The sequence below is a fragment of the Micromonospora sp. AP08 genome (assembly GCF_008085935.1).
GTDB lineage: Bacteria > Actinomycetota > Actinomycetes > Mycobacteriales > Micromonosporaceae > Micromonospora > Micromonospora chersina.
In genome coordinates this window covers 1-56,689 of the sequence record NZ_VSEZ01000003.1, presented here as the reverse complement: position 1 = coordinate 56,689, position 56,689 = coordinate 1, and the positions used below count along the sequence as shown (strand labels likewise).

General features: G+C 74.1%; 49 protein-coding genes (1 of these 49 cut by a window edge). 25 read left to right on the top strand and 24 right to left on the bottom strand.

What is annotated here, in order from left to right:
* On the bottom strand, positions 1 to 926 hold the 5' portion of the coding sequence (locus FXF50_RS06615; protein WP_148426340.1) for a ribonuclease Z. The gene continues 4 nt to the left of window position 1, outside the view; the window shows 926 of its 930 coding nt (coding positions 1-926); its start codon is at positions 924 to 926; the stop codon falls past the left edge of the window.
* A gap of 297 nt (positions 927 to 1,223) precedes the next feature.
* Entirely contained in the window at positions 1,224 to 1,991 is a 768-nt protein-coding gene (locus tag FXF50_RS06610) for a DNA-binding transcriptional regulator (protein WP_148426339.1), read from the bottom strand.
* 129 nt (positions 1,992 to 2,120) lie between these two features.
* Here FXF50_RS06610 and FXF50_RS06605 point away from each other — a divergent pair, with 129 nt between their 5' ends.
* Entirely contained in the window at positions 2,121 to 2,468 is a 348-nt protein-coding gene (locus FXF50_RS06605; protein WP_148426338.1) for a hypothetical protein, read from the top strand.
* A gap of 277 nt (positions 2,469 to 2,745) precedes the next feature.
* Here the strand turns inward: FXF50_RS06605 and FXF50_RS06600 are convergent, their stop codons facing one another.
* The 8 genes from FXF50_RS06600 to FXF50_RS06565 form a co-directional block, all read right to left on the bottom strand.
* Positions 2,746 to 3,921 carry an osmoprotectant NAGGN system M42 family peptidase gene (locus FXF50_RS06600; protein ID WP_148426337.1) on the bottom strand — a complete coding sequence of 392 codons (1,176 nt, stop codon included), beginning with the start codon at positions 3,919 to 3,921 and terminating at the stop codon, positions 2,746 to 2,748.
* Positions 3,918 to 5,744, bottom strand: a complete 1,827-nt coding sequence (ngg, locus tag FXF50_RS06595; protein WP_148426336.1) for an N-acetylglutaminylglutamine synthetase — start codon at positions 5,742 to 5,744, stop codon at positions 3,918 to 3,920. Before ngg ends, FXF50_RS06600 begins: the two co-directional genes overlap by 4 nt.
* A 2-nt stretch (positions 5,745 to 5,746) precedes the next feature.
* Positions 5,747 to 7,531, bottom strand: coding sequence for an N-acetylglutaminylglutamine amidotransferase (locus FXF50_RS06590; protein ID WP_148426335.1), 1,785 nt, complete (start codon positions 7,529 to 7,531; stop codon positions 5,747 to 5,749).
* 270 nt (positions 7,532 to 7,801) lie between these two features.
* Entirely contained in the window at positions 7,802 to 8,296 is a 495-nt protein-coding gene (locus FXF50_RS06585; RefSeq protein ID WP_148426334.1) for a GNAT family N-acetyltransferase, read from the bottom strand.
* 78 nt (positions 8,297 to 8,374) lie between these two features.
* The gene (gene msrA, locus FXF50_RS06580; RefSeq protein ID WP_148426333.1) at positions 8,375 to 9,034 is read right to left on the bottom strand and encodes a peptide-methionine (S)-S-oxide reductase MsrA; all 660 of its coding nucleotides are present in this window, start codon (positions 9,032 to 9,034) and stop codon (positions 8,375 to 8,377) included.
* 75 nt (positions 9,035 to 9,109) lie between these two features.
* A complete protein-coding gene (locus FXF50_RS06575) occupies positions 9,110 to 9,523 on the bottom strand; it encodes an HIT family protein (RefSeq protein ID WP_148426332.1) in 414 nt (137 codons plus the stop codon).
* 126 nt (positions 9,524 to 9,649) lie between these two features.
* Positions 9,650 to 10,108 carry a hypothetical protein gene (locus FXF50_RS06570; protein ID WP_148426331.1) on the bottom strand — a complete coding sequence of 153 codons (459 nt, stop codon included), beginning with the start codon at positions 10,106 to 10,108 and terminating at the stop codon, positions 9,650 to 9,652.
* A gap of 86 nt (positions 10,109 to 10,194) precedes the next feature.
* The gene (locus FXF50_RS06565; RefSeq protein WP_148426330.1) at positions 10,195 to 10,521 is read right to left on the bottom strand and encodes a hypothetical protein; all 327 of its coding nucleotides are present in this window, start codon (positions 10,519 to 10,521) and stop codon (positions 10,195 to 10,197) included.
* Between the two features lie 97 nt (positions 10,522 to 10,618).
* Here FXF50_RS06565 and FXF50_RS06560 point away from each other — a divergent pair, with 97 nt between their 5' ends.
* Genes FXF50_RS06560 through ilvA form a run of 4 tightly spaced genes read left to right on the top strand, consistent with a single transcriptional unit; the run spans position 10,619 to position 15,394 of the window.
* Positions 10,619 to 11,761 (top strand): cystathionine gamma-synthase, encoded by a 1,143-nt coding sequence (locus FXF50_RS06560; RefSeq protein ID WP_148426329.1) that lies wholly within the window; start codon positions 10,619 to 10,621, stop codon positions 11,759 to 11,761.
* A gap of 16 nt (positions 11,762 to 11,777) precedes the next feature.
* Entirely contained in the window at positions 11,778 to 13,190 is a 1,413-nt protein-coding gene (locus FXF50_RS06555; protein ID WP_148426328.1) for an amidase, read from the top strand.
* A 9-nt stretch (positions 13,191 to 13,199) separates the two neighbouring features.
* Positions 13,200 to 14,177: a DUF4328 domain-containing protein gene (locus FXF50_RS06550; RefSeq protein ID WP_255509924.1), complete on the top strand. Its 978-nt coding sequence runs from the start codon at positions 13,200 to 13,202 to the stop codon at positions 14,175 to 14,177.
* Positions 14,174 to 15,394: a threonine ammonia-lyase gene (gene ilvA / locus FXF50_RS06545; RefSeq protein ID WP_148426327.1), complete on the top strand. Its 1,221-nt coding sequence runs from the start codon at positions 14,174 to 14,176 to the stop codon at positions 15,392 to 15,394. The genes FXF50_RS06550 and ilvA overlap by 4 nt, the downstream gene beginning before the upstream one ends.
* Positions 15,395 to 15,526: 132 nt before the next feature.
* Here the strand turns inward: ilvA and greA are convergent, their stop codons facing one another.
* On the bottom strand, positions 15,527 to 16,027 hold the full coding sequence (greA, locus tag FXF50_RS06540) for a transcription elongation factor GreA (RefSeq protein WP_148426326.1): 501 nt from the start codon (positions 16,025 to 16,027) through the stop codon (positions 15,527 to 15,529).
* A 143-nt stretch (positions 16,028 to 16,170) separates the two neighbouring features.
* Positions 16,171 to 16,605, bottom strand: coding sequence for a DUF4307 domain-containing protein (locus tag FXF50_RS06535; protein WP_148426325.1), 435 nt, complete (start codon positions 16,603 to 16,605; stop codon positions 16,171 to 16,173).
* A gap of 213 nt (positions 16,606 to 16,818) precedes the next feature.
* Between FXF50_RS06535 and mca the strand changes: the two genes are divergently transcribed.
* The 3 genes from mca (at position 16,819) to FXF50_RS06520 (ending at position 20,755) form a co-directional block, all read left to right on the top strand.
* On the top strand, positions 16,819 to 17,700 hold the full coding sequence (gene mca / locus FXF50_RS06530) for a mycothiol conjugate amidase Mca (RefSeq protein ID WP_148426324.1): 882 nt from the start codon (positions 16,819 to 16,821) through the stop codon (positions 17,698 to 17,700).
* Positions 17,701 to 17,748: 48 nt separating this feature from the next.
* Positions 17,749 to 18,042 (top strand): hypothetical protein, encoded by a 294-nt coding sequence (locus tag FXF50_RS06525; RefSeq protein WP_148426323.1) that lies wholly within the window; start codon positions 17,749 to 17,751, stop codon positions 18,040 to 18,042.
* Between the two features lie 181 nt (positions 18,043 to 18,223).
* Positions 18,224 to 20,755, top strand: coding sequence for a bifunctional diguanylate cyclase/phosphodiesterase (locus FXF50_RS06520; protein ID WP_148426322.1), 2,532 nt, complete (start codon positions 18,224 to 18,226; stop codon positions 20,753 to 20,755).
* 103 nt (positions 20,756 to 20,858) lie between these two features.
* Here the strand turns inward: FXF50_RS06520 and FXF50_RS06515 are convergent, their stop codons facing one another.
* A complete protein-coding gene (locus FXF50_RS06515) occupies positions 20,859 to 21,884 on the bottom strand; it encodes a phosphatidylinositol-specific phospholipase C domain-containing protein (RefSeq protein WP_148426321.1) in 1,026 nt (341 codons plus the stop codon).
* Between the two features lie 143 nt (positions 21,885 to 22,027).
* Here FXF50_RS06515 and FXF50_RS06510 point away from each other — a divergent pair, with 143 nt between their 5' ends.
* The 3 genes from FXF50_RS06510 to purE all read left to right on the top strand — a co-directional run bounded on the left by FXF50_RS06510 (position 22,028) and on the right by purE (position 25,804).
* On the top strand, positions 22,028 to 24,064 hold the full coding sequence (locus FXF50_RS06510) for a thioredoxin domain-containing protein (RefSeq protein ID WP_148426320.1): 2,037 nt from the start codon (positions 22,028 to 22,030) through the stop codon (positions 24,062 to 24,064).
* 91 nt (positions 24,065 to 24,155) lie between these two features.
* The gene (locus tag FXF50_RS06505; RefSeq protein WP_148426319.1) at positions 24,156 to 25,316 is read left to right on the top strand and encodes a 5-(carboxyamino)imidazole ribonucleotide synthase; all 1,161 of its coding nucleotides are present in this window, start codon (positions 24,156 to 24,158) and stop codon (positions 25,314 to 25,316) included.
* Positions 25,313 to 25,804 carry a 5-(carboxyamino)imidazole ribonucleotide mutase gene (purE, locus tag FXF50_RS06500; RefSeq protein WP_148426318.1) on the top strand — a complete coding sequence of 164 codons (492 nt, stop codon included), beginning with the start codon at positions 25,313 to 25,315 and terminating at the stop codon, positions 25,802 to 25,804. Before FXF50_RS06505 ends, purE begins: the two co-directional genes overlap by 4 nt.
* Before the next feature lie 60 nt (positions 25,805 to 25,864).
* On the opposite strand, the gene FXF50_RS06495 is transcribed toward purE, so the two are convergent.
* Positions 25,865 to 30,778 carry an SCO7613 C-terminal domain-containing membrane protein gene (locus FXF50_RS06495; RefSeq protein WP_148426317.1) on the bottom strand — a complete coding sequence of 1,638 codons (4,914 nt, stop codon included), beginning with the start codon at positions 30,776 to 30,778 and terminating at the stop codon, positions 25,865 to 25,867.
* A 161-nt stretch (positions 30,779 to 30,939) separates the two neighbouring features.
* Complete coding sequence (locus FXF50_RS06490) at positions 30,940 to 32,367, bottom strand: UDP-glucose/GDP-mannose dehydrogenase family protein (protein ID WP_148426316.1); 1,428 nt, start codon at positions 32,365 to 32,367, stop codon at positions 30,940 to 30,942.
* Positions 32,368 to 32,614: 247 nt separating this feature from the next.
* Here FXF50_RS06490 and FXF50_RS06485 point away from each other — a divergent pair, with 247 nt between their 5' ends.
* Complete coding sequence (locus FXF50_RS06485) at positions 32,615 to 33,778, top strand: acyl-CoA dehydrogenase family protein (RefSeq protein WP_091313701.1); 1,164 nt, start codon at positions 32,615 to 32,617, stop codon at positions 33,776 to 33,778.
* Between the two features lie 57 nt (positions 33,779 to 33,835).
* On the opposite strand, the gene FXF50_RS06480 is transcribed toward FXF50_RS06485, so the two are convergent.
* Positions 33,836 to 34,495, bottom strand: coding sequence for a hypothetical protein (locus tag FXF50_RS06480; RefSeq protein WP_148426315.1), 660 nt, complete (start codon positions 34,493 to 34,495; stop codon positions 33,836 to 33,838).
* Positions 34,496 to 34,518: 23 nt separating this feature from the next.
* Here FXF50_RS06480 and FXF50_RS06475 point away from each other — a divergent pair, with 23 nt between their 5' ends.
* Both FXF50_RS06475 and FXF50_RS06470 read left to right on the top strand, forming a co-directional pair.
* A complete protein-coding gene (locus tag FXF50_RS06475; RefSeq protein WP_148426314.1) occupies positions 34,519 to 35,034 on the top strand; it encodes an acyl-CoA thioesterase in 516 nt (171 codons plus the stop codon).
* Between the two features lie 154 nt (positions 35,035 to 35,188).
* Positions 35,189 to 37,177, top strand: coding sequence for an acetoacetate--CoA ligase (locus FXF50_RS06470; protein WP_148426313.1), 1,989 nt, complete (start codon positions 35,189 to 35,191; stop codon positions 37,175 to 37,177).
* An 8-nt stretch (positions 37,178 to 37,185) separates the two neighbouring features.
* Here the strand turns inward: FXF50_RS06470 and FXF50_RS06465 are convergent, their stop codons facing one another.
* Entirely contained in the window at positions 37,186 to 37,875 is a 690-nt protein-coding gene (locus FXF50_RS06465; protein WP_148426312.1) for a TIGR03089 family protein, read from the bottom strand.
* A gap of 151 nt (positions 37,876 to 38,026) precedes the next feature.
* Between FXF50_RS06465 and FXF50_RS06460 the strand changes: the two genes are divergently transcribed.
* Positions 38,027 to 39,172 carry a glycosyltransferase family 1 protein gene (locus FXF50_RS06460; RefSeq protein WP_148426311.1) on the top strand — a complete coding sequence of 382 codons (1,146 nt, stop codon included), beginning with the start codon at positions 38,027 to 38,029 and terminating at the stop codon, positions 39,170 to 39,172.
* A 64-nt stretch (positions 39,173 to 39,236) separates the two neighbouring features.
* The gene (locus FXF50_RS06455) at positions 39,237 to 40,328 is read left to right on the top strand and encodes a mannose-1-phosphate guanylyltransferase (protein WP_148426310.1); all 1,092 of its coding nucleotides are present in this window, start codon (positions 39,237 to 39,239) and stop codon (positions 40,326 to 40,328) included.
* A gap of 12 nt (positions 40,329 to 40,340) precedes the next feature.
* Here FXF50_RS06455 and FXF50_RS06450 read toward each other — a convergent pair whose 3' ends face one another.
* Positions 40,341 to 40,913, bottom strand: a complete 573-nt coding sequence (locus tag FXF50_RS06450; protein ID WP_148426309.1) for an NUDIX hydrolase — start codon at positions 40,911 to 40,913, stop codon at positions 40,341 to 40,343.
* A 39-nt stretch (positions 40,914 to 40,952) separates the two neighbouring features.
* Here FXF50_RS06450 and FXF50_RS06445 point away from each other — a divergent pair, with 39 nt between their 5' ends.
* Both FXF50_RS06445 and FXF50_RS06440 read left to right on the top strand, forming a co-directional pair.
* The gene (locus FXF50_RS06445; protein WP_148426308.1) at positions 40,953 to 41,990 is read left to right on the top strand and encodes a DUF4185 domain-containing protein; all 1,038 of its coding nucleotides are present in this window, start codon (positions 40,953 to 40,955) and stop codon (positions 41,988 to 41,990) included.
* A gap of 252 nt (positions 41,991 to 42,242) precedes the next feature.
* Positions 42,243 to 43,244, top strand: coding sequence for a helix-turn-helix transcriptional regulator (locus FXF50_RS06440; RefSeq protein ID WP_148426307.1), 1,002 nt, complete (start codon positions 42,243 to 42,245; stop codon positions 43,242 to 43,244).
* Positions 43,245 to 43,269: 25 nt separating this feature from the next.
* Here the strand turns inward: FXF50_RS06440 and FXF50_RS06435 are convergent, their stop codons facing one another.
* Positions 43,270 to 44,355: a coenzyme F420-0:L-glutamate ligase gene (locus tag FXF50_RS06435; protein ID WP_148426306.1), complete on the bottom strand. Its 1,086-nt coding sequence runs from the start codon at positions 44,353 to 44,355 to the stop codon at positions 43,270 to 43,272.
* The gene (gene cofD, locus FXF50_RS06430; protein WP_148426305.1) at positions 44,352 to 45,299 is read right to left on the bottom strand and encodes a 2-phospho-L-lactate transferase; all 948 of its coding nucleotides are present in this window, start codon (positions 45,297 to 45,299) and stop codon (positions 44,352 to 44,354) included. Before cofD ends, FXF50_RS06435 begins: the two co-directional genes overlap by 4 nt.
* A 99-nt stretch (positions 45,300 to 45,398) precedes the next feature.
* Here cofD and FXF50_RS06425 point away from each other — a divergent pair, with 99 nt between their 5' ends.
* The 6 genes from FXF50_RS06425 to FXF50_RS06400 all read left to right on the top strand — a co-directional run bounded on the left by FXF50_RS06425 (position 45,399) and on the right by FXF50_RS06400 (position 51,903).
* Entirely contained in the window at positions 45,399 to 46,298 is a 900-nt protein-coding gene (locus FXF50_RS06425) for a hypothetical protein (protein WP_148426304.1), read from the top strand.
* Positions 46,299 to 46,375: 77 nt separating this feature from the next.
* The gene (locus FXF50_RS06420) at positions 46,376 to 48,883 is read left to right on the top strand and encodes a bifunctional FO biosynthesis protein CofGH (RefSeq protein WP_148426303.1); all 2,508 of its coding nucleotides are present in this window, start codon (positions 46,376 to 46,378) and stop codon (positions 48,881 to 48,883) included.
* Positions 48,884 to 49,035: 152 nt separating this feature from the next.
* A complete protein-coding gene (locus FXF50_RS06415; protein WP_148426302.1) occupies positions 49,036 to 49,314 on the top strand; it encodes a hypothetical protein in 279 nt (92 codons plus the stop codon).
* Between the two features lie 94 nt (positions 49,315 to 49,408).
* Positions 49,409 to 50,806 (top strand): DUF4331 domain-containing protein, encoded by a 1,398-nt coding sequence (locus FXF50_RS06410; protein WP_148426301.1) that lies wholly within the window; start codon positions 49,409 to 49,411, stop codon positions 50,804 to 50,806.
* A gap of 8 nt (positions 50,807 to 50,814) precedes the next feature.
* On the top strand, positions 50,815 to 51,150 hold the full coding sequence (locus tag FXF50_RS06405) for a phospholipase (RefSeq protein WP_148426300.1): 336 nt from the start codon (positions 50,815 to 50,817) through the stop codon (positions 51,148 to 51,150).
* A gap of 492 nt (positions 51,151 to 51,642) precedes the next feature.
* Positions 51,643 to 51,903 (top strand): WhiB family transcriptional regulator, encoded by a 261-nt coding sequence (locus tag FXF50_RS06400; RefSeq protein ID WP_013284161.1) that lies wholly within the window; start codon positions 51,643 to 51,645, stop codon positions 51,901 to 51,903.
* A gap of 164 nt (positions 51,904 to 52,067) precedes the next feature.
* Here the strand turns inward: FXF50_RS06400 and FXF50_RS06395 are convergent, their stop codons facing one another.
* Positions 52,068 to 52,517, bottom strand: coding sequence for a metallopeptidase family protein (locus FXF50_RS06395; protein WP_088963879.1), 450 nt, complete (start codon positions 52,515 to 52,517; stop codon positions 52,068 to 52,070).
* Between the two features lie 154 nt (positions 52,518 to 52,671).
* Here FXF50_RS06395 and FXF50_RS06390 point away from each other — a divergent pair, with 154 nt between their 5' ends.
* Positions 52,672 to 53,043, top strand: a complete 372-nt coding sequence (locus FXF50_RS06390; protein ID WP_148426299.1) for a DUF3499 domain-containing protein — start codon at positions 52,672 to 52,674, stop codon at positions 53,041 to 53,043.
* 100 nt (positions 53,044 to 53,143) lie between these two features.
* Here the strand turns inward: FXF50_RS06390 and FXF50_RS06385 are convergent, their stop codons facing one another.
* From FXF50_RS06385 to FXF50_RS06375, 3 genes are read right to left on the bottom strand one after another with little or no spacing between them, the layout of a single operon-like run.
* Positions 53,144 to 54,520 (bottom strand): FAD-binding oxidoreductase, encoded by a 1,377-nt coding sequence (locus FXF50_RS06385; RefSeq protein ID WP_187399558.1) that lies wholly within the window; start codon positions 54,518 to 54,520, stop codon positions 53,144 to 53,146.
* On the bottom strand, positions 54,520 to 55,215 hold the full coding sequence (locus tag FXF50_RS06380) for a pyridoxamine 5'-phosphate oxidase family protein (RefSeq protein WP_148426297.1): 696 nt from the start codon (positions 55,213 to 55,215) through the stop codon (positions 54,520 to 54,522). Before FXF50_RS06380 ends, FXF50_RS06385 begins: the two co-directional genes overlap by 1 nt.
* Entirely contained in the window at positions 55,200 to 56,546 is a 1,347-nt protein-coding gene (locus FXF50_RS06375) for an aspartate aminotransferase family protein (protein ID WP_148426296.1), read from the bottom strand. Before FXF50_RS06375 ends, FXF50_RS06380 begins: the two co-directional genes overlap by 16 nt.
* Between the last annotated feature and the right edge of the window lie 143 nt (positions 56,547 to 56,689).

Genomic DNA, 56,689 nt, shown 5'->3' with positions numbered 1-56,689 from the left:
CCGGCCGAGGCTACCCGGCGGGGCGGCACCGGAACCGTCATCAGGTCCTCGGCGATCACCAGCTCACCGGCGAAGTGGGCGCGGGCCTCGTCGGCGAAACGGCGCGGGTCCGCGTACCGCTGGGAGAAGTGGGTGAGCACGAGCGTGCGTACCCCCGACTCGGCCGCCACCCGCGCGGCCTGGCTGGCGGTGAGGTGGCCGACCTCGGCGGCGAGGGCGGCCTCCGACTCCAGGAAGGTCGACTCGATGACCAGCAGGTCGGCGTGCTCGGCCAGAGCCCACACGCCGTCGCACAGCCCGGTGTCCATGACGAAGGCGAACCGCTGCCCCGGTCGGGTGACGCTCACCTCGTCCCGGGTGACGCGGCGCCCGTCGAGGTCCAGGTGGCCGTCGCGCAGGAGCTGACCGACGGCCGGGCCGGCGATGCCGTACGCGGACAGCTTCTCCGGCAGCATCCGGCAGCCGTCCGGCTCGACGAGCCGGTAGCCGTACGTCTCGATGGGGTGCCGCAGCCGGCGGGCCTCCAGCGTGCCGATGCCCAGCGTGATCCGCTGCCCGTCCGCCTCGATCGGCTCGACGGCCAGCTCGGCGGTCTCGTAGAAGCTCGACGCGTGGCGCAGCCGGGCGAAGTAGTCGGCGCCCCCGGCGGGGAAGTGCACGGCCACCGGGTGCGGGACCCGGTCCAGGGAGAGCCGCTGGATCATGCCGGGCAGGCCCAGGCAGTGGTCGCCGTGGAAGTGGGTGACGCAGATCCGGGTCAGGTCGGTGGCGGAGATCCCGGTGTGCAGCAGCTGCCGCTGGCTGCCCTCGCCGGGGTCGAAGAGCAGCACCTCGTCGTCCCAGCGCAGCAGGTAGCCGTTGTGGTTGCGCTGCCGGGTGGGGGCCTGGCTGGCCGTGCCGAGCACCGCCAGCTCGCGCATCGACACGCTGACCCTCCGGGATATGAAGCGACCCCCGGGGCTTCCGCGCTCGCGCGCGGGCCGGCTGGACTGGGCCGGCACCCCGGGGGTCGGGTGGCTGTCGTGGTTTCGCCGCACCGCTGCCACACGGTCTCGACGATGGTGCATGATGCCCGCCTCGCGGCGGACGGTGTTTCACTGTCGAGGACAGCGGCTAGCGGACAGCCACCTCACGAGTCCGATTGCTATACAAGTCTGGACCACCTCCTTTCCCGTGTACCGCCACGCTATCCATTTCCCGGCGAGCCCGGCAACGGATTTCGATCACACGCCCGACGGGGAATCAGCGGCGGGGGTGTTGTACCGGTCGAGCGTGGCCTTGGACGTCGAGGCGTCCTGGAAGATCAACTCCCAGGGTCCGGTGTTGATGTCCATGTCCTTGCCGAACCCGACCCACTTTCCCGCCATCCGCCGGCCGGTCGGCTCGGCCAGCAACTGGATGGCACCGTGGTAGCGCGCGCCCCGGTAGTAGCCCGCCGGGTCGGTCTGCTCCACCCAGGTGCCGGTGACGACGCTGCCGTCCACCGAGAGGTCGAGCGACAGCGACGAGGCGGCCGAGCCCGGGAGGCTGCGCACCGTCAGCCGGTCGCCGTGCTGGAGCACGACCACGAAATGCTGACCGGTGTACGCCTGGCCCCGGCCGCTGGAGTGGTACTGGTAGCGGCTGAGCCACACGCCGGCGAACGACCCGTGAGCCGCCGCCGACCGGGCCGCGGGCACGGGTGTGGCGAGGCTGGACGCCGGCGACGTGAGGTCGTGGCCCCCGTTCCCGTCCTCGCTGACCTGGCTTCCCGGCACGGAGGCGAAACCGAGCAGCTCGATGGGGAGACCGGTGACGACCTCCAGGGCGCGGACGTAGATGGGCCGAGGCGCTGCGATCGCGCCTGACTCCCACCGCTGCACGAGCCGCTTGTTGGCGTCGTTCGGCGCGCCGACGCGATGGCCCGCCGCCTGGAGAGCGCGGGCGAAGTCGTCCTGGCTCATGCGCATTCCGGCTCGGACCGCTCGGAGGGCGACGTTGGGGGCCGTCATGCCGCTGACGATAGCCGTATGTCGCCGAAATGTCGCCACCCAGGTGGCCGTTCTGCCGTGGCCGGTGTCGTCGCGCGCGGCGCTTTCGCCGGGCCATGGTGGTGACGGCCACGGGACGAAGGAGGCGACATGAAGCGAAGTGCCGACCCCGCCGCGCAGCACCAGGTGAGCGGATCCGGACATCGGCCCGCCCGACCCGGCTGGGACTGCCGCGACTGCTACCAGCCGTGGCCCTGTCCACCAGCCCAGGTCCACCTCGCCGAGTCGTACGAGGCGGACCGGCCCGGTCTGGCCGTGTACGTGGCAACCCTCTACGTCGCCGCCGTCCACGAGTTGCCGAGCATCCCGGCCGGGCTGCTCTACGGGCAGTTCGTCGCCTGGACACGCGCCCTCGCCCGACGACCGGCCGCCCCCGAGGGCCGGCGGCTCACCAGGGAGATCCACCTGGCGGTCCACCTCCCACGGGCGCGGCTCTGACCGGGCATGGCGGATCCAGGCGCGACCGGCACCGACGCCGGCCACGGTCCCCCGGGCGCCCGGTGCCTCGGCTGCGTCGACGGGATCACCGTGCGAGAGCATCACTGCGCCGGGAGCCGGGAGCTCCAGCCGTACGGCGGATTCTGCCGTTGCCGGCAGGCCGGATGCGGCCCCTCCGCCCAGCGCACCGCGCCAGCCGAGCCACGGCGGACGCGGCGCAACTCCGCGCGGTGACGTCGGGCCTCCGGCGAGCGGCAACCCTACTTCCGGCCACGCCTCATTCCAGGCCGATGGGTCCCTCGCGGGGGCCCTCCTCGGAGGCGGGTTGGACGGCCAGCGACGGGAAGTCGGCCAGGTCGCCCTCGGGTTCGGCGTCCCACTCGGGGAAGACCAGCGGCTTCTGGAGGTAGAGGCAGAGCAGTTGGGCGAGGTGCCGCAGCCCGTCGAGGTGGGTGCGCTCGTGCCCGTGGGTGGCGTCCACCCCGAAGCCGAGCAGCGCCACCCGGGCGTGCGCGCCCGCCTCGACCGCCGCCGCCACGTCGGAGCGGTAGTAGTCGAAGACGTCCCGGACCAGGTCGACGCCGTGCTCGCCGGCGATGGTGGCCAGGTGCCGGGTGAGGTGGTAGTCGAACGGGCCCACCCCGTCGCCCATGGCCAGGGTGGCGGCGTCCTCCCGGGACTGCTGGCCGGGCGCGACCACCGCGGCGTCCACCGAGACGATCTCCGCGACGTCGGGGTCGAGGCCGTGGCTGGCGCCGTGCCCGATCTCCTCGGTGACCGTGACCAGCAGGTGCGCGGTGACCGCCGGGGTGACGCCCGCGTCGACCATCGCCTTGAACGCGGTCAGCACCGCGGCCACCCCGGCCTTGTCGTCCAGGTGCCGGGACTTGACGTACCCGCTCGGGGTGATCGTCGGGTTGGCCAGCAGCGCGACGAAGTCGCCGGCGTCGACGCCGAGCGCCCGGAGGCCGGCCTCGTCGGTGACCGGCTCGTCGACCCGGACCTCGACCAGTTCCCAGCCGACGCCCTGGAGGTCGACGCCCTCGTTGTAGCGGTGCCCGCTGGCCTTCAGCGGCAGCACCTGGCCGGTGACCACCCGGTCCAGGTCGTCGGTGAAGATCCGCACGTGGGCGCCCTCGGCGAAACGGGCGCTGTGCGTGCCGATCGGCTTGACCTCCAGCCGGCCGTTGTCCTTGAGCCGTTTCACCATGCCGCCGATGGTGTCGGTGTGCACCACGATGGCCCGGTCGGCGCCGGTCTGCCGCGGCCCGGGCAGGCAGGCGCTCAGCGCCCCGCGCCGGGTCAGCGTCGAGCTGATGCCGAGCGCGGAGAGCCGCTCGCCCACGTACTGCTGGATGTGGTCGGTACGCCCCGACGGGCTGGGGATCTCCAGCAGCTCCACCAGCACCTGACGCAGGTAGTCGAGGTCCAGTTCCAGCGGCTTCGGGCTCACGCCGCCCCTCCCGTGCCGGCCGGCGACCAGAGCTTCTGCGGCGCCCGGGTGCCGGGGAAGAGCAGGTCGACGAAGCGCTCGGCGGTCGGCTGCGGCTCGTGGTTGGCCAGGCCGGGCCGCTCGTTCGCCTCGATGAACACGTGCTCCGGCCGGTCGGCGGCGGGGACCAGCAGGTCCAGCCCGGTGACCGGGATGTCCAGCGCCCGGCTGGCCGTCACGCACGCCTCGGCGATGACCGGGTGCAGCTCGGCCGTCACGTCGTGGATGGTGCCCCCGGTGTGCAGGTTCGCGGTCCGGCGGACCGCCAGCACCTGCCCCTCGGGGAGCACGTCGTGCATCCGGTGGCCGGCCTCGGCCACCACCTCGCGGGTCATGTCGTCGATCGGGATGCGGGACTCCCCGCCGGTGGCGGCGGCGCGGCGGCGGCTCTGCCGCTCGATCAGCTCGGTGACGTCGTGCACCCCGTCCCCGGTGATCTGGGCGGGCCGGCGGACCGCCGCGGCCACCACCTCGTGGTCGATGACGACCACCCGCAGGTCCTCGCCCTCCCGCAGCTCCTCGATCAGCACGTCCGGGCAGAACCGGCGGGCCAGCTCCACGGCGGCGGTCAGCGCCTCCGGGGTGCGGACCCCGACCGTGATGCCGTTGCCCTGCTCGCCCCGGGCCGGCTTGACCACCACCGGGCCGACGTCGGCCAGGAAGGCCAGGTCGTCGGCGTCGCCCGTGGCCGTCCGGCCGCGCGGCACCGACAGCCCGGCCTCGGTGAGGATGCGCCGGGTCACCCGCTTGTCGTCGCAGCGGCTCATGGCCACCGCCGAGGTCAGCTCGGACAGCGACTCGCGGGTGTGCACGGTCCGGCCGCCGCTGGTCAGGCGCAGCTCGCCCCAGCGCGGGTCGGTCACCTCGACCCGGATGCCGCGCCGCATCGCCTCGTCCGCGACGATCTTCGCGTACGGGTTCAGCTCGTCGTACCCCTCCGGCATGGCGGGCAGGAACAGCCGCTCGTTGATCGGGTTCTTCCGCTTCACGCAGAGCGTCCCGGTGCGGTGGAAGCCGAGCCGCTCGTAGAGCCGGATCGCGCCCGAGTTCTCGGCCAGCACCGACAGGTCCACGTACGCCCGGCCGCGCGCGTCGAGCCGGTCGGCCAGCGCGGTGAGCAGCGCCTGGCCGGTGCCGGGCGGCGCGGTGTTGAAGTCCACGGTCAGGCACCAGAGGCTGGCGCCGTTGTCCGGGTCGCCGAAGACCGCGACGTGGTCCACCCCGGTGATGGTGCCGACCACCTCGCCCGTGGCGTCCTCGGCCACCAGGTGCAGGAACCGGTCGGTGCCCGCGTTGTCGACCAGCACCTCGACGGGCGCGGTCACCATGCCGTTGCGGGCGTAGATCCGGTTCACCGCGTCCGCGTCGCCGGCGTCGCGCAGCGGCCGGACGGCCAGCCCGGGGATCTCGCCGCTCTCCGTGGCGGCCGGCCGGTGCTCGCCGAGCGGCAGCCGGTAGGTCAGCGACGGGTCGATGAACAGCTCGTCGGGGAGGCGGGAGACCAGCACGTGCGGGTCGCGTAGGTAGATGCAGATGTCCCGGGCGCCGACCGCCTCGGAGCGCAGCACGTCGGCGACCTCGACCTGCTCGGTGAAGGTCTGCCCGAAGACCAGCCGGCCCCAACCGCAGTCCAGCACCACGCCGGAGGTGCCGGCGGGCCGCCGGCGCGGCTCGGGAGCGCCGGGCGCGACCGGATCGCCGCCCGGGCCGACCCGCTCCCGGCGCCGGCCCAGCACCCGTTCCCGGTCGGTAGGCGCCGCTCCCGTGGCGAGGGTGTCCGTCACGGTCAGTCGATTCCGTGGCTCTGGAGCCACATTTCCAGGAGTCCCAGCTGCCACAGCTTGTTTCCGTTCAACGGGGTCAGTTCGGCGTTCGGGTCGGCGAGCAGCGCGTCGACGTACTCGGCGCGGAACAGGTCGCGGCGGCGGGCCTCGGGCGCGGTGAGCGCGTCGCGTACCCGGTCGAGGAGCTTGTCCTCCAGGTGGGTGAGGCCCGGGACGGGGAAGTAGCCCTTCGGCCGGTCGATGACCTCGTGCGGCAGGACCCGCCGGCCGATCTCCTTGAGCACGCCCTTGCCGCCCTGCGCCAGCTTCAGCTCCGGCGGGCAGCTCGCGGCCAGCTCGACGAACTCGTGGTCGAGGAACGGCACCCGGGCCTCCAGCCCGTGCGCCATGGTCATGTTGTCGACCCGCTTCACCGGGTCGTCGGTGAGCATGACCTGGGTGTCGAGGCGCAGGCCGGCGTCCACCGCGGTCGCCGCGCCCGGCCGGCCCAGGTGCGCGGCCACGAACTCCCGCGCCGGGTCGCCGTCGGCCAGCCACGCCGGGTTGAGCACCCGGGCCAGGCCGGCCGCGTCGCGGTCGAAGAACGCCTTCGCGTACGTCTCCAGCGCCCGGTCCCGGTCGACACCGGCCAGGGGCGGGTACCAGTGGTAGCCGCCCAGGATCTCGTCCGCGCCCTGGCCGGACTGGACCACCTTGACGTGCCGGGCGACCTCCTGGCTGAGCAGCCAGAACGCCACGCAGTCGTGGCTGACCATGGGCTCGCTCATCGCGGCGACGGCGGCCTCCAGCGGCGGCAGCAGGTCGCCCGTGGGCACCCGGAGCTGGTGGTGGTCGGTGCCGAAGGTCTTCGCCACCAGGTCGGAGTAGACGAACTCGTCGCCCTCCCGGCCGCCGACCGCGTCGAAGCCGATCGAGAAGGTGGCCAGCCCGGACTGCCCCTCGCCGGCCAGCAGCGCGACCACGAGGCTGGAGTCGAGCCCGCCGGAGAGCAGCACGCCCACCGGCACGTCGGCCACCATCCGGCGGCGGACGGCGGTGGTCAGCGACTCGAGCAGCGCGTCCTGCCAGTCCCGCTCGGACCAGCCGGCCCGCTCGGCGGCGCGGGTGAAGGACGGATCCCAGTAGACCCGGTCGCGGCTGCTGCCGTCCGGCTCGTACACCCGGACCGTGGCCGGGGGGAGCTTGGCGACGCCGCGCAGGATGGTCCGCGGCGGCGGCACGATGCTGTGGAAGCTCAGGTAGTGGGCGAGCGCCACGGGGTCGATGCCCGTGTCGACGCCGCCTCCGGCGAGCAGCGCCGGCAGGGTCGAGGCGAAGCGCACCACGCCGGGGCTCTCGGCCAGGTAGAGCGGCTTGATGCCGAGCCGGTCCCGGGCCAGCACCAGCCGGCCGGTGTGCCGCTCGCTGATCGCCACCGCGAACATGCCGACCAGGTGGTCGACGAAGTCGAGCCCCCACTCGGCGTACGCCTTGACCACGACCTCGCTGTCGCCGGCGGAGAAGAAGCGGTGCCCCTTGGCCTGCAACTCCTCGCGCAGCTCGCGGTAGTTGTAGATGCACCCGTTGAAGACGCCGGTGAGGCCGGCGGCCGGGTCGACCAGTGGCTGGCCGCTGGCGGCCGAGAGGTCGATGATCTTCAGGCGCCGGTGTCCCAGCGCCGTCGGCCCCTGCGACCAGACTCCACTGTCGTCGGGACCTCGGTCACTCATCGTGGCCGCCATCCGCTCCACGGCCGACACATCGGCGCGTGAACCGTCACGGCGGAACTCTCCAGCCAGTCCGCACATGCCAGGCAATGCTGCCAGAGGATGTTGCAGCTCGCCTGTTGAGCTGATGTCGGTGACGTTACGTCTTTGCTAGGATGCGCGCCCACGCCGAACCGGCGGCTGGCCTGGGCGAAGATCCGGTGGCCGCGCGGGCCGGGTGCCCGAATCGGGCCGGGCCCGCGATGTGACAAACACCGCAGGCCCGGAAACGGACACCGGTCGCTCAGCCGGCGGTACGGGCCACGCCGACCGGGCAGCTCAGCCCGTTGGGGCCGTGGTCGCAGTAGCCGGCTACTGCGTCCGACTGTTGCTGTCTGCTGCTGGCGACGCCGCCTGGTCCGGCGATCGCTGCAGGAGCTGTCGGGACGACTCGAAGCCCAGCCGTTCGTACACCGGCACTGCCTTGCGGCCGGAACGGACCGTCACGTGAAGAGCCCCGAGGTGTGTCGCATGCTGCGAAGCAGCCTCCACGAGCGCCGAGCCGATCCCCCGGCCTCGCTGGCTGGGCTTGACGAAGACGCTCTGGATGTCTGCGGACAGCCGACTCGTCGCTCCAGGTCGTGGGACGCGAGGGACGAGCGCGACCCAGGCCATGCCGACGATCTCCGGTCGGAGGAGCCGAGCGACGAAAGCCAGATGCGAGTCCTGGCGGGCGGCCCACCACTCCGCCAGCTCCACTGCGAATCCGTCAACGGACAGTTGCCCCGGCTCGTCATCACGGGTGTCCAGCCACAACAGCCGGGCCAGGTCTGCGACGTCGTCCGCATTCGCCTGACTGATCCTCACGGGGGTGAGTCTGCCAGGGCCGCGTAGAGCGACAGCTCTGGCGCGGGTCCGCGGATCCGCGCCAGAGCTACGGCGAGGTCAGGCCGTCCTGGCCACGCCCACCGGGCAGCTCAGCCCGTTGGGGCCGTGGTTGCAGTAGCCGTTCGGGTTCTTCGTCGGCGCCAGGTACTGCTGGTGGTAGTCCTCGGCGAAGTAGTAGTCGCCGAGCCGGGCGATCTCCGTGGTGATCTCACCCTTGCCGGCCCGCGCCACGATCGGCGCGAACGCCTCGCGGGAAGCCTGGGCGATTGCCAGCTGCTCGTCGGTGGTGGCGTAGATCGCCGACCGGTACTGCGTGCCGACGTCGTTGCCCTGGCGCATGCCCTGGGTCGGGTCGTGGTTCTCCCAGAAGACCTTGAGCAGGTCCTCGTAGCTGATCTTCGACGGGTCGTAGACCACCTGGACCACCTCGGCGTGCCCGGTCATCCCCGAGCAGACCTCCTCGTACGTCGGGTTGGTGGTGTAGCCACCCGCGTAGCCGGCCGACGTGGTGAGCACGCCCGGGAGGGTCCAGAAGAGCCGCTCGGCGCCCCAGAAGCAGCCCATCCCGAAGACGGCGACCTGCGCGCCCGCGGGGAAGGGGCCCTTCAGCGAGGACGGCAGCACCTCGTGCCGGTCGGCGATCGGCATGGCGATCAGGCGGCCCGGCAGGGCCTGGTCGGCGGAGATCATCTCGGCCTTGATGCGGCGAAGGAACACGGTGGGACTCCTCTCTCGGCTTTCCCAGCGGGTTCAACAGCGCGGGCGCCCGGTTCCTTACCCGGGGCCGGCGACTCAGGCCAGCGCGGCGGCGACCCGGCCGGCGAAGTCCTCGGCCTCGGCGTCGTCGGCGTACCGGGTCCGCGGCCAGAAGAAGCCGCGCAGGCCGTCGCCCTTCGTCCGCGGCACCACATGGGTGTGCAGGTGGGGGACCGACTGCGACACCTTGTTGTTCATGGCCACGAACGTCCCGCCCGACCCCAGGCCGGCCTCCACGGCCACGGCGAGCCGCTGCACCAGCCCGAAGTAGCCGGGCAGCGCGTCGGCCGGCAGGTCGGCCAGGGTCACCAGGTGGGTGCGCGGCACCACGAGCACGTGCCCCTTGAACACCGGCCGGGTGTCCAGGAACGCCACGCCGTCCGCCTCGTCGGCGACCCGGAACGCCGGCACCTCACCCGCCACGATCCCGCAGAACACGCACCCAGCCACCCGCCCAGGCTAGGCGCTGCCCCGCGAGCCTGCCGGTTGCCGGGCCGATCTTGGCAAGCTGTCGTTCACTCGGAACGGCAACTCACCAAGATTCGACCGGCGGGGCGAGCCGCGTCGGACCGTCGGTCAGACCTGGTCGAGGTACGTGTCCCACTCGTCGTCCGGGATGCCGGTCGGCCCGGTCTCCCCGTTCGCCAACCGACGCCGGATGTCCGCCTCCCAGCGTGCGGACCAGGCGATCAGCTCGCTGATGTGCGCGTCGGTGAGGCCGTAGGACGCGAAGGTCTCGTCGTCGAGCTCGTCGATCGCCCCGAGCCGGTCGGCCAGTTCCGCCAGCGAGAACGCGACCGTGTGCCGGGCGCCCAGCGTCTCCAGCTCCCGCCAGCTCAGGTGCTGGCCGGCGGCTCTGATGTCGATGTAGTCCCGGTGGGCGGCCCGGTCGTGCAGCGCCCTCACCTTCAAGCCGACCGCGTCCTCGAAGGCGACGACCGGGCCGACGCTGAGCGTCGCGGGCGGGCCGATCGCCTCCTTGAGCAGATCCACCTCGCACTCCACCGCTACGCCCGACACCAACAGACGTGCCATCCGGCCTCCCGCCTCGAGCGCCAGCCCGAGGTCGCCACCGGCGGCGAAGCCCACCCTCAGGAGCCGCCGATGCAGCTCGTCCATGATCAGGCGGCGAGTTCCGGAAGGCGGCGCTCCCACAGGGCGATGATCCGTCGAGCTGTCAGGCGCCGGATGCGTGGCCAGTCGCGACGCAGAAGAGTGGCGTTGACATAGCGGACGATGTCGTCGCGTTGTCCGCAGTCCATCAGCGTCCGGTAGAGCGTCAGCCGCTGGCGGGGGTCGGTGACGTCGAACTCGCTCGGGCCCGACCAGGCGAGGTGCACCGGCAGACTGACCCGGCCCTGGTCGGGGCCGGCCAGGAGTCCCAGCGAGGCGGGAATCCGGTCCACCACACCGTGCAGGCGGGACGGCAGGGCTTCGGTCGAGGTCACCGAGCCAGTATGGCCGACCGGTCGGACAACCTCCCGGTGGTGACCCGCGGGCGGGTTCCACGCGGTGGGACGCGGCGGGCGGACTAACGTCTCGGGAATGAGTCACGGCTTCGAGACGCTCGCCATCCACGCCGGTCAGGACCCGGAGGCCCGCACCGGCGCGGTGATCCCGCCGATCTATCAGACCAGCACCTACGCCCAGGACGCCGTCGGCGCGCCCCGGGAGGGCTACGAGTACAGCCGCTCCGGCAACCCCACCCGGGACGCGCTCCAGGAGTGCCTGGCCGCCCTGGAGGGCGGGCCGGTGGGGCTGGCCTTCGCCAGCGGCCTGGCCGCCGAGGACACCCTGCTGCGGACCGTCTGCAAGCCGGGGGACCACGTGGTGATCCCGGACGACGCGTACGGCGGCACCTACCGGCTCTTCGCCAAGGTGGCCGAGCGCTGGGGCCTCGAGTACACCCCGGCCCGGGTCTCCGACCCGGACGCGGTGCGGGCCGCCATCCGCCCCGGCGCCACCCGGATCGTCTGGGTGGAGACGCCGACCAACCCGCTGCTCGGCATCGCCGACATCGCCGCGCTGGCCGCCGTCGCGCACGAGGCCGACGCGCTGCTGGTGGTCGACAACACCTTCGCCTCGCCGTACCTCCAGCAGCCGATCGCGTTCGGCGCGGACGTGGTGGTCCACTCGACCACCAAGTACATCGGCGGCCACTCCGACGTGGTCGGTGGCGCGCTGATCGCCGCGGACCGGGCGCTCGGCGAGGAGCTGCGCTACCACCAGAACGCGATGGGCGCCGTCAACGGCCCCTTCGACGCCTGGCTCACCCTGCGCGGCATCAAGACCCTCGGGGTACGCATGGACCGGCACTGCGACAACGCCGAGCGGATCGCCGCCTACCTGGACGGTCACGCGAAGGTCGCGCAGGTCATCTACCCGGGCCTGCCGGCGCACCCGGGTCACGAGGTGGCCGCCAAGCAGATGCGCCGCTTCGGCGGGATGATCTCCTTCCGCGCGGCGGGCGGCGAGGAGCACGCCGTGGAGATCTGCAACCGGGCGAAGCTCTTCGTGCTCGCGGAGTCGCTCGGCGGGGTCGAATCCCTGATCGAGCACCCGGGACGGATGACACACGCGAGCGCTGCCGGCTCGCCGCTTGAAGTTCCCGGCGATCTCGTGCGACTGTCTGTCGGCATCGAGACGGTCGACGACCTGCTCGCCGATCTGGAGCAGGCGCTGGGCTGACCGCTGGCTGGGGAGGATGGCCGTGCAGGACATCATGCCGACGACCTGGGTGGGGGCGACCGCGAAGCAGATCGCCCGCGGCGTACGCCGGGGTGACGTCTCCGCCACCCAGGTCGTGGCCGACCACCTGGACCACATCGCCCGTGCCGACGCCGAGCTGGCCGCGTTCCGCGCGGTACGCGGCGGCGAGGCGATCACCGAGGCGGAGAAGGTCGACGAGCAGGAGGACCTGGCCAACCTCCCCCTGGCCGGCGTGCCGGTCGCGGTCAAGGAGAACACCCCGGTCGCCGGCCTGCCGACGTGGAACGGGTCGGCCGCCGTGCGTACCCCGGTGGCGGAGGCCGACCACGAGGTGGTCCGCCGGCTGCGCGGCGCGGGCGCGGTGATCCTCGGCGTGACGCGGATGCCGGAGCTGGGCCTCTGGGCCCTCACCGACGACGAGACCGGGGTGACCCGCAACCCGTGGGATCCGGCGCGGACCCCCGGCGGCTCGTCCGGCGGCGCGGCCGCCGCGGTGGCCGCCGGGCTGGTGCCGATGGCGCACGGCAACGACGGCCTCGGCTCGATCCGCATCCCGGCGGCCTGCTGCGGTCTGGTGGGGCTCAAGCCGGGCCGGGGCGTGGTGCCCTGCCAGCTCGGTGCGGACGACTGGTTCGGCCTCACCGAGCACGGCGTGCTGACCGGCACGGTGGCCGACGCGGTGGTCGGCTTCTCGGTGCTGGCCGGGCGGCGCCCGGAGAAGCTGGTCCCGCCGCCGCGGCTGCGGGTCGGCGTCTCGCTGCGCTCCCCGGTGCGCGGCGTCTCGCCGGACGCGCCGAACCGGGACGCGGTCGCCGCCGCGGGCCGGCTGCTCGCCGCCGCCGGGCACGACACCGTCCCCGCCGACCCGGTCTACCCGACCCGGCTCGGCCTCCAGGGCATCGCCACCTGGTTCGCCGCGGCCGCCGCCGACGTGCAGGCCGCGGGCGTGGAGCGGCGCGGCCTCCAGCGGCGCAGCCGCCGGCACGTCGCGCTCGGCGAGTGGGCGCAGCGGCGGGGGTACGTGCGCGAGGCCGACCGGGCCGCCTGGCGCGACCGGTCGGTGAACTTCTTCGCCGACCACTCGGTCGACCTGCTGCTCACCCCGGCGCTGGCCGGCCCGCCGCCGGCGGCCGCCGGCTGGTCCGGCCGGTCCTGGGTGGCGAACATGAAGGCCAACATCCGGTACGCCCCGTACGCCGCGCCCTGGAACATCGCGGGGCTGCCGGCCATCGTGGTGCCGGTCGGCCGCCGCCCGGACGGCCTGCCGGTCGCCGTGCAGCTCGTCGGCCCGCCCGGCTCGGAGCTGCTGCTGCTCGGCGTCGCCGGCCAGTTCGAGATGCAGGCGCCGTGGCAGCGGCACGCCCCCGGCTACCCCCGGGTCGGCACGGGGTCGCCGGCGCACGCATGATCGTCTAGCGTGTGCGCACCCCTTGACGCGCACACCTTCCGGACGGTCGACTTGCACTGCCAGACCTGCGGGGACGCCATGTCCCCGGCCGACAACCTGTGCCCCCGCTGCGGGACGCTCCCCGGTCAGCCCGCGGTGCTGCCCGGCGTGTCCACGTACGCCGTCCGCGGTCTCGGCGCGGCGGCCGCCATCGCGGTCGGCGCGGCGACCGTGCTCTACCTGCCGAGCGCGCTGTTCTCCCTGGTCGGGGTGCACATCGCCCGGGCGGCGGCCGAGCAGGCCGACCGCGACCTGCTGATGGGCGCAGCCGTGGCCGAGGTGCTGCTCGTCCTGCCGTACGTGATCGCTCTGCTGGTCGCCGCGGTCCTGGTCATCGTCTGGACCTGGCGGGCGCGGAAGAACATCGAGGCGTTCCCGGGCGCCCAGCCGCCGCTGGGTCCCGGTTGGGCGATCGCCGGCTGGCTGGTGCCGTTCGCCAACCTCGTCGTGCCGGCCCGGGTGGTGGCGGGCGTGGCCCGGAACAGCACGTGGCGGCGGAGCACGCCCGTGCTGGTCGGCGTCTGGTGGGCGGCGTGGCTGGTGTTCACCGTCGGCGACCGCATCGTCAGCCGGAGCGAGGAGCAGCGGTACGCCCGGCTCACCGAGTGGCCCCGCAACGACGTGGAGTTCGGCACCTACGTCCGCTACTACCAGGACTCGCTGGGTCCGCGGCTGATCCCCGTCGTCGCCGTGCTGGTGGCGGGGTTCTCCCTCGTGGTGCTGATCCGGCGGATCTCCGCCGCCCAGCAGGACCGCATCGCCCGGGCGGTCCCGGTCTGGCCCGCCCACCCCGGCTGGCCGCGGCCCGGCGCGGTCGTCCCGGCGCCCGGCGCGGCCCGGGGCCACCCGGTGCCGCCCGTGACCGGCGTGCCGCCCCAGGTGGCGCAGGATCCATCGGTGACGTCGCCGCAGGTTCCGCAGGGGTCGGGTGGCACGATCGGGGCATGACGGAACTGGTCGGTCTCGCCGACGTACAGGCCGCGCGGGAACTGCTCGCCGGCGTCACGCGCACCACCCCGCTGGAGCCGTCCCGGCCGCTCAGCGCCGCGCTCGGCGGCCCGACGTGGTTGAAGTGCGAGAACGTGCAGCGCGCCGGGTCGTACAAGGTCCGCGGCGCGTACGTGCGGATCTCCCGGCTCTCCCCCGAGGAGCGGGAGCGCGGCGTGGTCGCCGCGAGCGCCGGCAACCACGCCCAGGGGGTGGCGCTCGCCGCCGGCCTGGTCGGCGCGCACGCCACGGTCTTCATGCCGGTGAACGCGCCGCTGCCGAAGGTGGCCGCCACCAAGGGGTACGGGGCTCAGGTCGAGCTGGTCGGCAACACGGTGGACGAGTCGCTCGTCGCGGCGCAGACCTTCGCCGAGCGGACCGGGGCGGTGTTCATCCACCCGTTCGACCACCGGGACGTCATCGCCGGGCAGGGCACCGTGGCTCTGGAGATCCTCGAACAGTGCCCGGACGTGAAGACCATCGTGACCGGGGTGGGCGGCGGCGGGCTGATCTCCGGCCTGGCGGTGGTCGCCAAGGCGCTGCGACCCGACGTACGCGTGATCGGCGTGCAGGCGGCCAGCGCCGCCGCCTTCCCGCCCTCGCTCAAGGCCGGCGAGCCGGTCCGGCTGCCCTTCTTCTCGACGATCGCCGACGGGATCGCGGTCGGCCGCCCCGGCGAGCTGACCTTCACCCACGTCCGCAAGCTGGTCGACGAGATCGTCACGGTCACCGAGGAGGACATCTCCCGGGCGCTGCTGATGCTGCTCGAACGCGGCAAGCAGGTGGTGGAGCCGGCCGGCGCGGTCGGCGTGGCCGCGCTGCTGGCCGGGGCCGTGGAGGTGCAGGCGCCCGTGGTGGCGGTGCTCTCCGGCGGCAACATCGACCCGCTGCTCATGCTGCGGGTGATCGAGCACGGGCTGGCGGCGGCCGGCCGCTACCTGCGGGTCACCGTCCGCTGCACGGACCGGCCGGGTCAGCTCGCCTCGCTGCTCAGCGAGATCGCCGAGCACCGGGCCAACGTGGTCGACGTGGTGCACCAGCGGGCCAACCCCCATCTGCGGCTCGGCGAGGTGGAGGTGGCGCTGTCGGTGGAGACCCGCGGCGTCGAGCACTCGGACACCCTGATCAGCGCCCTGCGGGCCAGCGGCTACCAAGTGGTCTTCGCCGGCGAGCGATGAGCCCTGAGGACGCGACCGCCCCGGCCGGACGATGCCGGTCGGGGCGGTCGGGTGTTTCTGGCTCGGGGCCGAGGAGCCTGTCAGCCTCGGTCGGGTCGGACCCGAGCCATCCGGCGCGGGTCCGGTTGGCGGCTAGCCGGAGAACGGCTCGAACTTGACGACCGTCACCTTGATGTCGGCCCCGCTGGGGGCCGTGTAGGTGCAGGTCTGGCCCGCCTTGCCGCCCAGGATCGCCTTGCCGAGCGCGGATTCGGGGCTGTAGACGGTGAGGTCGGTCGTGGAGGCGATCTCACGGGAGCCGAGAAGGAAGGTCTCCGTGTCGTCGGCGTCGTCGTCGAAGTAGATCGTGACGACCATGCCGGGCGACACCGTGTCGGCGGTCGGGGCCTCGCCGACCTTGGCCGTGCGGAGCAGCTCCTTCAGGTAGAGGATGCGGCCCTCGGCCTTGCCCTGCTCCTCGCGGGCGGCGTGGTAGCCACCGTTCTCCCGCAGGTCGCCCTCCTCGCGCCGGGCGTTGATCTCGGCGGCGATCACCGGCCGGTTGGCGATCAGCTCGTCGAGCTCGGCCTGCAGGCGGTCGTACGCGTCCTGGGACAGCCAGGTGGCGGGCGCCTCGTTGTCATTGGTGGACACAGGCGATCTCCTCGTTGGTGCGGACTGGCTGACAGGTGAACTACCAAGTTACCAGTGCCGGACACGTCAGGGTGTCGCCGATCACCCCGGGTGCCGGCGGTCGGACCCGGGGTACGCGTGCCGGCGGCTCGCCGGCTCCCGGCTCAGCCGGCCGGTCGGCAGCGCAGCACCTCGCCGATGAAGGGGCGGGCCGTGGTCGGCACCTCCTGCCGGGCCCGGACGTGCCGTTCGCCGGGCGCGGCGGTCACCGTGGCCTCGACGTGGCCCACCTCGGCGCCGTCGTGGGAGCGCGCCCGCAGCAGGCACGTCGCCGAGCCGCCCTCGGGGACGGTGACCCGGAACTCGACCAGCACCCGGGAGTCGGTGATCCCCGTGTAGGTGATCACCTCGGCGCGGTAGTCGGGGTCGCCGTACTGGCCGTAGAGCTTCACGGTGAGCAGCCCGAGGAGCGCGAGCAGGAGGGCCCCCACCAGCACGAGCAGGAGCGGACGGCGGCGCCCCGGCTCCCGGCGGCGGCCGTAGCGGCCGGGCGGGAAGACCGGTGCGCCCGGTGCGATTGTGGCGTGCGTCTCGCTCACCGGCGGGTATCTCCTGGCGTTGTTGTCGGCGGCATCGGCAAGAATGGCAGAGTCCATCTTCCCAGCCCGGCGCTGAGCCAAGGATGGCAGGTCGGCCCCGCCGGCGACCGGCCAGCACGGGGGCTTTCGCGGGCGCGGGGGGAGATTCCGGCAGGTCAGCCGGGCGGGTCCGGGTGGACCGGGCCCGGCGGGCACAGACGAGGAGCGCCGAAGGTGGCAGAGCAGCTGCGGCTCATGGCGGTGCACGCCCATCCCGACGACGAGTCGAGCAAGGGCGCCGCCACCATGGCGAAATACGTCGCCGAGGGGGTGGACGTCCTGGTCGTCACCTGCACCGGTGGCGAGCGGGGCAGCGTGCTCAACCCGAAGATGGACCGGCCCGACGTGTGGGCCAACATCGGCGACATCCGCCGCGCCGAGATGGACGCGGCCCGCGCCATCCTCGGCATCGAGCAGGCGTGGCTCGGCTTCGTCGACTCCGGCCTGCCCGAGGGCGACCCGCTGCCGCCGCTGCCGGAGGGCTGCTTCGCGCTGGAGGAGGTCGACGTCGCGGCCGCCCCGCTGGTGCGGCTCATGCGCCAGTTCCGCCCGCACGTCGTCACCACGTACGACGAGGAGGGCGGCTACCCGCACCCCGACCACATCATGACCCACAAGGTGACCGTGGCCGCCTTCGAGGCCGCCGGCGACCCGGACCACCACCCGGAGCTGGGCGAGCCGTGGCAGCCGCTCAAGCTCTACTACGACGTGGGCTTCTCCCGGGCCAAGATCATGGCGCTGCACGAGGCGATGCTCGCCGCCGGCCTGGAGTCGCCGTACGGGGAGTGGATGAAGCGCTGGGAGGACCGGCCCGACAAGGGCGAGCGGATCACCACCCGCGTCGAGTGCGCCGAATACTTCCCGGTCCGCGACGACGCGCTGCGTGCCCACGCCACCCAGATCGACCCGGACGGCTTCTGGTTCCAGGTGCCGATGGACCTCCAGCAGCGCGCCTGGCCCACTGAGGACTTCCAGCTCGCCCGCTCGATGGTCGACAGCCCGCTGCCCGAGTCCGACCTCTTCGCCGGGGTGCGCGAGACGTGCCATGCCCGCTGATTTCCCGGCGGGCTACGCTGGTCGTCAGCCGCACATCGGAGGAACACCATGCTGACCACCGCCCAGGTGCTCGCGGAGAACAACTTCGGTGACACCCGCACGGGTGGTCTGGCCGGCCCGATGGGCCTCTTCCTCATCGTGCTGTTGGCCACCGCCACCGTCCTGTTGATCCGCAACATGAACGCCCGGCTGCGCCGGCTGCCCGACCGGTTCCCGCAGCAGGCCGGGCCGGCCGAGCCGGGCCGGGCCGACTCGACAGTCGCCGATCCGACAGACGGGACCGCCGCGCAGGAATCCCCGACGAACGCGCCCAACGGCTCCCAGCAGCGCCGGAACGGCTGAACAGCGCGTGAATCACGCCGAAGCAGGTCGTCCACCCCTGTTGCGACCACCCGCTTTGGCTTAGCCTTCCGCCGGGGGGACCGTAAAGGCCCCGAGCCGTGCGCGGAAGGGGGGCGCCGATGTCGATGGCAGCAACGACCCCCGACCGTGCCCTCGGGCCGCCGTCCGACGGGGTGGGCCCGTGACCTCCGGCCGGGCCGGCCAACCCCCCGATGAGCGGAGCCTGCGCGGCACGCCCGTCGGCGTTCTGCTGCTGACCGTCGCCGTCGGCGTCACCGCCCTGGCGGCCGCCGTGGTCGGCCTCACCGTTCCCGCGCACCTGCCGCCGGACGACCCGCTGCCCGGGTTCGTCCGGTTCGGCGTCGCCGTGGTCGTGTTCGCCGTGGCGCAGCTCGCCCGGCTGCGCTTCCGCACCGCCTCGGGCATGGTCAGCATCACCTGGGGCGAGGCGGCCCTCGTCGTCTGCCTCTACCTCGTACCGGCCGGCTGGCTGCCGGCCGCCGCCCTGCTCGGCACGGGGGCCGCGTGGACCGCCATGTCCCTGGTCGCCGACCGCCGGCCCGCGCTGGAGCTGGTCCGGATCGCCGGTTCGCTCAGCGCCGCCACCGCGCTCGCCGCGGCGGTCGCCAGCGCGCTCGGCCAGCCGCTGCTCGCCGCGCCCACCCCGGAGCTGGCCCTCGCGCTGACCGCCGGTGCCGTGGCCTACCTGCTCACCACCGCCTGGCTCGGCGGCGCCGGGCTCGCCCTGCTGCACGGCATCCCCATCGGTCCGCCGCTGCTCGCCGCGCTCCGCGGCAAGCTGCTCATGTTCGTGGGCAACGTGGCGGTCGGCCTGGTGGTGGTCACCCTGCTGGAGCTCGACCCGCGGTGGCTGCTGCTCCTGCCGCCGCCGCTCTGGCTGCTCCAGCAGACCTACCGGCACCGCCTCCGGGCCGACCAGGAGCGGCGGACCTGGCGGGCGTTCGCCGAGGCCACCGCCGCGCTCAACCAGCTCGACGAGCGGGGCGTGGCGACCGCCGCCGTGACCGGGGCGCTCACCCTGTTCGGCGCCGAGCTGGTCGAGGTGGACGTGGCCCGGGGCGACGGCCGCTGGCGCCGCTACCGGGCGGACACCGGCGCCCAGGTGCGCGACCGCGAGGTGGAACCCCCGACGGCCACCGGCTCCGGCGAGCACGAGCTGGTCCGGCGGCTCGCCGTGGGCAGCGCCGAGGTCGGCCAGCTGCGGGTCCGGTTCCCCCGCTCCGCCCCGCCCACGGCCCGCGAACGGGACGGCGTCGCGGCGTTCGGCGACGCGCTGGCCGCCGCCCTGCACGACGCCGCGACCCACCGGGAGCTGCGGCTGGTCACCGCCCGCTCGTCGTACGAGGCGGTGCACGACCAGCTCACCGGGCTGCTCAACCGGGCCGCCCTGCTGGCCAAGGGCGACCAGGCGCTGCGGCAGCGCGCCCACGACCACCCGGTGGCGCTGCTGCTGCTCGACATCAACCAGTTCAAAGAGGTCAACGACACGCTGGGGCACGCGGCCGGCGACCAGCTGCTGCGGCTGGCCGCGAACCGGCTGGCCACCATGACCCGACCGGGCGACCTGCTCGGCCGGCTCGGCGGCGACGAGTTCGCCCTGCTGCTGACCACCGTCCCGGTGGTCGACGACCGGGCCGCCCCGCTGGCGTACGCGCTGCGGCAGGCCCGGGAGATCGCCGAGCGGCTGGCCGCGCCGACCGAGGTGGCCGGGGTGCGCATGTCGGTCGAGGTGGCGGTCGGTGTGGTGGTCGCCGACGCGGGCACCGCCGACCTGACCGAGCTGCTGCGCCGGGCCGACATCGCCATGTACCAGGCGAAGGAGGGCGGCGGCAGCGTCGCCGCGTACGACAGCTCGCGCGACGCGGCGAGCACCGACCACCTGGCGCTGCTCGCGGAGCTGCGGGAGGCCCTGGAGGCCGACGACCAGCTGGTGCTGGCGTTGCAGCCGGCGGTGGACCTGGCCACCGGCGCCCCGACCGGGGTGGAGGCGCTGATCCGCTGGCGGCACCCGCGCCGGGGCTGGCTCGGCCCGGCGGACTTCATCCGCCCGGTGGAGAACAGCGAGCAGCTCGGCAGCTTCACCCGCTACGTGTTGGACAAGGCCCTCGCGGTGGCGGCCGACTGGGCGCGCGAGGGGCTGGACATCCCGATCTCGGTGAACCTGTCGGCGCGCAGCCTGCTCGACCCCCGCCTGCCGGCCGAGATCGGCGAGGCGCTGCGCCGGCACCAGGTCCCGCCGCACCGGCTCGTGCTGGAGATCACCGAGACGGTGGTGATGAGCGAGCTGGAGGTCATCGACGAGGTGCTGGCCACCCTCCGCGCCATGGGCGTGCAGCTCGCGGTCGACGACTTCGGCACCGGGTTCTCCTCGCTGACCTTCCTGACCCGGATCGCGGTGGACGAGTTGAAGGTGGACCGGTCGTTCGTGATCCGGATGGCCGACTCTCCGGAGGCCGCCGCGATCGTGCGGACCACCGTCGGGCTCGCCCACGAGCTGGGGCTGCGGGTGGTGGCCGAGGGTGTGGAGACCGCCGAGCAGCGGACCGCCCTGGCCGAGCTGGGGTGCACCGCCGCCCAGGGCTACCACTTCTTCAAGCCGATGCCGGCGGACAAGATCGGGGCGGTGCTGGGGTCGCTGCGGGACACCGCGCGCCGCAACGTCCTCCCGTTCCGTGCCGACGGCGCCTCCTGACCGTCCCTCGCCGTCCCGGTCTCCCGGCCGTTCCGGCGCCGTGGCGACCGACCGCGCCGCCGGGCCGATTCGGCACGGCGGCGCGGGACGGCCGGTCGCCGGTTCAGCCGCGGGGCAGCACGTCGTCGAGGACGGTGGGCAGGGTCGCCCAGTCGGCGGAGGCGATGCTGGCGTGCTTCCGGGCCAGCTCCGCCACCCGGGCCGCCGCCGCTCCGGCGTCGCCCGCGCCGACCGCCGGCGGGACGTTCTGCGCGTCGGTCATCACCAGCAGGTAGTGGTTGGCGTCGTACCAGGCGGTGTCGATGCCGCCGGTGACGTACGCGGTGGCGTCGCCGTCGAAGAGCACGAACCAGGGCCGCAGACTCGCGTCGGCGTACCGGGTGCGCGGGTCGCCGGCCTGCGCCCGATGCACCGCCGGGAAGGCGCGGGCGGTGCCCAGCGTGCCGGCAGCCGCGAGGCCGGCCAGGTGGCGGGCGTACTCGACGTCGGTCCAGAGCGTGTCGGTCGGGTTGCCCTCCTCGACCGTGCCGGGGATCAGCTCGACGATCACCTTGCCGGCGAGCTGGGCCCGGCTGGGCCAGGCGTCGGCGCGCGCGGCGGCGTCCAGGCCGGCGTGACCGCCGAGCAGGTCGGCCGGGCGGAACACCCGGTCGCCGAGCCGGGCGGCGAGCACCGCGTCGAGCTGGGCCGGCCCCTGCCCGGTACGACCGCTGAAGCCCGTCTTCAGCTCCAGCTTGAGCACCAGCGGGCCGGCGTCGGGGTGCGCGCCCAGCCAGAGCCGGATGTCGTCCAGGCAGTGCTCCAGGTTCCGGTTCCGGGTGCCGGTGTAGAGCTGGGCCGCGCTCGTGGCGGCCACGCAGTTGTTGTCGTTGCCGAGCGGGTTGGAGTGGCTGACCCGCCACTGCCGGGTCAGCACGTCCGGCCAGACGTCCAGCTCGATGAGCCCGGGCCGGGCGTCGAGCGCCTGGGCCAGGTAGGGATAGGTGCCGCGCTCGTACGCGTTGTGGATCCCGACGGCGGTGGTGGCGGAGAAGCGGGTCTCCGGCGGGACCTCGGCCGACGCGGTGCCGGGCGCCAGCACGGATCCGGCGAGGGCGGCGAGGGCGAGCAGGGTGGGGAGTCTGCGCATGAACCGTCTCCTTCGGACGGCCCGGCGGCGCCGGGCATGCGCTGATTCAAATCAACAAATATGAATATTGGAAGGACGGCTCATGTCGCTCGGTCCGTCCCGCTCGCGCCGCGCGGTCGCCGCGCGCTCGATATGGTCGTCAGGTGAACCGACTCGCCGATGCCACCTCGCCCTACCTGCTCCAGCACGCCGACAACCCGGTCGACTGGTGGCCCTGGTGCGACGAGGCGTTCGCGGAGGCGAAGCGGCGCGACGTGCCGGTGCTGATCTCCGTCGGCTACGCGGCCTGCCACTGGTGCCACGTGATGGCGCACGAGTCGTTCGAGAACGAGGGCGTCGCCCAGCTCATGAACGACGACTTCGTCTGCGTGAAGGTGGACCGGGAGGAACGGCCCGACGTCGACGCCGTCTACATGACCGCCACCCAGGCGATGACCGGGCAGGGCGGCTGGCCCATGACGGTGTTCGCCACCCCGGACGGCACCCCGTTCTTCTGCGGCACCTACTTTCCGCGGGCGAACTTCATCCGGCTGCTCGGCTCGGTCGCCACCGCCTGGCGGGACCAGCGGGACGCCGTGCTCCGGCAGGGCGCCGCCGTGGTCGAGGCGATCGGCGGCGCCCAGGCCGTGGGCGGCCTGACCGCCCCGCTCACCGCCGAACTGCTGGACGCCGCCGCCGACCAGCTCGCCAAGGAGTACGACGAGACGAACGGCGGCTTCGGCGGCGCCCCGAAGTTCCCGCCGCACATGAACCTGCTCTTCCTGCTCCGGCACCACCAGCGCACCGGCTCGACCCGGAGCCTGGAGATCGTCCGGCACACCTGCGAGGCGATGGCCCGCGGCGGCCTGCACGACCAGCTCGCCGGCGGCTTCGCCCGCTACTCCGTGGACGGGCACTGGACGGTGCCGCACTTCGAGAAGATGCTCTACGACAACGCCCTGCTGCTGCGGGTCTACACCCAGCTCTGGCGGCTCACCGGGGACCGGCTGGCCCGGCGGGTGGCCCGCGACACGGCCCGGTTCCTCGCCGACGAGCTGCACCGGGCCGGCGAGGGTTTCGCCTCGGCGCTGGACGCGGACACCGAGGGCGTCGAGGGCCGCACCTACGTCTGGACCCCGGCCCAGCTCGTCGAGGTGCTGGGCGAGGAGGACGGCCGGTTCGCCGCCGACCTGTTCGGCGTGACCGAGCAGGGCAACTTCGAGGGCGGCACGAGCGTGCTCCGGCTGGCCCGCGACGTGGACGACGCCGACCCGGAGGTCCGGGCCCGCTGGCAGGAGGTGGTCGGACGGCTCCTCGCCGCCCGGGACACCCGCCCCCAGCCGGCCCGGGACGACAAGGTGGTGGCCGCCTGGAACGGCCTCGCCATCACCGCGATCGCCGAGTTCCAGCAGGTCGCGGCGCTCTACGCGTCCCCCGACGACGAGGATGCCAACCTCATGGAGGGCGTCACCATCGTGGCCGACGGCGCGATGCGGGACGCGGCCGAGCACCTGGCGGCCGTGCACGTGGTGGACGGCCGGCTGCGTCGGGTCTCCCGGGACAGGATCGTCGGTGAGCCGGCCGGCGTGCTGGAGGACTACGGCTGCGTGGCGGAGGCGTTCTGCGCGCTGCACCAGCTCACCGGCGAGGGGCGCTGGCTCACCCTGGCCGGTCAGCTCCTCGACGTGGCGCTGGCCCGGTTCGCCGCACCGGACGGCGGCTTCTACGACACCGCCGACGACGCCGAGCGCCTGGTCACCCGGCCGGCCGACCCGACCGACAACGCCACCCCCGCGGGCCGCTCGGCGATGGTCGCGGCACTCGTCGCGTACGCGGCGTTGACGGGTCAGACCCGGTACCGGGAGGCGGCCGAGGCGGCCCTGTCGACGGTCGCGCCGATCGTCGGGCGGCACGCCCGGTTCACCGGCTACGCGGCCACGGTCGGCGAGGCGCTGCTCTCCGGGCCGTACGAGATCGCGGTGGTCACCGACGACCCGGTGGGCGACCCGCTGCTGGCCGCCGCGCTCCGGCACGCCCCGCCCGGGGCCGTGGTGGTGGCGGGCCGCGCCGACCAGCCCGGTGTGCCGCTGCTGGCCGACCGGCCGGCGCTGGGCGGGCGGCCCACCGCGTACGTCTGCCGGGGGTTCGTCTGCGACCGGCCGGTCACCACGGTCGAGGATCTGGTCGCCCGGCTCGGCTGACGGTCACGGCCGGGCTCGTCCGGACCACCTCGCCCCCGGGTCCGGCCCTCGGGACCGCCGCGTGCCGCCGCCCCGATAGGCTGGCGGCGCTATGGATTCCCGTACCGGACTGCCTGTCGTCGGAATGGTGGGCGGTGGACAGCTGGCCCGGATGACCCACCAGGCCGCCATCGCCCTCGGCCAGTCGCTGCGCGTGCTCGCGCTCGCTCCGGACGACGGCGCCGCCCTGGTCGCCGCCGACGTCCAGTACGGCGACCACACCGACCTCGCCGCCCTGCGCACCTTCGCCAAGGGCTGCGACGTGGTGACCTTCGACCACGAGCACGTGCCCAACGCGCACATCCGCACTCTGGCCGAGGAGGGCGTGAAGCTCTTCCCGCCGGCCGAGGCGCTGGTGCACGCGCAGGACAAGCGGGTGATGCGCGAGCGGCTCGGTGAGCTGGGCGCGCCGAATCCGGCCTGGCGGCCGGTGGAGGCCCCGGCCGACCTGGTGGCGTTCGGCGCGGAGATCGGCTGGCCGGTGGTGCTCAAGGCTGCCCGCGGCGGCTACGACGGCCGGGGCGTCTGGATGGTGGAGGACGCCACCGCGGCCGCCGAGCTGGCCACCACCCTGCTGGCCGGCGGCACCCCGCTGATCGTCGAGGAGCGGGTGGCGCTGCGCCGGGAGCTGGCCGTGCAGGTGGCCCGCTCGCCGTTCGGGCAGGTCGCCGCCTACCCGGTGGTGGAGACGGTGCAGCGGGACGGCATCTGCGTCGAGGTGCTCGCCCCGGCGCCCGACCTGCCCGAGGAGCGCGCGGTGGCCGCGCAGCAGCTCGCCATCGACCTGGCCACCGCGCTCGGCGTGGTCGGCCTGCTCGCGGTGGAGCTGTTCGAGACGCCCACCGGGCTCGTGGTGAACGAGCTGGCCATGCGGCCGCACAACTCCGGGCACTGGACCATCGAGGGGGCCCGGACCTCCCAGTTCGAGCAGCACCTGCGGGCCGTGCTCGACTACCCGATGGGGGACACCTCGCTCACCGCGCCGGTCGTGGTGATGGCCAACGTGCTCGGCGGCGAGCCCGGTGGCATGTCGATCGACGAGCGGCTGCACCACCTCTTCGCCGCGGAACCCGGGGCCAAGGTCCACCTCTACGGCAAGCAGGTGCGCCAAGGCCGCAAGATCGGGCACGTCACCGTGCTCGGCGACGACCTGGACGACGTACGGGCCCGGGCCGCGCGTGCGGCCCGCTGGCTGCGGGAAGGACACGAATGAGCACCGTCGGGCTGATCATGGGCAGCGACTCGGACTGGCCGACCATGCGGGCCGCCGCCGAGGTGCTCGACGAGTTCGGCGTGCCCTACGAGGTCGGCGTGGTGTCGGCGCACCGCACTCCGGTCAAGATGATCGAGTACGGCCGGTCAGCCGCCGACCGCGGCGTCCGGGTGATCATCGCCGGGGCGGGCGGCGCGGCGCACCTGCCCGGCATGGTCGCCTCGGTGACCCCGCTGCCGGTGATCGGCGTGCCGGTGCCGCTGAAGTACCTCGACGGCATGGACTCGCTGCTCTCCATCGTGCAGATGCCCGCCGGCGTGCCGGTGGCCACGGTGTCGATCGGCAACGCCCGCAACGCGGGCCTGCTCGCCGTGCGCATCCTGGGCGCCTCCGACCCGGCGCTGCGCGACCGGATGGCCGCCTACCAGGCCAGCCTGGAGGACCTGGTGGCCGAGAAGGAAGCCAGCCTCCGCGCCTCACTCGGCTGAACCCGCGCGGACCCGGCGTCCGCTGCCCGCCCTCGACGGCGGGCGCCCACCCCTCCGGTTTCACCGCATCCCGCGTAGGGCCGTCTGGAGCCGTTCCTGGGCGCGGCGGCGGCGCTCGTTGCTCGCGCCGAGCACCAGCAGGACGAAGCCGACCGGGATCAGCACCAGCCACGGGCCGAGGCTGAACAGCGCGTGCACCGCGGCGACCGCGGTGACCGTGGCGCCCACGATCACCGGCGCCTGCTGTCGGCTCGTCGAGCCGAAGATCAGCACCGCGACGGCGCCGAGCAGCAGCAGCACCCGGCGCAGCATGCTGGACTCGGTGGCCAGCACGATCGCCAGCGTCGGCACGAACGCGGCGACCAGCGCCGGCCCGTACGCCACCCAGCTCGACAGGTCGGGTCGGTGGCGCAGCTGCAGCACCCCGACCAGCAGGGCGAGCGCCGCGAACGGCAGCGTGTAGGCCTCTGGCAGCGCCACGTCGGCCACCCGCATGAGGATCCACCAGGCGCTGATCTCGCAGATCACCACCGCCCAGAACAGCAGGTTCCGCTCCACCGGCCGCCGGCCCGGGCGGCTGGCCGCCACCCCGAGGACCGCGCCCCACGCGGCCAGCAGCGCGGCGATGTGCCGGGGCGAGTCGTACGCCAGGGCCAGCGCGATGAGCGCCGCCGCGTGGCCGCTCCACTCGACGGTGGCCGCCTCCCGGTAGGCCTCTGGCCGGCGCAGCCGGGGGAGGGCGGTGGCGAAGACCTGGAGCGCCGCCCCGACGGCCAGCACCCCGAACGCGGACCAGACCGCGGCGAGCCCGGCCACCAGGCCGAGGGTGAGCACGAAGAGCTGGGCCATCAGCGAGGCGAACAGCCAGCCGAGGATGCGGGCCCGCTGGGTGGTGCCGAAGAGCGCGGCGACCGTGCCCACGCCGACCGCGCCGCCCAGCGTGAACAGGGTCAGCTCGCGGGTGGCGAGGCTGCCGGCGAGCCCGGCGTTCCCGGCGGCCAGCCCGATGGCGAACACCAGCACCCGGGCGACCCGGATCGAGCGGGCCGGTTCGGCCACTGCCGGCGGTGGGGTGAGCGCCAGCCCCAGCATCGAGACGGTGAAGACGGCCAGCCCGGCCGTCGCGGTCACCGGCCAGCCGCGGCCGAGCGCCACCGGGGTGATGAGCAGCGTGAGCGCCGCGCCCGGCAGGATCACCGGCACGGCCCGGGACCGCCGGCCGCCGCTGAACCCGGTGGCGGCGAGCGACGCCGTCGCGGTGAGCAGCAGCGCGGTGAGCACGTGCGTGGGATCCACCGCCTCGGGCGGCGGGGTGAGCAGCTCCGGCGGCGGCCCCTGCCAGACCCGGGACAGCACCTGGAGCGGCTCGACCAGCGCCACCACCAGCGCCGGCGCCAGGGTGGCCAGGGCCAGGGCGGTGGGCAGCGCCGCCGCGGCGAGCGCCCCCGCCGCCGGGCTGACCCGCCAGCGCAGCTCGGTGGGGTCGTCCGGCGCCCGGCGCAGCGCCCCGTTGAGCAGCACCGACCAGCGGCGGACTGGTTGGGCCGAGCCGACCGGTGGGACGGTGGCGGCCCGGATCAGCTCGGCGAGCACGCCGAGCAGCGCCGCCGCGGCGGCGTACACCCCGGCCGGGAGGTGGGTGATCACGGCGGCGGCGGCGCTGACCGTCGCACCGCCGACCACGGCCACGCTCGCGTAGGGGAGGTACTGCGGCACCTGCCGGCGGACCGCCGCCACCGCGGCCAGGCCGATGCTCGACGCGGCCAGCGCGGCCGTGAGCACCACCTGCGGGGGGCGGCCGTACTCGGCGGCCAGGGCGGCCACCGCCCCGGGCAGGGCGAGCAGGGCGGCGCCGGCCGCCGCACCGCCGACCTGCACGAGGTGTGGCGGCATCCCCTCGGTGCGGACGTCCTCGACCAGCGCCGGCGCGAGCGACCGGGCCAGCGCGGCCACGGTCACCCCGATGAGCGCGATGCTGCCCAGCGCCAGCGCGGTGGTCCACGGGCGGACCAGCCCGGCGCCGGCGGCGTGCAGGGCGACCACCCCGGCCACCGTGGCCCGGGACAGCGCGGCGCGCGGGTCGGCCGCGGCCACCGCCGCCATCCCGAAGACCGTGGCGACCATGGCGCCCACCAGCACCGGGGACCACCAGGGCAGGTCGAACGCGGCCGGCGCGCCGATGGTGGCGAGCACGGCGGCCGCGCCGGAGACGTCGTACTTCCAGGGCGGCGGCAGCAGGATGCCGGCGGCCACGGCCAGCAGCGCGAGCGCGACCGGCGCCTGCCAGGTCGACCCGCCGGTCGGCGCGGCCGGCCAGCCGCTCAGGTCGCCGGCCCAGATCGGGCCCGGGGTGGCCAGCACGCCGACCCCGCCGCGCAGCGCACTCCAGGCCGCGATGAGCCCGATCAGCGTGCCGCCGACGGCGATGCCGAGGACCGGCCCGCGCCGCCACTCCTCGGGCATGGCCCGGGCGGCGACGGCGACGACGGTCACCAGCGCGGCGGCCACCACGAGCTGGCCGCCGGGGGCCAGCACAGCGGCGATCCGGGCCAGGGTGGCGATGAGCGCCACCGTGGTGGCGGCGAGGGCCAGGTCGGAACCGTCGAGGGACAGGTCGGCGCGGCGGCCGGCGTCGATCCGGGGGGCCAGCGCGAGCAGCGCGGCGGCCACCAGCAGGAGCCCGCCCACCCAGGCGTCGGCCGTGGTGGCGCCCGGCGCGCCGAACCCGGCCGCCGCGACGGCCACCGCGCCCAGCACGGTGCCGAGCGCGTGCGGCACGCTGAGGTGCCGCTGCGCCACCTGGACGAGGGCCGCGTAGCCGAGCGTGACGCAGACGCCGAGGAAGCTCGCCGCGAGGATCGGGACCGTGACCTCGCGCAGGTTCGCCGGGGTGAGGGTCGGCGCGGTCGGCACCGTGGCGGCGACGAACGCGGCCACCGCGCCCGGGAACGCGAACGCGGCCCCGCCGGCCGCCCAGGCGCAGACGGTGTCCGCGGCGGCCGCGGCGATCCGGACCCGGGGCGCCAGCGAGACCAGCGCGCCGGCCAGGAACAGCAGGGTCAGCGCGGCGGCCGTGAGCGCGGGCCGGGCGAGCGCGGCGCCGGCCCCGATCAGCCCCAGCCCGGCGGCGGTCACCGAGTGGGCCACCGCGGCGCGCTCGGTGCCGGCGGTGAGCCCGAGCACGCCGATGGCCACCGCGGTCAGCAGCATCGGCCAGCAGGCGGTGGCCCAGCCGAGCCCGAGCGAGGCCGGCACGGCCAGGGCGGTCAGCGCCGCCCCGACGACCGCGAACTCGCGCCGGATCTCCGCCGGCAGGGCGACCACCGCGGCGAGGGTGAGCAGCAGCGCGCTGGCGGCGAGCTGCCAGCCGCTCGGGCCGACCGCCGCCGCCAGTTCGGCGTGCCACCCGCTCAGGTCCGCCGACCAGGCGGGCAGCGCGGCGCGGACCGGCGCCAGTCCGGCGCGCAGCGCGCCGCCGGCCACCACCAGGCCGCTGACCGTGAGCGCGACCGCCGAGGCGAGCTGCGGCCCCCGCCGGGCCGCCTCCGGTACGCCCCGGACCGCGAACCCGGTGAGCGCGATGACCGCGGCGATGAGCAGCAGCGACCGGCCGGGGAAGGCCACCGACGCGACCCGGCCCAGGGCGCCGATCACCGCGAGGGTCACGATGCCGGCGCCCACGTCCGGCAGTGGCGGCCGGCGCAGCACCAGCGTCCCGGCGAGCCCGACCAGCGCGGCGAGCAGCAGGACGGCGCCCGAGCCGGCGGCGGCCGGCACGGTGGCGGCGCGCAGCAGGGCGGTGACCGCGTACGCCAGGGCGACGGCGACCGCCGCCCCGTGCAGCAGCCAGGTCAGCTCGCGCAGCCACGGCACCGGGCGCGCCGGCGGGACCGGCTCCGCGCCGGGGGGCGGCTCGGCGCCGAGCACCTCGGCGGCCTCCTCCGGGTCCGACTCGGGCCGGTCGTCGGCGGCGCGCTGCCGGGGCGGGGCGGGCTCCGGGGGCGGGATCGGCAGGTCCCGCCGGACGGGGCGTTCGAGCACCACCGCCGAGCGGGCCAGCGCGAGGTCGACCACGGCCACCACGGTGAGCACCAGCGCCCACCCGGCCGGCCCGGTGATCCGCTCGTACGCCAGCAGCGGCAGCACCGGCTGCGCGGCCAGCACGGTGGCGAAGCGGGGCGCCCGCAGGCCGGTCCCGTACGCGTACCCGAACGCGACCGCGGTGGTGACCAGGAAGATCGAACCGGAGAAGGCGGCGCCGGAGGTGCCGCCGCCGATCCGGTCGACGGCCCAGAGCGCGTACCCGGCCAGCGGCACCAGCAGCAGGCCCACCGCGGCGATGGTCTCGGCCGTCGAGGTGAGCCCGCGCCGGGCCAGCACCGGCGGGGCGAGCAGCATCAGCACCGTGGCGACCAGCAGCACACCGAGGCGGGCCAGCGCGTCCATCGAGCTGGTGGCGACCGCGGCGAAGACCACCGCCGCGACGCCGAGCAGCAGCGCGCCGAGCCCGAGGGGGATGTTCTGCACCTCCCGCGAGGACGCCTCCGGCGGGTGCTCCGGGTCGTCCACGTCGAGCCACTGTGGGCGGCTGCGGGGCGGCGGCGGGGGAGGAAGGTCCTCGGGGCCGGTCGACGGGGTGCCCTGGCGGGGCACCCGGGGCGGCGCGCCGGTGGTGGCGGTCGGGGGGCGGCGGCCGGGCCGGCGGCGCAGCACGCGACGGGGCCGGGTGGCCTGCTTGATCCGTTCCTCGCCGGCGTGCGCCAGGATGTCCCGCTGGAAGAGGGCGGCCTGCATCTTGGCGGCGATCTGCCGCTGCTCGCGGGCGATCTCGGCGTCGCGGGCCTTCATCTCGGCGATCGAGCGCTCGATCTCGGCCAGGTGCTCGGCCCACTGTGGCTGGTCCGCGCCGCAGTGCGGGCAGACGACGGCGGGCTTGATCTCCCGCCCGCACGAGGCGCACCTGAAGCTCTGCACGACACTCTCCCGTCCGGTCGGCCCCCGCACGGTGGACCTCCCAGTCGCAGCATGCCTTGACCGGGCCCGGATTTCGACAGTTCCCGGCGCGTTCCGGACAACAAAAAGAGCCGGCCGGCCGGGGATCGGGTCCCCGGCCGGCCGGCCGACGGTTCACGGGGTCAGGGGCGACCCATGCCGCGGTACTCCCACCCGGCCTGCGTCCACAGTGTGGAGTCCAGGCAGTTGCGGCCGTCGACCACCTTGCGGCCGTTGGCCAGCTCGCCCAGGGCGACCGGGTCGGCGTTGCGGAACTCGGCCCACTCGGTGAGGACGCACACCAGGTCGGCGCCGCGGACGGCGTCGTTCATGGTGGCCTCGTAGCTCAGCTCGGGCACCGCCCGGCGGGCGTTCTCCATGCCCTGCGGGTCGAAGACGTGCACGTCGGCGCCGGCCTTGCCGAGCAGCGCCGCGACGGCGAGGGCGGGGGCGTCCCGGACGTCGTCGGTGTTCGGCTTGAAGGTGGCGCCGAGCACGGCGATCCGGGTGCCGGAGAGGTCCGGGCCGGCCGGGCCGGAGCGGCGGCCGAGCAGGTCGGCGGCGAGCTGGACCACGCGGGTGCGCCGGCGCAGGTTGATCAGGTCCACCTCGTGCAGGAAGCGCAGCGCCTCGCCGGCGCCGAGCTCCTGGGCGCGGGCCTGGAAGGCCCGGATGTCCTTGGGCAGGCAGGCGCCGCCGAAGCCGAGGCCGGCCTGGAGGAAGCGGTTGCCGATCCGGGGGTCGTACCCGATCGAGCGGGCGAGCTGCGTCACGTCGCCGCCGGCGGCCTCGCAGACCTCGGCCATCGCGTTGATGAACGAGATCTTGGTGGCCAGGAAGGCGTTCGCGGCGACCTTGACCAGCTCCGCGGTGGCGAAGTCGGTGACCACCAGCGGCACCTCGCGGTCCTCGGTGGCGGCCAGGTCGAAGACGCCCTTGTGGGCGGCGTAGAGCATGCCGTTGGCCCACTCGCTCTTGACCCCGACCACGATCCGGTTGGGGCGCAGCACGTCGTCGACGGCGAAGCCCTCCTGGAGGAACTCGGGGCTCCAGGCCACCTCGACGCCCAGGTCGGCGGGGGTGTGCTTGCCCACCAGCTGCTCCACCCACTCGGCGGTGCCGACCGGCACGGTCGACTTGCCGACGATCAGCGCCTTGCGGCTCAGGTGCTGGGCGAGGCTGGTCACCGACGCCTCGACGTACGACAGGTCGGCGCCCATCCCGTCGGCCCGCTGGGGGGTGCCGACGCAGATGAAGTGCACGTCACCGAAGTCGGCGGTCTCCTGGATGTCGGTGCTGAACCGGAGCCGGCCGGCGGCCAGGTTGCGCCGGAGCAGCTCGTCCAGGCCGGGCTCGTGGATCGGCACCTCGCCGGCGTTCAGCTTCGCGATCTTGTCCGCGTCGACGTCGAAGCCGAGGACCTCGTAGCCGAGCTCGGCGTAGCAGATGGCGTACGTCGCGCCGAGGTAGCCGGTGCCCAGGAAGGTCACCCGGGGTCGGGCCGCGCCCGAGGGCGGCGTCACCGCGGCGATGGCGGGCATCGGCTGGGTGTTCGGGTACGGGATCGTCACGCCTGTCTTCTCCGCTCGCACTGGCGGCGCTTCCTTGCGTCGCATTCGGCTGGGGCGCCAGGGCCGGCACCGAGGGAACTCTGTCGTCGTCTGAAGGGTAGTTGTGGCCTGTCGCCCCCGCTCGTGCGCGAGCCTACCCGCCGGTAGGGTCCGGCCGAACCCTGGTGGCTATCCTTCAGTCTGCGGCAGTTGGCGGCCTCCGGGCGTCACAGACTGCGCATGATAGCGGTGAAAGGGGAGGGCCGACATGCCCGCAGAACAGTCGTTCGACGTCTACCGGTTGCCGGAGGAGCACGACGCGATCCGGGAGGCGGTCCGGGAGGTCTGTGCGGCGAAGGTCGCTCCGCACGCCGCTGAGGCGGATGAGACCGGTGAGTTCCCGAAGGCGTCGTACGACGCGCTGCGGGCCGCCGACTTCCACGCACCGCACATCCCGGTCGAGTACGGCGGCGCCGGCGCGGACGCGCTGGCCACGGCCATCGTGATCGAGGAGGTGGCCCGCGCCTGCGCCTCGTCCTCGCTGATCCCGGCCGTGAACAAGCTGGGCACCATGCCGCTGATCCTGGCCGGCTCCGAGGAGCTGAAGCGGAAGTACCTGACCCCGGTGGCGGCCGGCGACGCGATGTTCTCCTACTGCCTCTCCGAGCCGGAGGCGGGCAGCGACGCCGCCTCGATGACCACCAAGGCGGTCCGGGACGGCGACCACTGGGTGCTCAACGGCGTGAAGCGGTGGATCACCAACGCGGGCGTCTCGGAGTACTACACCGTCTTCGCTGTGACGGATCCCACAGCCCGCTCGAAGGGCATCTCGGCCTTCGTGGTGGAGAAGTCCGACGCCGGGGTGAGCTTCGGCGCGCCGGAGAAGAAGCTCGGCATCAAGGGCTCGCCGACCCGCGAGGTCTACTTCGACAACGTCCGGATCCCGGCGGACCGCATGATCGGCGCCGAGGGCACCGGCTTCGCCACGGCGATGCGGACCCTGGACCACACCCGGGTCACCATCGCCGCGCAGGCGGTCGGCATCGCGCAGGGCGCGCTGGACTACGCCAAGGGCTACATCCAGGAGCGCAAGCAGTTCGGCAAGGCGGTCGCCGAGTTCCAGGGCATCCAGTTCATGGTCGCCGACATGGGCATGAAGCTGGAGGCGGCCCGCCAGCTCACCTACACGGCCGCCGGCAAGTCCGAGCGGGGCGACGCCGACCTGACCTACTTCGGCGCGGCGGCCAAGTGCTTCGCGTCGGACGCCGCCATGGAGATCACCACCGACGCGGTGCAGCTGCTCGGCGGCTACGGCTACACCCGGGACTACCCGGTCGAGCGGATGATGCGGGACGCCAAGATCACCCAGATCTACGAGGGCACCAACCAGGTGCAGCGCATCGTCATGGCGCGCCAGCTGCTCAAGGGCTGACCCTCCGGGGGCGACGATCGGGCGGGCGGGCCGGGGTGACCGGCCCGCCCGCGGTCGTCAACGGATCTCGGTGGTGCCCTCCGGTCGGGTGGTCGCGCGCGGGGGCGCGGACCACGGCGACTCGCCGCCGGAGCGGCGGGGCAGGGGTTCGGTGGGGGTGTCGGGATAGGCCAGCGTGAGCGGGGTGGCGTCGCCCTCCTTCGTCGGGCCCGCCGGGGGCCAGTCGCCGAGCGAGGGGTTGTGCTCGATCGGCTTGTCGGCCGGGGTCAGCTCCGCCTCGGCCGCCGGCCCGCCCGGCCGCTGCCGCCAGCGCTGCCCGCTGAACACGGCCATCAGCAGCAGCACGCCGATCAGGAACAGCGTGCCGTTCTCCAGGGGGTGGCGCAGCGGCAGCGGGTCCCCGAGCATCTTCCAGCTCTCGGGGACCCGGTCCCGCACGCTGAAGGGCGCGACGAACAGCCCGAGGTAGGGGACCACGAGCAGCAGCCCGGCCACGGCCGGGCCGAGTGGCGAGAAACGCAGCGTGCCGAGCAGGCCGAGCAGGATGCCGGCGACGCCCAGGTAGACGGCCGGCTCGATCAGGTTGGGCGTGCTGTACGTACCGATCTCCACCCAGCGGTGCACGGTGCGCTCAGATCCGTCCTGACCGAGCGTGACGAGCACCCAGGTGACGGGCGCCACCACCAACCCGGCGAGGAAGCTCCAGAGATGTCGCATCCGCGCACCGTACCGTTTTCGGCATGACAGATCATCCCTCCGCCCCGCAGGGCAAGCCGACCTCGTACTCGCGCGTCACGCTGAGTCGCATCATGACCGCTGTCGATGTCAATCTGTACGGGACCGTGCACGGTGGGGTACTGATGAAGTTCGTCGACGACGTCGCCGGGGCGGCGGCGGCCCGGCACAGCGGGGGCACCGCGGTGACCGCCTCGATCGACGAGATCGTCTTCTCGGAGCCCGTCCGGGTGGGCGACCTGGTGCACGCGCACGCCCAGGTCAACTGGACCGGCAACACCTCGATGGAGGTCGGCGTGAAGGTGGTCGCCGAGCGCTGGGACTCGGCCGAGGACGAACCCGTCCGGGTCGCCACGGCGTACCTGGTCTTCGTGGGGGTGGACCTGGGCGGCGCGCCGCGCCCGGTCCGGCCGGTGCTGCCGGAGACGCCGGAGGACGAGCGGCGCTACCGGGAGGCCGAGATCCGCCGGGCCCACCGGTTGGCCCGCCGCCGGGCCATCCAGGCCCACCGGGCCGGCTGACGGCCGCCGGCCCACACACCCCGTGGCCCGGGCGTGTGGGCCGGCCACGCCCCGTAGCCGGCACCCGGTGCGGAGAATGGCCTCGCGAGGTAGGGCAAGATGGCGCCACGGCCCATGCACAGTGTCGTGACGGGGCCTCAGGGAGGGTGGAACAGTGGGTGACGTGCTGTGGACGCCGCCGGCCGACGTGCGTGAGCGGTCCCGGATCGGTGACTACCTGCGCTGGCTGGCCGAGCACCGGGGGCTGGAGTTCGCCGACTACGACGCGCTGTGGCAGTGGTCGGTGACCGACCTGCCCGCCTTCTGGCGGTCGGTCTGGGACTACTTCGACGTGGTCGCGCACACCCCGCCGACGGCCACGCTCACCGACCGGACCATGCCGGGCACCCGCTGGTTCCCCGGCGCCACCCTCAACTACGCCGAGAACGTGCTGCGGATGCCGGGCCGGGGCGACGACGACCCGGTGGTGATCGCGCACGGCCAGACCCGCGCGCCGGAGACGCTGACCGCCGCGCAGCTGCGCGAGCAGGTCCGCCGGGTGGCGACCGGCCTGCGCCGGCTCGGCGTGGGGAAGGGCGATCGGGTGGCGGCGTACGCGCCGAACATCCCGGAGACCTACGTCCTGCTGCTCGCCACGGCCAGCCTCGGCGCGATCTTCTCCTCCTGCGCGCCCGAGTTCGGCACCCGCAGCGTCACCGACCGCTGGCAGCAGATCGAGCCCACGGTGCTCGTGGCGGTCGACGGCTACCGCTACGGCGACAAGCCGGTCGACCGGCGCGCCGAGGTGGCCGCCATCCGGGCCGCCCTGCCGTCGCTGCGGCACACCGTCGGCATCGCGTACCTCGACCCGGCCGGCACCCCGCCGGAAGGTGCGCTCTCCTGGGCCGAGCTGGCCGCGGAGACCGACGAGCCGCTGGCCTTCACCCCGGTGCCCTTCGACCACCCGCTCTACGTGCTCTACTCCTCCGGCACCACGGGGCTGCCCAAGCCGATCGTGCACGGCCACGGCGGCATCCTGCTGGAGCACCTGAAGATGCTGGCCCTGCACCACGACCTGGGCCCGGCCGACCGGTTCTTCTGGTTCACCACCACCGGCTGGATGATGTGGAACTTCCTGGTCTCCGGGCCGGCGGTGGGCGCGGCGATCGTGCTCTTCGACGGCAACCCGGGCCACCCCGACCTGGGTGCGCTCTGGCGGCTGGCGGCGGAGACCGGCACCACCTACTTCGGCACCTCGGCGCCGTTCCTGCTGGCCTGCCGCAAGGCCGGGCTGGTGCCGAAGGAGAGCGCCGACCTGTCCGCGCTGCGCGGGGTGGGCTCGACCGGCGCCCCGCTGCCCGTCGAGGGCTTCACCTGGGTCTACGAGAACGTCGGCGACCGCCTCCAGCTCCAGTCGCTCTCCGGCGGCACGGACGTCTGCACCGGCTTCGTGGGCGGCGTGCCGCTGCTGCCGGTGCACGCCGGAGAGATCACCTGCCGGGCGCTCGGCGCGAAGGTGGAGGCCCGCTCGGCCGACGGCACGCCGGTGATCGGCCAGCTCGGCGAGCTGGTGATCACCGAGCCGATGCCGAGCATGCCGGTCGGCTTCTGGAACGACGCCGACGGCTCCCGCTACCGGGAGGCGTACTTCGAGGTCTACCCGGGGGTCTGGCGGCACGGCGACTGGATCACCATCAACGAGCGCGGCGGCTGCGTGATCACCGGCCGCTCCGACGCCACCCTCAACCGGGGCGGCGTCCGGCTCGGCACGGCCGAGTTCTACTCCGTGGTCGAGGGGCTCGACGAGGTGGTCGACTCGGTCGTCGTGCACCTGGAGGACGACGAGGGCGGGGCCGGCGAGCTGCTCCTCTTCGTGGTGCTCGCCCAGGGCCTGGAGCTGGACGACGAGCTGCGGCGCAGGATCTGCCGGGAGCTGCGTACCGCGCTGTCGCCGCGGCACGTCCCCGACGAGATCCACCAGGTCCGGGCCGTCCCGCGCACCCTGAGCGCGAAGAAGCTGGAAGTCCCGGTGAAGAAGATCCTCACCGGCACCCCGGTGGACAACGCCGCGGCCAAGGGCGCGCTGGCCAACCCGGAGTCCCTGACGGCCTTCGCCGCCTTCGCCCAACGCCGGGCCAACGCCGAGAACCCCACGCCGGCCTGACCTGCGCGTCAGGTCAGGGCTCGGGTGACCTTCTCCGTCGCCGTCCGGGAGTCGAGGCGGGTCGGATCGAGGTTGGCGCAGGCCACCACGGTGGTGGCGGCCGTCAACGGAGCGAGGAGCCAGTCGACCGGGTCGGGGAACCGGCCCGTGTCCACCAGCAGCCGGTCGCCAGCGGCCAGGCAGAGCTCCGCGGCCCGGGCCTCCGCGCGGGCCAGCAGCGCCGCGTCCCCCGCACCGGCTTCGGGGTACGGCGTGAAGTGGTCGCCGTGACCGCGTACCGCCGACACGAAGTCGGCGAAGCCGGCCGGCGCCTCCCGCATCGGCAGCGCGAACGGGTCGAGGGCCAGCGCGTAGCGCTCGCCGGCCGGCCAGGCGCCCGCCTCGTCGACCCGGCCGGCGGCGGCGAACAGCACGTCCACGTCGCCCGGGGCGTCGGCCACGGTCAGCTTCGCCGACCAGCAGCCGAGCAGCACGGCGGCGGTCTGCCAGTGCGGCGGCAGCAGCACGGCGGCCGTGTCGCCGGGGGCGAGGGCGACCTCGTCGACGAGCAGGTTGGCCGTCTTGGCCACCCAGTTCGCCAGCGTCGCGCCGGACAGTTCGGTGCGCTCGCCGGTGGCGTCGTCGTACCAGGTCAGCAGAGGGCGGGCGGGGTCGGTCGCGATCGCGTCGGCGAACACCCGGGCAATGTTGTCGGCCATCGGCGCGAACGATACGCGCCCGGGGCGCGTACTCGATGACAACGACAAGTCGGCGTACGGTCGGGTCGCAGTCAGCGTCGGGCAGCCCGCCCGGCGTAGGCTTGCCGACAGTGTTGTTCCCCACAGACGCGCCAGCCTGAGGAGTCGCCCCGTGACCGCCGGCCGCCCGCCCCGTGTGCTCATCGACGCCACGAGTGTCCCCGCCGATCGCGGCGGCGTCGGTAGATACGTCGACGGCCTGCTCGGTGCCCTCGGCCGGGTCTGCGGCTCCGGCGTCGACCTGGCCGTGGTGAGCCTCCGCACCGACCTGGAGCGCTACACCCGGATGCTGCCCGGCGCGGAGGTGATCCCGGCCCCGGCGGCCGTCGCGCACCGGCCCGCCCGGCTCGCCTGGGAGCAGACCGGCCTGCCGCTGCTGGCCCAGCAGGTCGGCGCCGAGGTGCTGCACTCGCCCTTCTACACCTGTCCGCTGCGGGCCGGCTGCCCGGTCACGGTCACCGTGCACGACGCGACCTTCTTCACCGAGCCGGAGCACTACGACAAGTCGCGCCGCACCTTCTTCCGCAGCGCGATCAAGACCTCGCTGCGCCGCGCCAACCGGGTGATCGTGCCGAGCAAGGCCACCCGGGACGAGCTGATCCGTCTGCTGGACGCCGACCCGACCCGGATCGACGTGGCCTACCACGGCGTCGACCAGGCCGCCTTCCACGCGCCGAGCGAGGAGGAGAAGGCCCGCGTCCGGGCCCGCCTCGGACTGGGCAGCAGCAGCTACGTGGCGTTCCTCGGGGCCAAGGAGCCGCGCAAGAACGTCCCCAACCTGATCCGCGGCTGGGCCCGCGCGGTGGCCGACCGGGAGGACCCGCCCGCGCTGGTCATCGCCGGCGGCCAGGGGCACGACGACGACATCGACCGCGCGGTGGCCGAGGTGCCGTCGCACCTGCGGCTGCTGCGCCCCGGCTACCTGCGTTACGGCGACCTGCCCGGCTTCCTCGGTGGCGCCCTGGTCGCCGCCTACCCGTCCTACGGCGAGGGCTTCGGCCTGCCCATCCTGGAGGCCATGGCGTGCGCGGCGCCGGTGCTCACCACCCCGCGGCTCTCCCTGCCCGAGGTGGGCGGCGACGCCGTGGCGTACACGAGCGAGGACCCGGACCAGATCGCCACCGACCTGACCGCCCTGCTCGACGACGAGCACCGCCGGCTCTCCCTGGCCAAGGCCGGCTTCGACCGCGCCAAGGAGTTCACGTGGGAGTCCAGCGCCGAGGTGCACATCGCCGCGTGGAGCCGGGCGCGTTCCTGAGTGTCACCTGCGGGTACGCCCGACCCCGGTCCCGTAGCACGGCCGTTCGGGGCATGATGTGCTGATGTTCTACGCCGTCATCCCGGCGGGTGGCAGCGGCACGAGGTTGTGGCCGCTGTCCCGTGCCGGCCACCCCAAGTTCCTCCACCCGCTGACCGGCACCCCGGCCTCGCTGCTCCAGGCGACGGTCGACCGGCTGTCGCCGTTGACCGGCCCCGAGCGCACGCTGGTGGTCACCGGGGCCGCGCACGTCGCGGCGGTGGCCCGGCAGCTGGCGGGCGTGCCGGAGGAGAACATCCTGGTCGAGCCCTCGCCCCGGGACTCCTGCGCGGCGATCGCGCTGGCGGCCGCGGTGATCGCCGAACGCGACCCGGAGGCGGTGATGGGCTCGTTCGCGGCCGACCACCTCATCGGTGACCCGGCGCGCTGGGCCGAGGTGGTCCGGCAGGCCATCCGCGGCGCCGAGCAGGGTTCCCTCATGACCGTGGGCATCACCCCGACCCGCCCCGAGACCGGCTACGGCTACCTGGAGACCGGCGAGCCGGTGGGCGACAGCCCGCTGCGCCCGGTGATCGAGTTCAAGGAGAAGCCGGCCGCCGAGGTGGCGGAGGTCTACGTCCGCTCCGGCCGGCACCTCTGGAACGCCAGCATGTTCGTCTGGCGGGTGGACGTCTTCCTGGCCGAGCTGGCCCGGCAGCAGCCGGCCCTGCACGCGGGGATCACCGCGATCGCGGCGGCGTGGGGCACCCCCGAGCAGGACGACGTCCTGGGGACGGTCTGGCCGACCCTGCCGAAGATCTCCGTGGACTACGCGGTGATGGAGGGCGCGGCGACCGCCGGCCGGGTGGCGACCGTCCCCGGCGACTTCGGCTGGAACGACGTCGGCGACTTCCACACCCTCGGCGAGGTGCTCCCCGCCGACGCCGCCGGCAACGTGGTGCTGGGTGCCGACGCCAAGCCGGGCGTGCTGCTGCGGGACACCGGCGGCCTGGTGGTGGTGCCGCAGTCCGGCCGGCTGGTGGCCGCGATCGGCGTCCACGACCTGATCGTGGTGGACACCCCGGACGCCCTGCTGGTCTGCCCGCGCGATCGGGCGCAGGACGTGAAGAAGATCGTCGACGAGCTCAAGGAGCGCGGCGAGGAGGGGCTGGTCTGAGCCGGCCCCGGGTCAGCCGGCGACCCGCCGGGCCAGCGTCGCCAGCGCCGGGGCCACCAGTTGGACGGTCCCGTCGGCCAGCGGCTCGGGCAGCCGGTCCGGCGGGAACCAGCCCAGCGCCTCGGACTCGGCGCTGACCCGCTCGGTGGCCCCGGCCGGGGCGAGCACGGCGAACCGGACGTCGTAGTGCAGCGAGCCGCCCTGGCAGGCCACCGGGTGGATGTCCACGTCGATCGGCGTCGGGTCGACCACCAGGCCGGCGATCCCGGACTCCTCGGTGGCCTCGCGCAGCGCGGCGGCCGCCAGGGTCCGGTCGCCGGGCTCGCAGTGCCCGCCGAGCTGCACCCACTTGCGGAACTTGCCGTGCAGGCAGAGCAGCACCCGCTCGCCGGCCGGGTCGAGCACCAGGGCGCTCGCGGTGACGTGCCCGGGCCGGTGCGCCCGGCTCATGGCCACCGGCCCGGCGGCGAGCAGCGCCAGGGTCCGGTCCCGGTTCGCGGCGGCCGCCGGGCTGGTCGCCGTCCAGCGGCTCAGCACCGCGGTGGCGTCGGCGTGCAGGTCGGCGTACGTCTCGGTCTCCGGCACCCCGCCACTGTACGGGCGCGCCCTCCGTACCCTGGCCGGGTGACCCTGCGACTCGTCGAGTTCGTCGTGGCCGGCAACGAGGCCAGCGACCTGCTGCCGGTACGCTCCCCGGCCCTGCTGCGCGCCCACGGCGCCCGGCGGGGATTCTGGACCGTCCTCGACGAGGGCCCGGTGGAACGGTGCCTGGCCCTGCTGCTGGAGCGCGCGGACGGCGAGTGGGTGGCGCACCACGTGGCGGCCGACGCCGGCCCGGAGAACGGCCGCACCGAGGACGGCGAGGCGCTCGCCCACCACGACGGCTGGGTGTACGTCTTCGGCTCGCACTTCGGCTCCAAGGCCGGCCCGCTGCGCCCCCGGCGGGCGTTCGTGGCCCGGTTCCGGGAGGACGACGCCGCGCGCGGGACGCTGCCGCTGCACGTGGTGCGCAACCGGTTCCGGCTGCACCGGGCGGTCAACGACGCGCTCGCCGCCGCGCCGCTGACCCCGCTGCCGCCCGGGGAGCGGGTCCGGCAGCGGTTCATCGTGGAGACCCTGGCCCGGGGCACCGCCCGGGCGAAGAGCTGGGTGAGCCGGCTGGCCGCGGACGACCTGCCGCTCAACGTCGAGGCGGCGGCCTTCACCCCGGCCGGGACGGTGCTGCTCGGGCTGCGCTTCCCGGTGACCGCCGAGGGCGAGCCGATCCTCGTCGAGGTGGCCGGCGTGGCCGACATGTTCGGCGAACACCCCGGCTGGCCGCGCGCTCTCGGGGCGTACGCCCTGACCGGGGTGACCCCGGCGGGCACGCTGACCGGCTTCCGGGCCGTCGCGCCGACACCGGACGGCGGCTACGCGGCGGTGATCGGCTCGATCGACGCGGTCGGCAAGGGCTCGGTGCTGCTGGACGACCACCCGCACGGCGGCGAGGTCACCTCGCGACACGTCCGGTTCCGGCACGACGTCGGTCCGGACGCCCGGGTGGCGGGGAAGCTGGTGGCCGAGCTGGCGCCGTTCCACCACGTGGAGGGGCTGGCCGAGTTGGACGGGCGCTGCTACTACGTCACCGACGAGGACCACCGGGTGGCGCTCTGGCTCGGCTGAGCGGTCGCCGGACGACACCTCCACGGAGAAGAGCCGCAGACCCTCGTGGTGCCGTCCGGGCGACCGGCGCCCCCGCCGACCGTCGACCGGGTCGGCACTGCCGTCTCCGGGCAACGGTGGGCAAGGGAAGTCTGCCCAACCCGGCCGCGCACCGTCGAGGTTTTTCATCCCACGCTTAAAAATGGAGATAAGTGCCGGCGGGTACAGTGCTCAGGGTGGCGGGCACTTCCTCTGTCCGCCCGGGAGAGTTCCATGCTGAAGGTCATTTTCTCCCGCGAGGACATCCTGCGCACCAGGGTGGCCCCCGCCGCGGACCCGGTCTGGGAACTGGTCCTCAGCCTGCACCTGCTCCAGGGGCGCGGGCGTGACCCGCTGCTGACCGAGTGGCGACGCACCGTGGCCCGCGGGCTGCGGACGGACAGCGCGGCCGAACGCTACCGACTGCTGCTGGCCCTCAACCCGCCCCGCGGCTACTTCCCCGACTTCCTCACCCCGTACGCCAGCAAGGACGGCCTGGAGGCCGGGCTGGAGGCGGTCCGGGGCACCCCGGCCGACATGCTCCGCCGGGACCTCACCCTGCTGGCCGAGGAGAACACGCTGCCGTCGTCGGCGAGCGCGCTGGCCCGCGGCGAGCCCGAGGTGCTGCGCCACCTGACCGACTCGATGCTCCGCTACCAGTCGCTGGCCGTCACCCCGTACTGGTCACGGATCCAGTCCGCCGTGGAGGCGGACCGGGCCCGCCGCGCCCGGGCCATGCTCGACGGTGGCGCCGAAGGGCTGCTGGCCAGCCTCCGCCCGAGCATGCGCTGGGACGGCGAGGTGCTGGAGGTCCTCGACTACCCGGACAGCCGGGAACTGCACCTCGACGGCCGGGGGCTGCTGCTGGTTCCCTCGTTCTTCTGCGCGCGCACCCCGGTCGCCCTGCTCGACCCGAGCCTGCCGCCGGTGCTGGTCTACCCCGTCGACCGGCTCGGCGGCCTCATGCCCGAGGCGGGCAGCGGCGCCGGCCACGCCGACGCCGCGCAGCGGGAGGCGCTGGCCGCCCTGCTCGGCCGGACCCGGGCGGGCGTGCTGGAGGCAGCCAACGAGGGCTGCACCACCGGCGAGGTCGCCCGCCGGCTGCGCATCTCCGCCGCCGCGGCCAGCCAGCACACCACCGTGCTGCGCAACGCCGGTCTGCTGGTCAGCCACCGCGACCGCAACACTGTCCTGCACACCCTGACCCCGCTCGGCCGGGCCGTCCTCGACGCCTGACGAGCCGCCCCGCCACGCCGCGCGGTCAGACGGCGAGGGCCGCGCTGGCGGTGCTTCCGGGCGGCGGGGGGAGCAGCGCCGACGGGACGCCCTCGGCGGCCAGCGCGGTACGCAGCCGTTGCAGGTCGGCGCCGAACCGGACCAGGTCCGCCGGGTCCACCGGGGCCGGTGGCGCGCCCAGCACCAGGCCGGTGGCCTGCGCCGGCCAGCCCGGCACGGTGGCGACCAGTCCGGCGCGTGCCTCCTGGTCGGTGACGTGGGTGAAGACGGTGCCGGGCGCGACCACCTCGGCGACCGCGGTGATCGCCCGGTCGACGGCGGCCGGGTCGGCCGGGGCCGGGCCGGGGCCGTCGGTCAGGGTGGCCGCCGCCCGCAGCCCGGCGGCGTGCGCCTCGGCCGTGCCGAGGGAGAAGAGGTCCAGCGACGCGTCGCGGACCAGCGCCCGGGCGCCCGTGTCGTCGTCGCGCGTCGCGCCCAGGTAGCCCCGGATCACCGCGACCGGCACCTGGTCGCACTTGCCCTTGATCAGCTCGCCGGCACCGGCCAGCTCGTCCACCACGGCCATCTGGGTGAGGTGGAGTTCGTTGCCGTAGGGGTCGATCTCGCCCCGGTGGTCGCGGATCGCCGGCATGCCGGCCACCCCGAGTGCCACGTCGGTGAGCCCGTTGCGCCACGGCCGGCCCATGGTGTCGGAGACGATGACCGCGACGTCGAGGTCGTACCGCTCGCGCAGCGCGGACCGCAGCGCGCGGGCGGAGGCGTCCGGGTCCTCGGGCAGCAGGACCAGCCGGGTCTTGTCCACGTTGGACGCGTCGATGCCGGCGGAGGCCATCACGAACCCGTGGTGGGTCTGCACGATCCGGGTCGCGCCGCGGGTGGCCACCACCCGGGCGGTCTCCCCGGCCAGCACCTCGTCCCGGGCGGCGAGCCGGTCAGGGCCGTCGGCCGGCACGTCGACCAGCCGGCCCTCCGCCTTCGACACGATCTTGCTGGTCACCACCAGCACGTCGCCGTCGCGCAGCCAGGGCGCCGCGGTGGCGATCAGCGCCGCCAGGTCGTCGCCCTCGGTCACGTGGCCGATGCCCAGCACCGGCAGGATCTCCAGCCTCACATCAGCTCCAACGCGGCCCGGACCATCGCCACCGTCGCCGCCTCGTCGGTCATCCGCAGCGGCGCCGTGCGCACGGTCACCTCCGGCACCACGGTGCCCTCGTCCTCGGGTGCCACCAGCCAGCCGTCGAGCAGCCCGCCGGCCGACCGGCCGCCGTAGAGGCCGCCCACTCCGGCGGCGCTGCACTCGACACCGAGCGCGGACAGGCAGCGGTCGGCCATCCCACGGACCGGCGCGCCGCCGATGATCGGGGACACCCCGACGACCGGGGCCGGACCGTCGGTGACCGCGTCACGCAGGCCCGGCACGGCCAGGATCGGGGCGATGCTCACCACCGGGTTGCTGGGCGCCACGAGCACCACGTCGGCCTCGCCGATCGCCTCCAGCACCCCGGGCGCCGGCTTGGCCGCCTCCGCGCCCACGAAGACGAACCGGTGCGTCGGGAGGTCCGCCCGGTAGCGCACCCACCACTCCTGGAAGTGGATCGCCCGCTGGCCGCCGTCCAGGTCGACGACGACATGCGTCTCCAGCCGGTCGTCGGTGGCCGGCAGCAGGCGTACGCCGGGCTGCCAGCGGGTGGCCAGCGCCTCGGTGACCTGGGACAGCGGGTAGCCGGCGTTGAGCATGGTGGTGCGCACCAGATGGGTGGCGAGGTCCTTGTCGCCCAGCCCGAACCAGGCCGGCTCGGCGCCGTACGCGGCCAGCTCGGACTTGACCGTCCAGGTCTCGCCCACCCGGCCCCAGCCGCGCTCCGGGTCGGCGCCCCCGCCCAGGGTGTACATGACACTGTCCAGGTCGGGGCAGACCTTCAGCCCGTGCAACAGCAGATCGTCGCCGACGTTGACCACGGCGCTCACCTCGGCGCCCACCTCCCGGGCGTACGCCCGGACGCCGAGCAGGAACCGGGCGCCCCCGATCCCGCCGGTCAGAACCACGATGCGCATGGCGTCCATCCTTCCGCACGCGCGGCCGTCGATCGCCCGGTGGCCCGAGAGACTACGCTCACGTCGGCAACTGTCCGTTTTCGTCCCCAGGGGGAGTTCGTGACCAGCCCCGCCGAGCCCGCGTCCGGCGACACCACGCAGGCCAGCCAGTTGACCAAGCCGTTGCGCGAACTGGCCGCGCTCGTCCTGCTCGGCGCGAACGCCGTGCTGCTCTTCGTCGGCCTGCTGCGCCTGCTGGTGCCCGTCGACGACTACAGCACGTTCAGCGGCCGGGCCGGGAGCACCTTCTTCGCCTTCGTCGGCCTGGAGTCGACCCTGCTGCCGGTGCTGGCCGTGCTGCTGGCCACCCACGTCCGCCCGGCGCTGCCGAAGGCGAAACTGATCACCCAGGTGGCGCTGGTCGAGTACGCGGTCTCCGCGGCGTTCGGCGCGCTCACCTTCCTGATCTGGATGGTCGGCCGGCTCGCCGACGGCCAGGTGCCGGACGCCTTCCTCGGCCTGCTCACCCGGGTCGCCTGGCTGGCCGTCTTCGCGATCGCCGCGTTCGTCGTCTTCAAGATCTGGCGCACCCTCTACCACGTACCGAAGCCGAAGCCGCAGCCCGGTGTCTACGGCCAGGCGCAGCCCGGCTGGCCGCAGCAGCCCGGCGGTTACCCGGCTCCGGGCGGGTACCCGCAGGCCGGCGCGCCGCAGCAGCCGGCCGGCTACCCGCAGCCCGGCCCGTACGGCCCGCCGCAGTCCGCGCCGCCGTTCAACACCGCCCCGCCGCACGCCCCGCAGTCGAGCCCCCCGTTCGGCGCTCCGCAGTCGAGCCCGCCGTTCCCGCAGTCCGGGCCGGCCTACGGCGGCGTTCCGCACCCGGCCCCGCCGTTCGGCCAGCCGCCGTCCGTGGACCCGACCCAGGCCATCCCGCGGCAGCCGGCCGACCCCGGCCACCCGGCCCCGCCGGACGACCGCACCCAGCGCTTCGACCGGGACGACCCGAACTTCCCCCGCTGAGCCGTGTGATGCCGCCCGCCCCCGTCTCCTGGCCGGGGGCGGGCGGCTCCGCACCGGCGAGCGCATAGGCTGGGCGGATGGTTGATCGCAGCGATCCCGCCCCCACCGAGGCGAGCGTCCGGCGGGCCCTGGGCCGGGCCGCCACCGGCCGGGCGCTGGACATGGCCGAGGCGAGCGCGCTGCTGACCGCGCGCGGCGCGGCCCTGGACGAACTGCTCCGGATCGCCGGCGACATCCGCGACGCCGGGCTGCGGGAGGCCGGCCGCCCGGGCATCGTCACCTTCTCCAAGAAGGTGTTCATCCCGCTGACCCGGCTCTGCCGGGACCGCTGCCACTACTGCACCTTCGCCACCGTGCCGCACCGGCTGCCCGCCGCGTACCTGGAGAAGGACGAGGTCCTCGCCATCGCCCGGGAGGGCGCCGCGCAGGGCTGCAAGGAGGCGCTGTTCACCCTCGGCGACCGCCCCGAGGAGCGCTGGCCGGCCGCCCGGCGGTGGCTGGACGAGCGGGGTTACGACTCCACCCTCGACTACCTGCGCGCCTGCGCGGTCGCGGTGCTGGAGGAGACCGGCCTGCTGCCGCACCTCAACCCGGGCGTGCTGTCCTGGTCGGAGCTGCAACGGCTCAAGCCCGTCGCGCCGAGCATGGGCATGATGCTGGAGACCACCGCGACGCGGCTCTGGTCCGAGCCGGGCGGCCCGCACCACGGCTCGCCGGACAAGGAGCCGGCGGTGCGGCTGCGGGTGCTCGACGACGCCGGCCGCGTCGGCGTGCCGTTCACCACCGGGCTGCTCATCGGCATCGGGGAGACCCTGGCCGAGCGGGTCGACGCGCTGTTCGCCATCCGCCGGGCACACCGGGAGTACGGCCACCTCCAGGAGGTGATCGTGCAGAACTTCCGCGCCAAGCCGGACACCGCCATGCGCGGCATGCCGGACGCGGAGCTGCACGACCTGGCCGCGACGGTGGCGGTGGCCCGGGTGCTGCTCGGCCCGAAGGCCCGGATCCAGGCCCCGCCGAACCTCATCGAGGGCGAGTACGACCTGCTGCTGCGCGCCGGCATCGACGACTGGGGCGGTGTCTCGCCGGTCACCCCCGACCACGTCAACCCGGAGCGGCCCTGGCCGCAGCTGGACGAGCTGGCCCGGCGTACCGCGGCGGCCGGCTTCACGCTGCGCGAGCGGCTGACGATCTACCCGGAGTACGTCCGGGCCGGCGACCCGTGGCTCGACCCGCGCCTGCTGCCGCACGTCAGCGCCCTGGCCGACCCGGAGACCGGGCTCGCCGTCGAGGCGGCCCGCCCGGTGGGCCGGCCGTGGCAGGAGCCGGAGGAGGTGTTCGGCGGGCGTACCGACCTGCACGTCACCATCGACACCACCGGGCGGACCGGGGACCGGCGGGGCGACTTCGACGACGTCTACGGCGACTGGTCGGAGGTGGCCGCGAAGGTCGCCGTCCCGGTCGCCGTGGCGAGCGACCCCGACCTGCGGGCCGGCCTGCGACTGGCCGCCGACGACCCGGCCGCGCTGCTGGAACCGGCGCACGAGGCGAAGGCGCTGGCGCTGTTCGGCGCGGACGGGCCGGCGCTGGACGAGCTGTGCCGGATCGCCGACGACGTCCGCCGGTACGCGGTGGGCGACGACGTCACGTACGTCGTCAACCGCAACATCAACTTCACGAACGTCTGCTACGTGGGCTGCCGGTTCTGCGCCTTCGCCCAGCGGGAGAGCGACGCCGACGCGTTCCGGCTCTCCCTGGCGCAGGTGGCCGACCGGGCCGAGGAGGCGTGGGCGGCCGGCGCCACCGAGGTCTGCCTCCAGGGCGGCATCGACCCGAAGCTGCCGGTCACCGGCTACGCCGACATCGTCCGGGCGGTCAAGGCGCGGGTGCCCGGCATGCACGTGCACGCCTTCTCGCCCATGGAGATCGTCACGGCCGCCGCGAAGGCGGGCGTGCCCGTGAAGGAGTGGCTGCTCCAGCTCCGCGACGCCGGCCTGGACACCATCCCGGGCACCGCCGCGGAGATCCTCGACGACGAGGTGCGCTGGGTGCTCACCAAGGGCAAGCTGCCGGCCGCCGCCTGGGTCGACGTGGTGAGCACGGCCCACGAGCTGGGCATCCGGTCCAGCTCCACGATGATGTACGGCCACGTCGACCACCCAGGTCAGTGGCTGGCCCACTTCCGGGTGCTGGCCGGCGTGCAGGACCGCACCGGCGGCTTCACCGAGTTCGTGGCGCTGCCGTTCGTGCACACCAACGCGCCGATCTACCTGGCCGGCATCGCCCGGCCCGGCCCGACCTGGCGGGAGAACCGGGTCGTGCACGCCATGGCGCGGCTGCTGCTGCACGGCCGGATCGCCAACATCCAGTGCTCCTGGGTGAAGCTCGGCGACGCCGGCACGGTGGCGATGCTCCAGGGCGGCTGCAACGACCTGGGCGGCACCCTCATGGAGGAGACCATCTCCCGGATGGCCGGCTCGGGCAACGGCTCGGCCCGTACCGAGGAGCAGCTCCGGGGAATCGCGGCGGCGGCGGGCCGGCCGGTCCGCAAGCGGACGACCGCGTACGGTCACGCCGACGCGTAGCGTCGAACCTTTCCCCGCCCCCGGCCGTACCAGTGGATGCCGGCGGCGGTTGCGGCGAGGACCGCCGCCGGCGCCCCCAGCCCGGGGCATCCGGCGGCGTCCGGGTCCCGGTCCACCGTGGGCGCTGCGGCGCCGGCCCGGAAAGGTTGCCCATGACCACTGATGAGCCGAAGCGGCGGCCCTGGCCGCGACTGACCCGCCGGCAGACGTTGACCGCCGCGGCGAGCGCCACCCTGGGCGCCGCCGCCCTCACCGTGCCGGGCCTGTCCGCCGCGCAGAACGCCCCCTCGGCGGGCCGGCGCGACGAGCCGATCGTGGTCCACCTCCGCGACGCGGCCTCCGGCGCCATGGACGTCTTCGTCGGCACGACCCGGATCCAGGTACGCGACCGCGGCCTGGCCGACCGCCTGGTCCGCGCCGCCCGGCGCTGATCCTCCCCGCGCCGCACCGGCGCGGCCCCTTCCCGGCGCGGGCTCCCGGCGCCGGTCCCGACTTCCGCTACCCCCGACGAAGGTGTGGTCCGCCATGTCCTCTCACCGCGAGGCTCCGGAGATAGCCAAGGATCCGGTCGCCGACAGCTCCGACCTGTACGCGTTCGTCAGCCCGAGCCAGCCCGACACGGTCACGTTGATCGCCAACTACGTGCCGGTGCAGCTCCCCTCCGGCGGCCCCAACTTCTTCGAGTTCGGCGACGACGTCCGGTACGAGATTCACGTCGACAACGACGGCGACGGTTATCCCGATGTCACCTATCGTTTCGAATTCACCACCGAGATCACGAATCCGAACAGCTTTCTCTACAACACCGGACCGATCGAGTCGCTGGAGAGCAAGAACTGGAACCGGCGGCAGTTCTACCGGCTGACCCGGATCGCCGACGGCCGGGAGCACGTGCTGGCGCACAAGCTGCCCTGCCCGCCGTGCAACGTCGGACCGCTGTCCACACCGAAGTACGCCGACCTGGTGCGGCAGGCGACGTTCAAGCTGTCGACCGGGGAGAAGGTCTTCGCCGGCCAGCGCGCCGACGGCTTCTTCGTCGACCTGGGCGCCATCTTCGACCTCGGCACGCTGCGTCCCTTCCAGCAGTTGCACGTGGCCGGCAAGAAGCTGTTCAAGACCGAGGGTGAGCCGGTCAACGCGCTGGACCGCCTGAACGTGCACAGCATCGCCGTGCAGGTCCCGCTCGCCAAGGTGCGACGCAAGGCCAGCCGGTACGGCCACGCCGACCGGGCCTCGACCATCGGCGTCTGGACGACGGCCTCCCGGCAGCAGGTCCGGGTGCTCGGCGACCGCGTGGCCGCGGACACCGCCGCCGGTCCCTTCACCCAGGTCTCCCGGTTGGGCAACCCGCTGTTCAACGAGGTCGTCGTGCCGATGTCCAGAAAGGACCTGTGGAACACCCTGCCGCCGGCCGAGGACAAGCGGTTCGCCCAGTTCGTCGAGCACCCCGAGCTGGCCGCGCTGCTGCCCGCGCTCTACCCGGGCGTGTTCCCCAACCTGGACGCCCTGAACAAGTCGAAGAAGCCGCGGGCCGACCTCGTGGCGATCCTGCTCACCGGCGTGCCGGCCGGGCTGATCGACGGCTTCGCCAACACGACCGGCGATGTGCAGGCCGACATGCTGCGGCTGAACACGGCGATCCGGCCCAGCCGCAAGCCGGACCGGTTCGGGGTGCTCGGCGGCGACCTGGCGGGCTTCCCGAACGGCCGGCGGGTCGGCGACGACGTGGTGAGCATCGCCCTGCGGGCCATCGCCGGCCTGACCGTGCCGCTGGTGGACAAGACGTTCAAGCCGGACGCCGCGGCGGCCGCGGTCACCCCGGGGCTGAGCGCCGCCGACGTGACGGCGCCCTTCCTCGGTGACTTCCCGTTCCTCGGCACGCCGTACGACGGGTTCAACAACCCGCCGGCTGCGAAGTCCTGAGGTCCGCCATGAACCATCACGCACTCGGTCCCTCGGAGAGCGGCAGCGTCGTGCTCGACCTGGGTGGCGACTCCGGCGCGCTGATCATCCACACCGGACGCGACCTGAACGGCCGGGAGATCGAGATCAGCTCCGCCGACCGGGACGGCCCCCGCACCCACTCCGCCGTACGCGAGCGGCACGTCCGCGACGGGGTCGTCCACAGCGCCGTCTACCCGGATCTGGCGGCCGGCCTCTATACCGTCTGGTGGGATGAGCGCACCCCCGCCGGGGCGATTTCCGTCATCGGCGGGGCCATCGCCGAATTCGTCTGGCCGGCCAGCTCACCGCGGGGAGCTGACTGACCGCTCAGGCCGCCGCACCGTCGCGCCTCGTCCACATGGTGGGCGGGGCGCGGCCGCCGTCTGCGGCCTCGACGGGCGGTATCGCTGCCGCCGGGTTAACCTGTGCCCCACCAATGCTGATCTTGGACGGTGTCACGACGACCGCCCGGGCGCGGCCCCACCGGAAGCCTCCACCGGGGGCCGCCGGCGGTGTCCACACCGGTGCGCCACGGCAGAAAACTTGGGGCAACTCGCCGGGGAAGGCGTTACTCGTCCGGGGTCTGAATCGATAGGGCAGGTTGCGAGGGTCGGGCGGCCAAGCGGTCGTCCGGAGCGTGTCGGGAGGGCGACTCCATTATCAAGTTTGGCTTGACGGCGCACGCATTACACGCGTGTAATTTGAATGGGGTTGTTCGCGCGGAACGCAACAAATTGTGACCGGACGAACAAGCACGCCTTTCGCGTGGGGGGTTGCAGCGGCGATGACGCCGGTGCGCGACAAGGAGGCAACGGATGGACGGCCAGCTCGAGGTGGCCGACCTGCTCGGAAACGCGCCGGAGTGGCAGGAGCGGGCGCTGTGCTCGCAGACCGACCCGGAGGCGTTCTTTCCCGAGAAGGGCGGCTCGACCCGCGAGGCGAAGCGCATCTGCTCGCGGTGTGAAGTGAAGACGGAGTGTCTCGAATACGCGCTCGGCCATGACGAGCGGTTCGGGATCTGGGGTGGGCTCTCCGAGCGGGAGCGGCGCAAGCTCAAGCGGCGGGTCGCCGCCTGACGCGCGTACCGGACCGGGGCGGTGGGGGCCGCCCGGGGTCCGGGCCGACGACCCGGCCGGCGGGGGCCGGCCGGGACTCGGCGACGGCGGCAAGGCCCGGCGGTCGGCGGGCCGGAATGTGGCGACGGGCGGTCAGGTTGGCCGGCGGTCGGACCGTTGCCGGCTCAGGCCAGTTCGTCGGGGTCGACCCCGAGCAGGTTCGCCACCTGCTCGATGATCACGTCGTGCACGAGGTCCGCGAGGTCCTCGCGGTCCATGGCCCGGAACTCCAGCGGCCGCCGGTAGAGCACGATCCGGGGCGGCACCTCCTGCCGGCCGGGGCGGCCCGGCAGCAGCCGGGCGAGCGGGACCTCGCCGTCCTCCAGCACGTCCGAGTCGTAGACGTTCAGGTCCGGCGGGACGTCCTCGACGGCGAACTCGACACCGGCCAGTTCCTTGGCGAAGCGGCGTTCGAGCGTCTCCACCGTGTCCAGCACCAGGTCGTCGAAGACCTCGGCCTTGGTCCGGGCCAGCGGCACGGTGGCCGGCACCAGCCGCCCCCGCAGCCCCCGCCCGTGGCGGTCGCGGTGAGTGCGCCGGCCGGAGCCGGGGCGGCGGTGTTCCGGGCTCGTCATGACGCAAAGGGTAGCCCCCGGACCAGGGTCGTCCGCCGTCGCGCCACCGGCCCGGCGCGCCGACACGCCGATCGGACGAATTGTGATCACCATGACGGGCGTGTCGCAACGCGAAGCGGTGCGCCGCACCCGGTAATGGAGATACCCTGCCGCCGTGAGGTCACCACGGCGCTGCTCCCGTAACGGCTGCCCCCGGCAAGCGGTCGCCACATTGACCTATGTCTACAACGAGTCGACGGCGGTGGTGGGGCCGCTGGCCGCGTTCGCCGAGCCGCACACGTACGACCTGTGCGAGCCGCACGCCCGCAACCTCACCGCCCCCCGCGGCTGGGACGTGGTGCGTCACGAGGGCGAGTTCGAGCCCCCGCCCCCGACGACGGATGACCTGGTCGCCCTGGCCGAGGCGGTCCGCGAGGCCGCCCGCCCCGCACCCCCACGCCCCCCGTCGAACGACGACCACCAGGCCCCCCAGCCCCACCAACAGGGCCGCCGAGGCCACCTCCGCGTAATCCCCCCAAACCACTGACCGCCCGCCCCCACCGGCGTTAGGTTGATCATGAGGTTGGCGGCGTTTTTGATCTCTCTGAATGCCGCTAACTCCATGATCACCGGGGCTCGGCGGGCCGTTAATGGCCTAGGAGGTGGGAGAAGGCCTTGGCTCGGCGGGACGGGCGGTTCTTGCGAGACTCTGCCTCGTCTGCGGAGAACATGACCTTCAGACCGGCGTTGACCGCCAGCCAGCGGAGGGGTTCGGGTTCCCAGCGGGGGGAGCGGTGGTTGACCCAGGGGAGGGTGGTCAGGTCGGTCCGCTCGCCCCGGATGAGGTCGGCCAGCGTACGGCCGGCCAGGTTGCTGGTGCCGACGCCGTCGCCCACGTAGCCGCCGGCCCAGGCGAGACCGGTCGACCGGTCCAGCCCCACCGAGGCGGCCCAGTCCCGGGCCACGCCGAGCGGCCCGCCCCAGGTGTGCGTCACCGGCACCTCGGGCCCGAGCACGGGGAAGAGTTCGCCGAGCACCCGGCGCAGCGCCGCGAAGACCCGCGGCTCCCGGTCGAAGTCGGGGCGGACGCGCGAGCCGTAGTGGTAGGGGGCGCCCCGCCCGCCGAAGGCCAGCCGGCCGTCGGCGGTGCGCTGGCCGTAGATGATGACGTGCCGGTAGTCGGAGAAGGTCTCCCGCTCGGCCAGGCCGATCTCCGCCCAGGTCGCCTCCGGCAGCGGCGCGGTGGCCACCATCAGCGAGTAGACGGGCGCCACGGCCCGCCGCTGGCCGGGCAGCGCCGGGGTGAACCCCTCGGTCGCCCGGACCACCACCGGGGCGCGGACGATGCCGGCCGGGGTCACCGCCGCACCGGGCCGCAGGGCGGTCACCGGGGTCCGCTCGAAGACGCGTACGCCCCGTCGCTCCACCGCCGTGGCCAGGCCGCGGACCAGCTTCGCCGGGTGCACGGCGGCGCAGTGCGGGGTGTACGTGCCGCCGCGTACCCCGTCGGCATGGCAGCGGGCGGCGGCCTCGGCGGCGTCGAGCAGCACCAGGTCGGCGTCGGTGAGCCCGTGTTCGCGGGCCTCGGCGACGGCGGCCCGGGCCCGGCCGAGCTGCACGTCGGTGCGGGCCAGCACCACGGTTCCGCCGGCCCGCCAGTCGCAGTCGATGCCCTCGGCGGCGACCACCCGGCCGACCTCGCGGACGGTCTCGTGCATGGCCCGCTGCATGGCGAGCGCCCGGTCCCGGCCGTGCCGGCGGGCCAGCGCCGGCAGCGAGGTGGGGAAGAGCGCCGAGCACCAGCCGCCGTTGCGGCCGGAGGCACCGTAGCCGGCGATCTCCTTCTCCAGCACGACGATCCGCAGCGACGGGTCGGCCGCGGCGAGGTAGTAGGCCGTCCACAGCCCGGTGTAGCCGGCGCCCACGATCACCACGTCGGCGTCGGTGTCGCCGGGCAGGCCGGGGCGGGGAGTCAGCGGGGCGTCCAGGCTGGACAGCCAGTACGACAGGTCCTGGTAGCGCATCACCACTCCGGTGGGGGCAGGTCGTGGCGCAGCCGCGGGTCGGGCTGCGGGATGCCGTACGCCTCGACGACCGGCACCACGCCGGCCCAGACCGGCCGGTCGAGGTCGTCCTCGGGATCGTCGGGCGGGCCGGCGCTGATCTTCACCGAGCACTCGTCCAGCGGCAGGGCGAGCACGAGCGTGGCGGCCAGTTCCTTCGCCGAGGGTGGCCGGATCTCCGCCCAGCGGCCGGGGAGCAGGTGCTCGGAGAGGCGGTGCAGCGCGGCCAGTTTCGCCTCGCCGGTGAGCGCGGTGAGGGTGCCGAGCACCATGGCGCAGCGGTAGTTCATCGAGGACTCGAAGGCGCTGCGGGCCAGCACCAGGCCGTCGAGCAGGGTGACGGTGAGGCAGGCGGGCGCGCCGGCGGCGAGGTGCCGGAACAGCCGGCTGCCGGTGGAGCCGTGCACGAGCACCCGCTCCCCGTCCCGGGCGTACGCCACCGGCAGCGCGTACGGCTGGTCGCCGTCGGCGATGGCCAGGTGGCCGACCCGGCCGGCGTCGAGCACGGCGTGCAGCGTCGCCCGGTCGTCGACGGCCAGGTCGGGCAGCCGCCGTACGCGGGTCCGGTCGGTGCCCCCGACGGCGCGGGGCCGGGAACCGCCGTCGCGGTCCCCGGCCCCGGCCGACGACGGGGCGCCGGTCAGAGGCGCGCCCATGCCTCGGTCAGCACGGCGCGCAGGATCTGCTCGATCTCGTCGAACTGCTGCTGCTGGGCGATCAGCGGCGGGGCGAGCTGGATCACGGGGTCGCCGCGGTCGTCGGCGCGGCAGTAGAGCCCGGCCTGGAAGAGCGCGGTGGAGAGGAAGCCGCGCAGCAGCCGCTCCGACTCGGCCTCGTCGAAGGTCTCCCGGGTCGTCTTGTCCTTGACCAGTTCGATGCCGTAGAAGTAGCCGTCGCCGCGGACCTCACCGACGATCGGCAGGTCGTTGAGCTTCTCCAGGGTGGACCGGAAGGCCCCCTCGTTGGCCCGGACGTGCCCCACGAGGTCCTCACGGGCGAAGACCTCCAGGTTGGCCAGGGCGACCGCGCAGGAGACCGGGTGGCCGCCGAAGGTCACACCGTGGGCGAACATGCCGGTCTCGGTGAGGAACGGCTCCATGAGGCGCTCGCTGGCGATCATCGCGCCGAGCGGGGCGTAGCCGGAGGTGATGCCCTTGGCGGTGGTGATGATGTCGGGCTGGTAGCCGTAGCGGACGGCGCCGAAGTACTCGCCGAGCCGGCCCCACGAGCAGATCACCTCGTCGCTGACGAGCAGCACGTCGTACGCGTCGCAGATCTCCCGGACCCGCTCGAAGTAGCCGGGCGGCGGCGGGAAGCAGCCGCCGGAGTTCTGCACCGGCTCCAGGAAGACCGCGGCGACGGTGTCCGGCCCTTCCCGCTCGATGGCGCGGCCGATCTCCTCGGCGGCCCAGCGGCCGAACGCCTCGGGATCGTCGCCGTGCTCGGGGGCCCGGTAGAAGTTGGTGTTCGGCACCTTGATGCCGCCGGGCACGAGCGGCTCGAAGTCGCTCTTGATGCCGGGCAGGCCGGTGATCGACAGCGCGCCCATCGAGGTGCCGTGGTACGCGATGTACCGGCTGACCACCTTGTACTTGTTCGGCTGGCCGGTGCGCTTGAAGTAGGCCCGGGCCAGCTTCCACGCCGCCTCGACGGCCTCGGAGCCGCCGGTGGTGAAGAAGACCCGGTTCAGGTCGCCGGGCGCCAGCGAGGCGACCTTCTCGGCCAGCTCGACGGCCTTCGGGTGGGCGTACGACCACAGTGGGAAGTAGGCCAGCTCGCCGGCCTGCTTGGCGGCCGCCTCGGCGAGTTCGGTGCGGCCGTGGCCGGCGTTGACGACGAAGAGCCCGGCGAGCCCGTCCAGGTAGCGACGGCCCTGCGAGTCCCAGACGTACGCGCCCTCGCCGCGCACGATGGTCGGTACCTCGCCGGCGGAGTAGCTGGCCATCCGGGTGAAGTGCATCCAGAGGTGGTCGGTGGCGTTGGCCATGTCAGCCCCATCGGGTCTCGGGCCGGTCAGGGGTGACACCGGCCGCTCTGCCCACGGTTATCCCACAGTCGATGCTGATAACGCAAGTGTGTGGGGCGAATGGCAACGGATTCAGCAAGCGATGTTTGTCACCGCAACGGAAT

Excerpts from the sequence above, each read along its gene's own strand:
- FXF50_RS06610 (WP_148426339.1), bottom strand. The coding sequence starts at position 1,991 with ATGACGGCCCCCAACGTCGCCCTCCGAGCGGTCCGAGCCGGAATGCGC.
- FXF50_RS06605 (WP_148426338.1), top strand. The coding sequence starts at position 2,121 with ATGAAGCGAAGTGCCGACCCCGCCGCGCAGCACCAGGTGAGCGGATCC.
- FXF50_RS06590 (WP_148426335.1), bottom strand. The coding sequence starts at position 7,531 with ATGTGCGGACTGGCTGGAGAGTTCCGCCGTGACGGTTCACGCGCCGAT.
- FXF50_RS06570 (WP_148426331.1), bottom strand. The coding sequence starts at position 10,108 with ATGGCACGTCTGTTGGTGTCGGGCGTAGCGGTGGAGTGCGAGGTGGAT.
- FXF50_RS06560 (WP_148426329.1), top strand. The coding sequence starts at position 10,619 with ATGAGTCACGGCTTCGAGACGCTCGCCATCCACGCCGGTCAGGACCCG.
- FXF50_RS06555 (WP_148426328.1), top strand. The coding sequence starts at position 11,778 with ATGGCCGTGCAGGACATCATGCCGACGACCTGGGTGGGGGCGACCGCG.
- ilvA (WP_148426327.1), top strand. The coding sequence starts at position 14,174 with ATGACGGAACTGGTCGGTCTCGCCGACGTACAGGCCGCGCGGGAACTG.
- FXF50_RS06525 (WP_148426323.1), top strand. The coding sequence starts at position 17,749 with ATGCTGACCACCGCCCAGGTGCTCGCGGAGAACAACTTCGGTGACACC.
- FXF50_RS06515 (WP_148426321.1), bottom strand. The coding sequence starts at position 21,884 with ATGCGCAGACTCCCCACCCTGCTCGCCCTCGCCGCCCTCGCCGGATCC.
- FXF50_RS06505 (WP_148426319.1), top strand. The coding sequence starts at position 24,156 with ATGGATTCCCGTACCGGACTGCCTGTCGTCGGAATGGTGGGCGGTGGA.
- purE (WP_148426318.1), top strand. The coding sequence starts at position 25,313 with ATGAGCACCGTCGGGCTGATCATGGGCAGCGACTCGGACTGGCCGACC.
- FXF50_RS06485 (WP_091313701.1), top strand. The coding sequence starts at position 32,615 with ATGCCCGCAGAACAGTCGTTCGACGTCTACCGGTTGCCGGAGGAGCAC.
- FXF50_RS06480 (WP_148426315.1), bottom strand. The coding sequence starts at position 34,495 with ATGCGACATCTCTGGAGCTTCCTCGCCGGGTTGGTGGTGGCGCCCGTC.
- FXF50_RS06475 (WP_148426314.1), top strand. The coding sequence starts at position 34,519 with ATGACAGATCATCCCTCCGCCCCGCAGGGCAAGCCGACCTCGTACTCG.
- FXF50_RS06465 (WP_148426312.1), bottom strand. The coding sequence starts at position 37,875 with ATGGCCGACAACATTGCCCGGGTGTTCGCCGACGCGATCGCGACCGAC.
- FXF50_RS06455 (WP_148426310.1), top strand. The coding sequence starts at position 39,237 with ATGTTCTACGCCGTCATCCCGGCGGGTGGCAGCGGCACGAGGTTGTGG.
- FXF50_RS06440 (WP_148426307.1), top strand. The coding sequence starts at position 42,243 with ATGCTGAAGGTCATTTTCTCCCGCGAGGACATCCTGCGCACCAGGGTG.
- cofD (WP_148426305.1), bottom strand. The coding sequence starts at position 45,299 with ATGCGCATCGTGGTTCTGACCGGCGGGATCGGGGGCGCCCGGTTCCTG.
- FXF50_RS06420 (WP_148426303.1), top strand. The coding sequence starts at position 46,376 with ATGGTTGATCGCAGCGATCCCGCCCCCACCGAGGCGAGCGTCCGGCGG.
- FXF50_RS06415 (WP_148426302.1), top strand. The coding sequence starts at position 49,036 with ATGACCACTGATGAGCCGAAGCGGCGGCCCTGGCCGCGACTGACCCGC.
- FXF50_RS06410 (WP_148426301.1), top strand. The coding sequence starts at position 49,409 with ATGTCCTCTCACCGCGAGGCTCCGGAGATAGCCAAGGATCCGGTCGCC.
- FXF50_RS06405 (WP_148426300.1), top strand. The coding sequence starts at position 50,815 with ATGAACCATCACGCACTCGGTCCCTCGGAGAGCGGCAGCGTCGTGCTC.
- FXF50_RS06400 (WP_013284161.1), top strand. The coding sequence starts at position 51,643 with ATGGACGGCCAGCTCGAGGTGGCCGACCTGCTCGGAAACGCGCCGGAG.
- FXF50_RS06395 (WP_088963879.1), bottom strand. The coding sequence starts at position 52,517 with ATGACGAGCCCGGAACACCGCCGCCCCGGCTCCGGCCGGCGCACTCAC.
- FXF50_RS06385 (WP_187399558.1), bottom strand. The coding sequence starts at position 54,520 with ATGCGCTACCAGGACCTGTCGTACTGGCTGTCCAGCCTGGACGCCCCG.
- FXF50_RS06380 (WP_148426297.1), bottom strand. The coding sequence starts at position 55,215 with ATGGGCGCGCCTCTGACCGGCGCCCCGTCGTCGGCCGGGGCCGGGGAC.
- FXF50_RS06375 (WP_148426296.1), bottom strand. The coding sequence starts at position 56,546 with ATGGCCAACGCCACCGACCACCTCTGGATGCACTTCACCCGGATGGCC.